The organism is Bradyrhizobium sp., assembly GCF_052389815.1.
Taxonomy (GTDB): domain Bacteria; phylum Pseudomonadota; class Alphaproteobacteria; order Rhizobiales; family Xanthobacteraceae; genus Bradyrhizobium.
In genome coordinates, this window is sequence record NZ_JBQTHN010000001.1 from 1 (window position 1) to 55,102 (window position 55,102).

General features: G+C 64.9%; 54 protein-coding genes and 1 pseudogene (1 of these 55 cut by a window edge). 19 read left to right on the plus strand and 36 right to left on the minus strand.

Annotated features, from left to right (window positions below; genetic code table 11):
• Positions 1 to 170, plus strand: a pseudogene (locus tag ACT4OC_RS00005) (metallophosphoesterase family protein); the annotation flags it as partial.
• Between the two features lie 119 nt (positions 171 to 289).
• Entirely contained in the window at positions 290 to 1,342 is a 1,053-nt protein-coding gene (gene hisC, locus ACT4OC_RS00010) for a histidinol-phosphate transaminase (RefSeq protein WP_444837041.1), read from the plus strand.
• Between the two features lie 139 nt (positions 1,343 to 1,481).
• Here the strand turns inward: hisC and ACT4OC_RS00015 are convergent, their stop codons facing one another.
• The 6 genes from ACT4OC_RS00015 to ACT4OC_RS00040 are packed head-to-tail and all read right to left on the minus strand — an operon-like array spanning position 1,482 to position 6,671.
• Entirely contained in the window at positions 1,482 to 1,934 is a 453-nt protein-coding gene (locus tag ACT4OC_RS00015) for a DUF1801 domain-containing protein (protein ID WP_444837042.1), read from the minus strand.
• A gap of 17 nt (positions 1,935 to 1,951) precedes the next feature.
• Positions 1,952 to 2,596, minus strand: coding sequence for a pyroglutamyl-peptidase I family protein (locus tag ACT4OC_RS00020; protein ID WP_444837043.1), 645 nt, complete (start codon positions 2,594 to 2,596; stop codon positions 1,952 to 1,954).
• Positions 2,593 to 3,582, minus strand: a complete 990-nt coding sequence (gene meaB, locus ACT4OC_RS00025; protein WP_444837044.1) for a methylmalonyl Co-A mutase-associated GTPase MeaB — start codon at positions 3,580 to 3,582, stop codon at positions 2,593 to 2,595. The genes ACT4OC_RS00020 and meaB overlap by 4 nt, the downstream gene beginning before the upstream one ends.
• 51 nt (positions 3,583 to 3,633) lie before the next feature.
• Complete coding sequence (locus tag ACT4OC_RS00030) at positions 3,634 to 5,151, minus strand: tripartite tricarboxylate transporter permease (RefSeq protein WP_444837045.1); 1,518 nt, start codon at positions 5,149 to 5,151, stop codon at positions 3,634 to 3,636.
• A gap of 3 nt (positions 5,152 to 5,154) precedes the next feature.
• On the minus strand, positions 5,155 to 5,640 hold the full coding sequence (locus tag ACT4OC_RS00035) for a tripartite tricarboxylate transporter TctB family protein (protein ID WP_444837046.1): 486 nt from the start codon (positions 5,638 to 5,640) through the stop codon (positions 5,155 to 5,157).
• A 38-nt stretch (positions 5,641 to 5,678) separates the two neighbouring features.
• Positions 5,679 to 6,671: a tripartite tricarboxylate transporter substrate binding protein gene (locus ACT4OC_RS00040; protein WP_444837047.1), complete on the minus strand. Its 993-nt coding sequence runs from the start codon at positions 6,669 to 6,671 to the stop codon at positions 5,679 to 5,681.
• Between the two features lie 205 nt (positions 6,672 to 6,876).
• Here ACT4OC_RS00040 and ACT4OC_RS00045 point away from each other — a divergent pair, with 205 nt between their 5' ends.
• Positions 6,877 to 7,344: an SRPBCC family protein gene (locus ACT4OC_RS00045; RefSeq protein ID WP_444837048.1), complete on the plus strand. Its 468-nt coding sequence runs from the start codon at positions 6,877 to 6,879 to the stop codon at positions 7,342 to 7,344.
• A 6-nt stretch (positions 7,345 to 7,350) separates the two neighbouring features.
• On the opposite strand, the gene ACT4OC_RS00050 is transcribed toward ACT4OC_RS00045, so the two are convergent.
• Complete coding sequence (locus ACT4OC_RS00050) at positions 7,351 to 8,670, minus strand: rhomboid family intramembrane serine protease (protein ID WP_444837140.1); 1,320 nt, start codon at positions 8,668 to 8,670, stop codon at positions 7,351 to 7,353.
• Positions 8,671 to 8,727: 57 nt separating this feature from the next.
• Here ACT4OC_RS00050 and ACT4OC_RS00055 point away from each other — a divergent pair, with 57 nt between their 5' ends.
• Positions 8,728 to 9,006, plus strand: coding sequence for a hypothetical protein (locus tag ACT4OC_RS00055; RefSeq protein ID WP_444837049.1), 279 nt, complete (start codon positions 8,728 to 8,730; stop codon positions 9,004 to 9,006).
• A 119-nt stretch (positions 9,007 to 9,125) separates the two neighbouring features.
• Here the strand turns inward: ACT4OC_RS00055 and ACT4OC_RS00060 are convergent, their stop codons facing one another.
• The 11 genes from ACT4OC_RS00060 to ACT4OC_RS00110 form a co-directional block, all read right to left on the minus strand.
• On the minus strand, positions 9,126 to 9,920 hold the full coding sequence (locus ACT4OC_RS00060; protein ID WP_444837050.1) for a PdaC/SigV domain-containing protein: 795 nt from the start codon (positions 9,918 to 9,920) through the stop codon (positions 9,126 to 9,128).
• Between the two features lie 10 nt (positions 9,921 to 9,930).
• Positions 9,931 to 10,269 (minus strand): HepT-like ribonuclease domain-containing protein, encoded by a 339-nt coding sequence (locus tag ACT4OC_RS00065; RefSeq protein ID WP_444837051.1) that lies wholly within the window; start codon positions 10,267 to 10,269, stop codon positions 9,931 to 9,933.
• On the minus strand, positions 10,270 to 10,584 hold the full coding sequence (locus ACT4OC_RS00070; protein ID WP_444837052.1) for a nucleotidyltransferase family protein: 315 nt from the start codon (positions 10,582 to 10,584) through the stop codon (positions 10,270 to 10,272).
• A 35-nt stretch (positions 10,585 to 10,619) separates the two neighbouring features.
• The gene (gene scpA, locus ACT4OC_RS00075; protein WP_444837053.1) at positions 10,620 to 12,779 is read right to left on the minus strand and encodes a methylmalonyl-CoA mutase; all 2,160 of its coding nucleotides are present in this window, start codon (positions 12,777 to 12,779) and stop codon (positions 10,620 to 10,622) included.
• Between the two features lie 42 nt (positions 12,780 to 12,821).
• Positions 12,822 to 13,286, minus strand: coding sequence for a GFA family protein (locus tag ACT4OC_RS00080; RefSeq protein WP_444837054.1), 465 nt, complete (start codon positions 13,284 to 13,286; stop codon positions 12,822 to 12,824).
• The gene (locus ACT4OC_RS00085) at positions 13,283 to 15,154 is read right to left on the minus strand and encodes a methylmalonyl-CoA mutase family protein (RefSeq protein ID WP_444837055.1); all 1,872 of its coding nucleotides are present in this window, start codon (positions 15,152 to 15,154) and stop codon (positions 13,283 to 13,285) included. Before ACT4OC_RS00085 ends, ACT4OC_RS00080 begins: the two co-directional genes overlap by 4 nt.
• 151 nt (positions 15,155 to 15,305) lie before the next feature.
• Positions 15,306 to 15,797: a 2-amino-4-hydroxy-6-hydroxymethyldihydropteridine diphosphokinase gene (gene folK / locus ACT4OC_RS00090; protein WP_444837056.1), complete on the minus strand. Its 492-nt coding sequence runs from the start codon at positions 15,795 to 15,797 to the stop codon at positions 15,306 to 15,308.
• 5 nt (positions 15,798 to 15,802) lie between these two features.
• Positions 15,803 to 16,183 carry a dihydroneopterin aldolase gene (gene folB, locus ACT4OC_RS00095; protein ID WP_444837057.1) on the minus strand — a complete coding sequence of 127 codons (381 nt, stop codon included), beginning with the start codon at positions 16,181 to 16,183 and terminating at the stop codon, positions 15,803 to 15,805.
• Entirely contained in the window at positions 16,180 to 17,040 is an 861-nt protein-coding gene (gene folP, locus ACT4OC_RS00100; RefSeq protein ID WP_444837058.1) for a dihydropteroate synthase, read from the minus strand. The genes folB and folP overlap by 4 nt, the downstream gene beginning before the upstream one ends.
• A 73-nt stretch (positions 17,041 to 17,113) precedes the next feature.
• The gene (locus ACT4OC_RS00105) at positions 17,114 to 17,521 is read right to left on the minus strand and encodes a DUF4332 domain-containing protein (RefSeq protein ID WP_444837059.1); all 408 of its coding nucleotides are present in this window, start codon (positions 17,519 to 17,521) and stop codon (positions 17,114 to 17,116) included.
• 36 nt (positions 17,522 to 17,557) lie between these two features.
• Positions 17,558 to 17,923 carry a DUF2267 domain-containing protein gene (locus ACT4OC_RS00110; RefSeq protein ID WP_444837060.1) on the minus strand — a complete coding sequence of 122 codons (366 nt, stop codon included), beginning with the start codon at positions 17,921 to 17,923 and terminating at the stop codon, positions 17,558 to 17,560.
• 343 nt (positions 17,924 to 18,266) lie between these two features.
• Here ACT4OC_RS00110 and ACT4OC_RS00115 point away from each other — a divergent pair, with 343 nt between their 5' ends.
• The 4 genes from ACT4OC_RS00115 to ACT4OC_RS00130 are packed head-to-tail and all read left to right on the plus strand — an operon-like array spanning position 18,267 to position 23,138.
• Complete coding sequence (locus ACT4OC_RS00115) at positions 18,267 to 19,904, plus strand: helicase HerA-like domain-containing protein (protein WP_444837061.1); 1,638 nt, start codon at positions 18,267 to 18,269, stop codon at positions 19,902 to 19,904.
• Positions 19,905 to 19,946: 42 nt separating this feature from the next.
• The gene (locus ACT4OC_RS00120; protein WP_444837062.1) at positions 19,947 to 21,251 is read left to right on the plus strand and encodes a glycosyltransferase family 87 protein; all 1,305 of its coding nucleotides are present in this window, start codon (positions 19,947 to 19,949) and stop codon (positions 21,249 to 21,251) included.
• Positions 21,252 to 21,261: 10 nt separating this feature from the next.
• Positions 21,262 to 22,677, plus strand: coding sequence for a M20/M25/M40 family metallo-hydrolase (locus tag ACT4OC_RS00125; RefSeq protein ID WP_444837063.1), 1,416 nt, complete (start codon positions 21,262 to 21,264; stop codon positions 22,675 to 22,677).
• 5 nt (positions 22,678 to 22,682) lie between these two features.
• Positions 22,683 to 23,138 (plus strand): DUF6789 family protein, encoded by a 456-nt coding sequence (locus ACT4OC_RS00130; protein WP_444837064.1) that lies wholly within the window; start codon positions 22,683 to 22,685, stop codon positions 23,136 to 23,138.
• Positions 23,139 to 23,238: 100 nt separating this feature from the next.
• Here the strand turns inward: ACT4OC_RS00130 and ACT4OC_RS00135 are convergent, their stop codons facing one another.
• Entirely contained in the window at positions 23,239 to 24,888 is a 1,650-nt protein-coding gene (locus tag ACT4OC_RS00135; RefSeq protein WP_444837065.1) for a glycosyltransferase family 39 protein, read from the minus strand.
• Positions 24,889 to 25,212: 324 nt separating this feature from the next.
• Between ACT4OC_RS00135 and ACT4OC_RS00140 the strand changes: the two genes are divergently transcribed.
• A complete protein-coding gene (locus tag ACT4OC_RS00140; RefSeq protein WP_444837066.1) occupies positions 25,213 to 26,010 on the plus strand; it encodes a DUF308 domain-containing protein in 798 nt (265 codons plus the stop codon).
• 171 nt (positions 26,011 to 26,181) lie between these two features.
• A complete protein-coding gene (locus ACT4OC_RS00145; protein WP_444837067.1) occupies positions 26,182 to 26,598 on the plus strand; it encodes a MucR family transcriptional regulator in 417 nt (138 codons plus the stop codon).
• Between the two features lie 112 nt (positions 26,599 to 26,710).
• Here the strand turns inward: ACT4OC_RS00145 and ACT4OC_RS00150 are convergent, their stop codons facing one another.
• The 5 genes from ACT4OC_RS00150 to ACT4OC_RS00170 form a co-directional block, all read right to left on the minus strand.
• Entirely contained in the window at positions 26,711 to 27,313 is a 603-nt protein-coding gene (locus ACT4OC_RS00150; RefSeq protein WP_444837068.1) for a hypothetical protein, read from the minus strand.
• Between the two features lie 25 nt (positions 27,314 to 27,338).
• On the minus strand, positions 27,339 to 29,273 hold the full coding sequence (locus ACT4OC_RS00155; protein ID WP_444837069.1) for a DUF3604 domain-containing protein: 1,935 nt from the start codon (positions 29,271 to 29,273) through the stop codon (positions 27,339 to 27,341).
• Between the two features lie 29 nt (positions 29,274 to 29,302).
• Positions 29,303 to 30,331, minus strand: a complete 1,029-nt coding sequence (locus ACT4OC_RS00160) for a HupE/UreJ family protein (RefSeq protein ID WP_444837070.1) — start codon at positions 30,329 to 30,331, stop codon at positions 29,303 to 29,305.
• Between the two features lies 1 nt (position 30,332).
• Positions 30,333 to 31,214: a peptidylprolyl isomerase gene (locus ACT4OC_RS00165; RefSeq protein ID WP_444837071.1), complete on the minus strand. Its 882-nt coding sequence runs from the start codon at positions 31,212 to 31,214 to the stop codon at positions 30,333 to 30,335.
• A gap of 104 nt (positions 31,215 to 31,318) precedes the next feature.
• Complete coding sequence (locus tag ACT4OC_RS00170) at positions 31,319 to 32,326, minus strand: SphA family protein (RefSeq protein WP_444837141.1); 1,008 nt, start codon at positions 32,324 to 32,326, stop codon at positions 31,319 to 31,321.
• A 324-nt stretch (positions 32,327 to 32,650) separates the two neighbouring features.
• On the opposite strand from ACT4OC_RS00170, the gene ACT4OC_RS00175 reads away from it, so the two are divergent.
• Positions 32,651 to 32,911 (plus strand): hypothetical protein, encoded by a 261-nt coding sequence (locus tag ACT4OC_RS00175; RefSeq protein ID WP_444837072.1) that lies wholly within the window; start codon positions 32,651 to 32,653, stop codon positions 32,909 to 32,911.
• Positions 32,912 to 33,014: 103 nt separating this feature from the next.
• Here the strand turns inward: ACT4OC_RS00175 and ACT4OC_RS00180 are convergent, their stop codons facing one another.
• Together ACT4OC_RS00180 and ACT4OC_RS00185 are read right to left on the minus strand one after the other, a co-directional pair.
• Positions 33,015 to 33,440 (minus strand): SufE family protein, encoded by a 426-nt coding sequence (locus ACT4OC_RS00180; RefSeq protein ID WP_444837073.1) that lies wholly within the window; start codon positions 33,438 to 33,440, stop codon positions 33,015 to 33,017.
• Positions 33,441 to 33,533: 93 nt separating this feature from the next.
• Positions 33,534 to 34,022: a DUF5330 domain-containing protein gene (locus ACT4OC_RS00185; RefSeq protein ID WP_444837074.1), complete on the minus strand. Its 489-nt coding sequence runs from the start codon at positions 34,020 to 34,022 to the stop codon at positions 33,534 to 33,536.
• A 424-nt stretch (positions 34,023 to 34,446) separates the two neighbouring features.
• On the opposite strand from ACT4OC_RS00185, the gene ACT4OC_RS00190 reads away from it, so the two are divergent.
• Both ACT4OC_RS00190 and ACT4OC_RS00195 read left to right on the plus strand, forming a co-directional pair.
• Positions 34,447 to 36,255 carry an ATP-binding protein gene (locus ACT4OC_RS00190; protein ID WP_444837142.1) on the plus strand — a complete coding sequence of 603 codons (1,809 nt, stop codon included), beginning with the start codon at positions 34,447 to 34,449 and terminating at the stop codon, positions 36,253 to 36,255.
• Positions 36,248 to 36,913, plus strand: coding sequence for a peptidoglycan-binding protein (locus tag ACT4OC_RS00195; RefSeq protein WP_444837075.1), 666 nt, complete (start codon positions 36,248 to 36,250; stop codon positions 36,911 to 36,913). Before ACT4OC_RS00190 ends, ACT4OC_RS00195 begins: the two co-directional genes overlap by 8 nt.
• Before the next feature lie 44 nt (positions 36,914 to 36,957).
• On the opposite strand, the gene ACT4OC_RS00200 is transcribed toward ACT4OC_RS00195, so the two are convergent.
• From ACT4OC_RS00200 to ACT4OC_RS00210, 3 genes are all read right to left on the minus strand, one after another.
• Complete coding sequence (locus ACT4OC_RS00200; RefSeq protein WP_444837076.1) at positions 36,958 to 38,262, minus strand: HlyD family type I secretion periplasmic adaptor subunit; 1,305 nt, start codon at positions 38,260 to 38,262, stop codon at positions 36,958 to 36,960.
• Complete coding sequence (locus ACT4OC_RS00205; protein ID WP_444837143.1) at positions 38,259 to 40,016, minus strand: type I secretion system permease/ATPase; 1,758 nt, start codon at positions 40,014 to 40,016, stop codon at positions 38,259 to 38,261. Before ACT4OC_RS00205 ends, ACT4OC_RS00200 begins: the two co-directional genes overlap by 4 nt.
• Positions 40,017 to 40,203: 187 nt before the next feature.
• On the minus strand, positions 40,204 to 42,159 hold the full coding sequence (locus tag ACT4OC_RS00210) for a hypothetical protein (protein ID WP_444837077.1): 1,956 nt from the start codon (positions 42,157 to 42,159) through the stop codon (positions 40,204 to 40,206).
• A gap of 294 nt (positions 42,160 to 42,453) precedes the next feature.
• Here ACT4OC_RS00210 and ACT4OC_RS00215 point away from each other — a divergent pair, with 294 nt between their 5' ends.
• On the plus strand, positions 42,454 to 42,795 hold the full coding sequence (locus ACT4OC_RS00215; RefSeq protein WP_444837078.1) for a DUF1491 family protein: 342 nt from the start codon (positions 42,454 to 42,456) through the stop codon (positions 42,793 to 42,795).
• Positions 42,796 to 42,902: 107 nt separating this feature from the next.
• On the opposite strand, the gene ACT4OC_RS00220 is transcribed toward ACT4OC_RS00215, so the two are convergent.
• Positions 42,903 to 43,877 carry a DUF2336 domain-containing protein gene (locus ACT4OC_RS00220; protein WP_444837079.1) on the minus strand — a complete coding sequence of 325 codons (975 nt, stop codon included), beginning with the start codon at positions 43,875 to 43,877 and terminating at the stop codon, positions 42,903 to 42,905.
• A 243-nt stretch (positions 43,878 to 44,120) separates the two neighbouring features.
• On the opposite strand from ACT4OC_RS00220, the gene ACT4OC_RS00225 reads away from it, so the two are divergent.
• Positions 44,121 to 44,309, plus strand: a complete 189-nt coding sequence (locus ACT4OC_RS00225) for a hypothetical protein (RefSeq protein ID WP_444837080.1) — start codon at positions 44,121 to 44,123, stop codon at positions 44,307 to 44,309.
• 25 nt (positions 44,310 to 44,334) lie between these two features.
• Positions 44,335 to 45,096 carry a hypothetical protein gene (locus ACT4OC_RS00230; RefSeq protein WP_444837144.1) on the plus strand — a complete coding sequence of 254 codons (762 nt, stop codon included), beginning with the start codon at positions 44,335 to 44,337 and terminating at the stop codon, positions 45,094 to 45,096.
• Between the two features lie 253 nt (positions 45,097 to 45,349).
• Here ACT4OC_RS00230 and ACT4OC_RS00235 read toward each other — a convergent pair whose 3' ends face one another.
• Positions 45,350 to 46,000: a LysE family translocator gene (locus ACT4OC_RS00235; protein ID WP_444837081.1), complete on the minus strand. Its 651-nt coding sequence runs from the start codon at positions 45,998 to 46,000 to the stop codon at positions 45,350 to 45,352.
• Between the two features lie 75 nt (positions 46,001 to 46,075).
• Positions 46,076 to 46,453: a tautomerase family protein gene (locus ACT4OC_RS00240; protein ID WP_444837082.1), complete on the minus strand. Its 378-nt coding sequence runs from the start codon at positions 46,451 to 46,453 to the stop codon at positions 46,076 to 46,078.
• A 252-nt stretch (positions 46,454 to 46,705) separates the two neighbouring features.
• Here ACT4OC_RS00240 and ACT4OC_RS00245 point away from each other — a divergent pair, with 252 nt between their 5' ends.
• Together ACT4OC_RS00245 and ACT4OC_RS00250 are read left to right on the plus strand one after the other, a co-directional pair.
• Entirely contained in the window at positions 46,706 to 47,305 is a 600-nt protein-coding gene (locus ACT4OC_RS00245) for a TetR/AcrR family transcriptional regulator (RefSeq protein WP_444837083.1), read from the plus strand.
• An 86-nt stretch (positions 47,306 to 47,391) separates the two neighbouring features.
• Positions 47,392 to 48,123 carry an SGNH/GDSL hydrolase family protein gene (locus ACT4OC_RS00250; RefSeq protein ID WP_444837084.1) on the plus strand — a complete coding sequence of 244 codons (732 nt, stop codon included), beginning with the start codon at positions 47,392 to 47,394 and terminating at the stop codon, positions 48,121 to 48,123.
• 39 nt (positions 48,124 to 48,162) lie between these two features.
• Here the strand turns inward: ACT4OC_RS00250 and ACT4OC_RS00255 are convergent, their stop codons facing one another.
• Together ACT4OC_RS00255 and ACT4OC_RS00260 are read right to left on the minus strand one after the other, a co-directional pair.
• Positions 48,163 to 49,014, minus strand: a complete 852-nt coding sequence (locus ACT4OC_RS00255) for a tetratricopeptide repeat protein (RefSeq protein ID WP_444837085.1) — start codon at positions 49,012 to 49,014, stop codon at positions 48,163 to 48,165.
• Positions 49,015 to 49,017: 3 nt separating this feature from the next.
• Complete coding sequence (locus tag ACT4OC_RS00260) at positions 49,018 to 49,662, minus strand: FecR family protein (RefSeq protein WP_444837086.1); 645 nt, start codon at positions 49,660 to 49,662, stop codon at positions 49,018 to 49,020.
• 193 nt (positions 49,663 to 49,855) lie between these two features.
• On the opposite strand from ACT4OC_RS00260, the gene ACT4OC_RS00265 reads away from it, so the two are divergent.
• Complete coding sequence (locus ACT4OC_RS00265) at positions 49,856 to 51,712, plus strand: VCBS domain-containing protein (RefSeq protein ID WP_444837087.1); 1,857 nt, start codon at positions 49,856 to 49,858, stop codon at positions 51,710 to 51,712.
• Between the two features lie 38 nt (positions 51,713 to 51,750).
• Here the strand turns inward: ACT4OC_RS00265 and ACT4OC_RS00270 are convergent, their stop codons facing one another.
• Positions 51,751 to 54,075: a PAS domain-containing sensor histidine kinase gene (locus ACT4OC_RS00270; protein ID WP_444837088.1), complete on the minus strand. Its 2,325-nt coding sequence runs from the start codon at positions 54,073 to 54,075 to the stop codon at positions 51,751 to 51,753.
• Positions 54,076 to 54,380: 305 nt separating this feature from the next.
• A protein-coding gene (locus ACT4OC_RS00275; protein WP_444837089.1) for a cation diffusion facilitator family transporter crosses the window boundary here: on the minus strand, positions 54,381 to 55,102 show its 3' portion. 667 nt of this gene lie beyond the right edge of the window; 722 of the gene's 1,389 nt are visible here — the last part of the coding sequence; its start codon lies off the right edge, out of view; the stop codon is at positions 54,381 to 54,383.

Consider the following 55,102-nt stretch of genomic DNA (forward strand, 5'->3'; position numbering starts at 1 on the left):
TCGGCCAGCCGCGCGACGGCAATCCGGCCGCGTCCTTTGCGATGTTCGACACCGAGAAGCTCGAGATCACCTGGTACCGCGCGCCCTATGACATTGCCGCGGCCGCGGACCGCATCCGCGCCAACGGCCTGCCGTCCTGGCTCGCCGACCGCCTGTTCGCGGGGCGGTAGCGATGACGAAGTCCAGGATCGAGCCGCGGCGGATAAACGCTTCCGCTGTCCTTCGCCGCGCCGCGGTGGACGTGGACGCCAATCCGCCCTACGGACTAGAATCATTTGGATCGCACATCATGAGCCGCTTCTGGAGTCCGGTCGTCCGCAATCTGTCGCCCTACGTGCCGGGCGAACAGCCGAAGCAGGACGGCATCGTCAAGCTCAACACCAACGAAAATCCTTACCCCGCATCGCCGCGTGTGCCGGAGGCGATCGCCGCCGCGATGGATCGCCTGCGCCTCTACCCCGATCCGCGCGCGACGGCGCTGCGCGAGACGATCGCCGCCCATTACCAGGTCGCGCCCGAAGAGGTGTTCGTCGGCAACGGCTCGGACGAGGTGCTGGCGCACATTTTCCAGGCGCTTCTCAAGCACGATGCGCCGCTGCTGTTTCCCGACATCACCTACAGCTTCTATCCCGTCTACTGCCGGCTCTATGGAATTGGTTACGAAGAAGTGCCGCTCGATGCCGCCATGCGGGTAGAGCTTGCCGATTACCGGCGCCCGGGCGGCGCCATCCTGCTGGCCAATCCGAACGCGCCTACCGGCGTCGCGCTGTCGCGCGCGGCGATCGAGGCGCTGGCGTCCGAACATCCGGACCGGCTGGTCGTGGTCGACGAGGCCTATGTCGCTTTCGGCGCCGAGAGCGCCGTGCCGCTGGTTGCGCGCCACGACAATCTGCTGGTGGTCCAGACCCTCTCCAAGTCGCGGGCCCTCGCGGGCCTCAGAGTCGGCTTCGCCGTCGGCCAGCAGCCGCTGATCGAGGCGCTGGAGCGGGTAAAGGACAGCTTCAACTCCTATCCGCTGGATTGCCTCGCCATGTCGGGCGCGATCGCGGCGATCCAGGACGACGCCTGGTTTCAGGCGACGCGCCGGCGCATCATGGCGAGCCGCAACACGCTGGTCCGCGGCCTCGCCGATCTCGGTTTCGAGGTTCTGCCGTCGCTGGCGAACTTCGTATTCGCGCGCCATCCCGCGCGGCGCGGCGCCGGGCTTTTCACAGGGCTCCGCGAGCGCGGCGTTCTGGTGCGGCACTTCGAGAAGCCGCGGATCGCGGACTTCCTGCGCATCACCGTCGGAACGGACGAGCAGTGCAGCCGCCTGATCGCGGAGATGCGCGAGTTGGTCTGACCCCGGAGATTTCGTAGGGTGGGCAAAGCGACTTGTCCGCCGTAGCTCGAAGAGCGAAGGCGGAAGCGTGCCCACCCTCAGCAGCATTGCCGGGCATGGTGGGCACGGCGCATGCGCGCCTTTGCCCACCCTACGACGGCTATTTCCTGCCTCGAGCGGCCCGAGCCGAAACGTTCAACGCCACCGCCTCGCGGATCAGCGCCTTGAACGCCTTCGCGTCGATGACATCGCCTTCATGGATATCGATGGCGCGCCGCATGTTGCCTTCGAGGCTGGCGTTGAACAGCGCTGCGGGATCCTTCAGCGAAGCGCCTTTGGCAAAGGTCAGCTTCACCGCGGCCTTGTAGGTCTCGCCGGTGCAGATGATGCCGTCATGCTCCCACACCGGCACGCCCAGCATCCCGTTCGACGGCTTTCGCCATTTCACTTCCTCCGTGACGTCGGGATCGGCCTGCCTGATCAGCGCGCGCACGCGGGCGAGCGTTTCGCCGCGCCAGTCGCCGAGCTTCTCGAGGCGCGCATCGATCAGGCGGCTGGGGGAGTCGCCCGCCGCCGTTTTGTTCCCGCCGCTCTTCCTGGTCGCTTTCTTCATGGTTGTTTCATTTTCCGTTACGGTCTAGCCGATTGCCGTGCCTGCTTGACTATCTCCATCAGCATGGCTTCGCCGGCATCGACCAGTTCTTCCAGAGTGATGCGGCCGACATCCTTGCGCTGCGCCTTGCCGCGCGCCAGCAGGGGAATGTGGATGAAGGCGGCAAGCTGCAGATGATCGTCGGTGCAGGCGGCTTCGATCGCGCGCCAGCTCAGGTAGTTGCAGAGATAGGCGCCGGCGTCGCGCGAGGGACGCGCGTCGATGCCGGTGGCGCGCGCGGCGCGCAGGAGTTTTGCGGTATGCGGGCCGAACGTCATGGCATCGGGACCGAGGCCGATCGATCCCTTGCGCACGCGCGTTTGTGCGGCGTCGGGCCACAGCATGGTCACGGCATTGCGGGCGCGGGTCTCGATGCGCAGATGCGCGGTGCGTGTGGCAAGGCCGAACATCAAGAGTGCCTGCGGCCGCAGCTTCGCCAGCAGCTCCGGCAGCTCCCGATCGACCGCGCGGTAGGTCACGGGAAAGATGTGGCCGGCCAGCTCGACATCGGCGAGGGCCGGGCGGCGCAGCCGCGTGAGGCGCGCCACCAGCGGTTGGGTGGGATTGTAGGGCGCGCCGGGAAACGGGCCGAAGCCGGTGACGACGATGCGCAAGCCGCTCATTTCAGCCACTCCGCGATCTGCTCGGCGGCGACCGCCGGCGTCATCCTGCCGCCGGCGACCTCGGCCTCGGTCTTCTTCACCTTTGAGCGGATCGCCGCATCCGAGCGCAGCCGCGCCATCATGCGGCTCTCCAGCATCGACCACATCCACTTGACCTGCTGCTCCCGCCGCCGCGCGGCGAATTCGCCGCAGGCGTTCATCGCGGTGCGATGGTCGAGCACCTTCTGCCAGAGCTCGGCGATGCCGGTGCCTGATAGCGCCGAATAGGTCACGACCGGCGGATACCAGTGCTCCGAGCGGGGGGTAAGGATATGCAGCGCGCTGCGATATTCGGCGGCCGCCGCATTGGCGCGCTTGACGTTGTCGCCGTCAGCCTTGTTGATGGCGATCATGTCGGCGAGCTCGACGAGGCCCTTCTTGATGCCCTGCAGCTCGTCGCCGGCGCCGGGCAGCATCAGCGCCAGGAAGAAGTCGGTCATGTCATAGACCGCGGTCTCGGACTGGCCGATGCCGACGGTCTCGACCAGCACGACGTCGAAGCCGGCAGCTTCGCACAGCAGCATCGCCTCGCGGGTTTTTGCCGCAACGCCGCCGAGCGTGCCCGAGGAGGGCGAGGGGCGGATGAAGGCGTGGTCGGAAGCCGAAAGCTGCGCCATCCGCGTCTTGTCGCCGAGGATCGAGCCGCCGGTCCGCGCCGACGACGGGTCCACCGCCAGCACCGCGACCTTGTGGCCTTGCCCGATCAGGTACATGCCGAGCGCATCGATGGTGGTGGACTTGCCGACGCCGGGCGAGCCGGTGATGCCGACGCGCACCGCCTTGCCGGTGTCCGGCAGCAGCGCCTGCACCAGCTCGCGGGCGGAGGCCTGATGGTCGGCGCGCCGGCTCTCGATCAGCGTGATTGCCCGCGCCAGCGCCGCGCGCTGGCCGGTACGCAGGCCCTTGGCCAGGGTCTTGATATCGAGGGCCGCCTTCTTCTGAATCATGCCTTGCTTTACAACGGCCGGGGAAGGCAGGCGAGGGGCCTGCACGGCGCGTCAACGACTTGGTGTGGAAGCCGGCGCCGCCGTCCGCGGCTTCAGCCGCCGCCACAGCCAGACCAGCACCGGCCAGATGAATGCGCCGATCGCCATCGCCGCCAGGATCGCGGCGATCGGCCGCTCGAAGAAAGGCAAAATGCTGCCGTCGGACTTGATCAACGACGTCACGAACGCCTGCTCCACCATCGTGCCCATCACGATGCCGAGCACCATGGCGGCGACCGGATAGCCGTTGGCTTCCATGACATAGCCGATCACCCCGAAGGCCGCGACCGTGACGACCCCGAACAGATTGTTGCCGATTGCGAACGAGCCGACCGCGCAGCACAGCATGATCACGGGCATCACTGTGGAGCGCGGCGCGCGCAGCACATGGCTCGCAAGGCGGATCATCACGATGCCGAGCGGGATCATCAGGATGTTGGCGATGATGAACATCAGGTAGATGGCGTACATGCTCGACGCCTTTTCGGTGAACAGCGTCGGCCCGGGATTGAGGCCCTTCATGTAGAGCACGCCGATCGCGATGGCCGCGATGGTGTCGCCGGGAATGCCGAACAGCAGCGACGGCACCCAGCCCGAGGCGACGCTGGCATTGTTGCTGGCGCCGGCCTCGACCAGGCCCTCGACATGACCGGTGCCGAACTTTTCGGGCTCCTTGGAGAAGCGTTTGGACATGGCATAGCTGACCCACGCCGCCATGTCGGCGCCGGCGCCGGGCAGCACGCCGATGATGATGCCGACGATGTTCCCGCGCGTCATCTGCGAGTTGTACTTTTTCGTGAGCGTCCACTGGCCCGCCAGAATGCTTCCGAACTTGCGCCGCGGGATCGGCGGCGGCTCGGGGGTGAGCATCGCGCGCATCACCTGCGCCACCGCGAATACGCCGACCAGCGCAGGAATAGGTTCGATGCCGCCCAGCAGGTTGGTCACGCCGAAGGTGAAGCGCGGCACGCCGCCCGGGTTTTCGATGCCGATGCACGCAACCAGAAGGCCGATGAACATGCTGGCGATCGCCTTCACCGGCGAGGAACGCGCCACCAGCGTGGCGCACATCAGGCCAAGCAAGGCGAGCCAGAAATATTCGAAGGTCGAGAACGACAGGGCGATTTCGGCGAGCGGCGGCGCCAGGATCATCAGCGACAGCGTGCCCGCTATGCCTCCGACGGCGGAGAACCACACGCCCGCGCCGAGCGCCAGCTCCGCCTCGCCCTTGCGGGTCATGGCATAGGCTTCATCCGCATAGGCCGCGGAGGCCGGGGTTCCCGGGATGCGCAGCAGCGCGCCGGGAATGTCGCCGGAAAAGATCGCCATCGAGGAGGCCGCCACGATGGTGGCGATCGCGGCGATCGGCGAGAGATAGAAGGTGACGGGGACGAGCAGGGCGGTCGCCATCGTCGCGGACAGGCCGGGCAGCGATCCGATCACGAGTCCGTAGACCGATGCCGCCAGCATCGCAATGATGACTTCCCAGGTCGTGATGAGGTTGAAAGCCTGGATCAGGGTGTCGAGCATGTTTCACCAGGGCATAGGCAGCAGGCCGATCGGCAGCGGCACGCGCAACAGCTTGCTGAAGATCAGGTGGATGGCGATGGGGGCCAGCGCCGTGAGGGGAAGCGCAAGCCTCCATCGCGCACCCAGCGCCGTCGCCGTCACAAAGACGATGATGCCAGCGGTGAGGATGAAGCCGACCCGGTCCGCCACGGCGACGTAGAACAGCAGCAGCGCCGGCGGCAGCAGCGCGCGCAGCCCGTAAAGCTTGCCGCGCGGCGCCGGCGCTTCGCCGCTCTCATAGGGGACGATCTCTTCCTCTTCCTCGAAGGAGTGGCCGATTCCGAAGGCGATGGCGAGCCCGCACAGCGCGAGCCCTATCCCGATCACCAGCGGAAACACGTTCGGGCCGACTGGCTGGCCCGGTACGGGTGGAAGTCTCCACCCGCCGTAGGCTGCTGCTGCGCCGAGCCCAACGAGAAACAATCCCGTGACGCGATCGGGAAGACGCATGAACGAGCCCCGCCTTGCTTTCGAGAAACCCGCGGCCGTCAGGTCTTGGCGAGGCCGGCGGCCTTCATCGCCACGCCCATCGCGGCGTCGCCCTTGTCCATGAAGGCGGCGAACTGCGCCGCATCGCCCCACACCGTTCCAAAGCCGCGATTGGCCATGAAGTCCTTGAACTCCTTCGAGTCGAAAACCTTCTTCAGGGAGGCGGTGAGCTTGGTGGCGACGTCGGCGGGCAGGCCCTTGGGACCCGCAATCCCGCGCCAGGCGCCGGTCGAATAGTCGATACCCATCGCTTCCTTCAGCGTCGGCACGTCGGGGAAGACGGGATTGCGCGCCGGAGCCATGATGGCGAGGCTCTTCGCCTTGCCGGCTTCGATGATCGCGCGCGCCTCCGGTACCGAGCAGGTGGTGAGGTCGAGGCCCCCCGCCGCGAGGTCCTGCATCGCGGGCGCCGCGCCGTTCGACGGTACCCAGGCGACATGATTGGCGGGCAGCCCCATCGCCTGCAGCCAGCCGACCAGCGCAAGGTGCCAGATGCCGCCCTGGCCGGTGCCCGAAGCCTTGAACTTGCCTGCGGGCGCGGCCTTGATGGCGTCAGCAAGTTCTTTCACGGTCTTGTAGGGAGAGGTGGAAGAGACCTGGATGCCGGGAGGATCTTCGTTCATCAGTGCGAGCGGCGTGTAGCTCTTCGGCCCGAGCTCAGTCAGCCCCTGCCAGTGCATCATGGAGATTTCCACGGTCAGCATGCCGATGGTGTAGCCGTCGGGCGCTGCGGTTGCGATGGCGGAATGGCCGACCACGCCGGAACCGCCGGTGCGGTTGACCACGTTGAAGGGCTGGCCGAGTTCCTTCTCCAGCAGCGCCGCAACGATGCGCGCGGTGGCGTCGGTGCCGCCGCCGGCGCCCCATGGCACGATCACGGTGACGGGACGCGAGGGGTAGGCCTGCGCCGAGGCTGGCTTGAGACCTAGTCCGGCAACCGCAGCTGCGGCGGCAGTGGATGCCGCGAAGGCGCGGCGCGTGATGTTGGGCATTGTTGATCCTCCCGCGGCGCCGGTGAAGTGGCGCTCTTGTGACGCCGGCATCTTAGGCAAGTTTGCGCGGCGGTCGCAAGACGACGGCGCATCTTCAGCTCTGCGTGCATTGGGCAGCACCCCACCGCTCACAGGCGCGCTCGGAAATCGGGTGGGTTTCGCGCGTTGGCAGCTCCATGATCGCAATCATTATCGGGAGCAAGCCATGACAACCGCCTACTACAGCACCGTGCTCGATCATCCGCTGGCAACCGTGTGGTCGCTGATTCGCGATTTCAACAACTACCCCGCCTATATCGACGGTGTCAGCGAGAGCACGATCGAGGATGACAGGCGCAGCGACGAGGTCGGCGCGGTCAGGCGCTTCTGCTATCTCGGCAACTGGGTGCGCCAGCGGCTGGCCGATCATTCCGACGCCGCGCATTCGCTGACCTATGCCGGCCTTGAGCCGCTGCCGTTTCCATCGGAGCTGGCGGAAGCGCATAGCCCCGTGCGCTATGAGGGAACAATGCGGCTGCACGAGATCGTCGAGGGCAACCGCACCCTCATCGAATGGTCGGTGGCGCTGGATAGCGAACCGCAGGACGCGGAGCGCTGGCACCAGATGTTTCAGTCCTGGATTCCGGACTGGACGAATTCGCTCGTACGAGCGCTGGCGCGGCGGGAGGGGTAAAACGGTTCAGCCGCTGCAAAGCTTCTTGTCGTCGAGCAGCTTGCGCATCGGACCGTCCTTGAAGGCGTTGCAGACCGGGCGCGCGGTCTGTAGCGCTTCGGTATGCCGATCCCTGTCGATAGCGATCGCCAACACGACCCGCAGCCCGTCGCCAAGCTGCGGCGACAGGGTTGCGCGCCAAAACTTCTCCTCGGCCAGCCCGGCTCGGGCTTCGCGTTCCGCGCCGGCGAGGTCGTTGGCATCGAGAAGATCGGCGCTTACGGTGAAACGAGGCCGGGGATCGCGCGGATATTGCTTGATCAGCTGCGCCGCGCGAGACCGCATCTCGGTGCCGGTTTTTGGAAGCCTGTTGGTGGGAATAAGCTGCGCGGTGAATGCGACGGCCTGGTAGTCCTGCAAGATGGATATCGCGGGATAGATCAGCGCGGCCGCGCTTGCGATCGCAACCGCTGCAGCCGCCCGCCGGAACCTTGGCCATGCCTCGGCCGGCGACCAGATGACGAGGATGAGGAGGGCGATCAACACGCCGCCAAGCGTGCCGCCGAAATGCGCGGCGTAATCCACCTTCTGGCCCTTCAGCGCGCCAAACAACGGTAGCAATGAAGGGATCAGAACATACGTCGCGTTCATCTGCAGGCTCATGCGGATGGCGCCGGGCGGAAAATGCATGCTGATGACAAGCGCCGCTGCAAACAGACCCATGATCGCACCGGAAGCTCCAGCCGCCACGATCGAAACTGGATTGATGACGAGTGACAGCAGGGAGCCGGTGAGCGCGCTGACGGCATAAACGGCACCGAACCAGGCGCGTCCGATCAGTCCTTCGAGGGCGCGACCGGCCAGGTACAGGGCAACTGCGTTCATCGCCAGGTGACCGGCGTCGACATGCAGGAACGGCGCCGACAGCAGCCGGTACCATTCGCCGGACTGCACGACGAGATTCTTCGTCAATGCGCCGAACGTCACCAGGGTGGTGATCGATGGCTCCAGCAGTTTGGTCCACGGACCGATGCCGAAGACGATTTCGGCTGAAAACACCGCGCACAGCACCGCGAGCAGGGCTGTGGTCAGGATCGGAAACGTGGGGGGCGCTGTTGCGACGGCCGCCCGCGATATGTCCACCGCTTCCCGTGGCGCGGCGAGAAGCCGTTCGACAAAGCCGTTATAAAGGCCTTTCCATATCCAGGTCGCATTGTTGTTCCAGACCACGCCGGAATTCGTGTCCACGATCATGGCAAACGGCGCGACTTTCGCAAGCATGCCCGTTCGCCGAAACGCCCCAAGCCGTCGTGGTTGCTCGGGAGATCCCGGACCGACCTCGATCACGCCGATCAAAACTGGCATCTGACGCCGGTTGATCTTGCCGGAATACTTCAGGCAGGCTTGGCCGATCTGCTCGAGCTCTTCCGCGTCGATGCCGAAAGCCGCATGGGGACGCGCCTCGCGGTCGACGAAGGCGAGGATGCTGAACGCATATCCATCCGATCGGACCAGCACGATCTCGCAGACATCGTAAAGCCGCTCGACCTCGGGAACGCGAGCTACCTCAAAGCCTTGCTTGGCGATGAACTGCTTGGCGAGATAGGTGCAGAATGTCTCATGGGGTTGTTGCGGCTGCGCGGGATCGAAGGACGGTTCGTTGTAAGTCAAAGTCATGCATGAATTCTCGGAACGGAAATTCGCAACCTGGATTGATCCGGAAATGATGTTACGCGTGTATGATGCGGTCCACAATTGCCGCGTGTCGCGCTGGAGAGAATAAACCCGGGCTAGCAGGAGGCTTATTGCATCCCGTCCGCGTCGCCCTTGGGTCGGGCGCCGCCAAAGATCGTCACGCCTTCCGGCGACAGGTAAGGTTTCAGCGTTTCCCAGGGCACGAAGGCGGCATACTCGCCTTCGGCGTAGGAGCCGACCGCGTAGGGCGCGTAATAGAAGGAGAGGCCCGAGCTCTTGCCTTCCACGGTCGATGGTGCGAGCGCAATCGGTCCGATCTTGAGCAGCTTGGGCTCGATGGCCTCGATAGCGCCTTCATCGATGCCTTCCGCGCCGCGCTTCTTCTTCTCCGCCTTGAGCGAAGCAATAACGCCTTGCCGCATCGCCTTCAGAGTCGGGCCGTTGTCGGCGGTCTCGTTGAAGAACCGGCGGATGTTGATGCGCTTCTTCGCCGTCTGGTCCCACAGGATGGTGTCGGACCAGCTGTTGGGGTGCGCCCCTCCCGTATATTCGTAGTCGGCCCTGACGATGCTGAGATAGCGTCCGTCGACCAGCGAGCGGAAATTGTAGCGGCGCTCGAAACTCCAGCCGCGCTCGCGAAACAGCTCCGGCTCCTGCTTGCGCTCCCGTTCTGCCTCCGCCGCCTTCTTCGCTATCAGCTTGCGTCCCTCGGCGAGGCTATCCGCCGCAAGCGCCGGATCGGCCTTGATCTTGTCGTCGAGATAGACGCTGCCCTCGAACGCCTTGTTCTTCAGCGTCGCATCGGGCTTGGGGTCGGCGGCGAGGGCAAACGATGCGGGCAGGGTTGCGATAATGCAGATCCAAAGGATATGTGCGCGTCTGGCGAGGTGTCGGGGAAGCATGTGCTTTTGTCTAGTCGCGCTTGATGTTGCGTGCAGCGAAGGATTTCAACGCCGGAAGATCAACCTGGACGATGTCCCAGAGGATATCGACTCTGATGGCGTGATAGGCGTGCCGCAATACGTTTCCGAAGTCGATGATTTTTCGCCAATTGATTGTAGGCTCGGACTTCTTGATTTCATCGGGCAGGCTTCTCGAAGCTTCACAGACGATCTCGAGAAGGCGCTCCGTCGCCATTCGCATCATCATGTCGGAGGCAAACTGATCCAGGTTCTTGCCCTGTATCATCTTCTCGATCGATGAAATCGCTTCAAGGATGTCGAGCAACCGGTCCTGGGTAGTCGGCGGCACTCAGAACACCTCGATGAGGTCATCGGCGATCCGTTCGGCCATGCGTGGCTTCAAAAGGTCCCGCATCGAGACTTGGGGTCGAAGACCGGTCGCATCTTCAATCAGGTGCATGACCTTAAACAGGTCAAAGGCCGGAGAACTGCCGCGCGGCGTCGCGTCGACCAGCACGTCCAGATCGCTGTCTGGCTGCCCATCGCCGCGGGCACGGGAACCAAACAGCGCAAGTCTGGTCACGCCGAGGGCTCTGATTTCCGGCTCGATCTTTCGCAACCGGGAAACGACTTCCTGGATGGTGATTTCTGCGACCGCGCTCATAACTTGATCCTAGCACAGTCAGAGAAGACAAACACCTATTCCGCCGCCTCGCTATGGCCGAGCCGGGCGTTGAGCTTGTGGATCAGCTCCTCGGCGGCATCCGCGATCACCGTGCCCGGCGGGAAGATCGCTTCGGCGCCGGCGGCAAAGAGCGCATCGTAATCCTGCGGCGGTACCACGCCGCCGATGATGATCATGATGTCCTCGCGGCCGTGCTTCTTGAGCGCGGCCTTCAGCTCCGGCACCGCGGTGAGGTGGGCGGCCGCCAGCGACGACACGCCGAGGATATGCACGTCGTTCTCGACCGCCTGCCGCGCGGCTTCGTCGGCGGTGGCGAACAGCGGCCCGATATCGACGTCGAAGCCGACGTCGGCGAAGGCGGATGCAATCACCTTCTGGCCGCGGTCGTGGCCATCCTGGCCGATCTTGGCGACGAGGATGCGGGGGCGGCGGCCTTCGGCCTCCTCGAAGGCGTCGATCAGCGCCTGCACTTTCTCGACCTTGTTGTTGGACATGGCGGAGGCCTCGCGCTTGTAGACGCCGGTGATGGACTTGATCTCGGCGCGGTGGCGGCCGAACACCTTCTCCATCGCATCGGAAATTTCGCCGACGGTGGCTTTGGCCCGCGCCGCATCGATGGCGAGCGCCAGCAAATTGCCGTTGCCTTCGCCGGCGGAGCGGGTCAGCGCTGCAAGCGCCTCGTCGACGTCCTTCTGGCTGCGCTCGCCCTTCAGGCGCTTCAGCTTGTCGATCTGCAGCCGTCGCACGGTGGAATTCTCCACCTTGAGGATCTCGATTGGCGCCTCGTCGACCGGCTTGTACTTGTTGACGCCGATCACCGCCTGACGGCCGGCGTCGATGCGGGCCTGCGTCTTGGCGGAGGCTTCCTCGATGCGCAGCTTCGGCACGCCGGCCTCGATTGCCTTGGCCATGCCGCCGAGCGCTTCGACTTCCTGAATATGACCCCAGGCTTTCTGCGCGAGATCGCGGGTCAGCCGCTCGACATAATAGGAGCCGCCCCAGGGATCGATGATGCGGTTGGTGCCGCTTTCCTGCTGCAGGAACAGCTGGGTGTTGCGGGCGATGCGCGCGGAGAAGTCGGTCGGCAGCGCCAGCGCCTCGTCGAGGGCGTTGGTGTGCAGCGACTGGGTGTGGCCTTGCGTCGCCGCCATTGCCTCGATGGTGGTGCGCATCACGTTGTTGAACACGTCCTGCGCGGTCAGCGACCAGCCCGAAGTCTGGCAATGCGTGCGCAAGGACAGCGAGCGCGGATCCTTCGGGTTGAATTGCTTCAGCAGCTTTGCCCAGAGCAGCCGCGCCGCGCGCATCTTGGCGACTTCCATAAAGAAGTTCATGCCGATCGCCCAGAAGAACGACAGCCGCGGCGCGAAGCGGTCGACGTCGAGTCCGGCGGCAAGCCCGGCGCGCAGATATTCGACGCCGTCGGCCAGCGTGTAGGCGAGCTCGAGATCCTGCGTCGCCCCGGCTTCCTGCATGTGATAGCCGGAGATCGAGATCGAATTGTACTTCGGCATCTTCTGCGAGGTGTAGGCAAAGATGTCGGAGATGATCCGCATCGAGGGCGCCGGCGGGTAGATATAGGTGTTGCGCACCATGAACTCTTTCAGAATGTCGTTCTGAATGGTGCCCGACAGCTTTTCCGGCGGCACGCCCTGTTCGCCCGCGGCGGCGACGAACAGCGCCAGGATCGGCAGCACCGCCCCGTTCATGGTCATCGACACGCTCATCTGGTCGAGCGGGATGCCCGCAAACAGCGTGCGCATGTCGTAGATGGAATCGATGGCAACGCCGGCCATGCCGACGTCGCCGGAGACGCGCGGATGATCTGAGTCATAGCCGCGGTGGGTCGCCAGATCAAAGGCGACCGACAGGCCCTTCTGGCCCGCAGCGAGGTTGCGACGATAGAACGCGTTGGAATCTTCCGCCGTGGAGAACCCTGCATATTGCCGGATGGTCCAGGGCTGGTTGACGTACATCGTGGGGTAGGGCCCGCGCAGATAGGGCGCCACCCCCGGCCAGGTCTCGAGGAAATCGATGCCGGCAAGGTCGGCCTCGCCATAGACGGGCTGCACCGGGATGCCCTCCGGCGTCAGCCACGGCTCGGCGCGGCCGGCGGGCGAGGGGGGCGCGGCCTTTTCAAAGGCGATATCGGCAAAGTTCGGTATGCGGCTCATGGTCATCCATTGTAGCACAGGCAGGTAATCCGGCCCGGCGTTTCAGTCATGGTCGGGATGCTGATGGCTCCTGATGGTCGCCATCTTCTCCGGGCCGTAGTTCTGCTGGGTGGTCTGGCTCGGCAGGTTGGCGATGCCGACCACCCAGCCGAGGCGGGATTCGGTGCCGAATTGCCGGGTCGGAACCACGTGGTCAGGCCGGTCGAAGGTGCCGGTCATGATCTCGATATTGGGTCCGTCGATCAGGCGGTAGCTGAGCGGCGTGCCGCAGGCGGCGCAGAAGTCGCGTAGCGCAATGGAGGAGGACTGGAACGTCGCCGGCTTGCCGCGCGTCCAGGCGAAATCGCCATGCGCGATGTCGGCGAAGGAGGCGAATGGCGCGCCGGTCGCCTTCTGGCACATCCGGCAATGGCAGATGCTGATCCGCGTCGGCGACTTAGACACCGCAAAGCGGATCGCGCCGCACTGGCAGCCGCCGGTCAGAACGGGTTTTGCCGCATCCGTCATGCTCGCTCCGTCCGCTTGTAGGCGTCGCGCAACGCAGCCAGCGCATCGCAGCCGGCAAACACGAAATCACTGACGCCCGCGCCGCGGAACACGGCCTCCTGCTCGCCAGGCCGGCCTGCCAAATAGATATGCCTTGCGCCCGCGGCTTGAAGGGCCTTGGCTGCATCTGCTGCCTTGCCGGCATAGACCTTGTCCGAGGAACACACGCAGGCAATGGCCGCGCCGGAGGCCTTGAAGGCTCCGGCGAGCTCCGCGAAGACAAGAAATCCCTCGTTGTCGAGGGCCTCGATGCCGCCGGCCTCGAAGAAGCTCTTGGCAAAGGTGGCGCGCGCGGTGAAGTCGGCTGCAGTGCCGAGATTGGCGAGGAAGATCTTTGGCCGCTGTCCGGCCTTCTTCAGGATCGCGTCCGACTGGTCGCGCAGCGCCTCGAAGGGCGCGGCGAGCCGCATCGGCGGCAGCGGATCGAACTTGAACTGGGCCTCGCCATAGGGCGGCAGCACCACGGGTCTTGCGTCGAGCACGGCCACGTCGGCTTCGTGCAGGTTCGGGAATTCGCTGGCGCCGGTCAGCACGTCGCGGCGTTTTGCAACATTGACCTCGCGCGCCGAGCGCGTCGCTGCCACCTTGCGCTGGATGATGTTCCGCTCCAGCGCAGCAAACAGCCCGCCGGCTTTCTCGGTTTCCTGGAATAGCGCCCAGGCCGCCTCGCACAGCTCGCGCGTCAACGCTTCGATGCCGCCGGAGCCAGCGGCGGGATCGCTCACCTTGGCGAGGTTGGATTCTTCCAGCAGCACGAGCTGGGTGTTGCGCGCCACGCGCCGGGCAAAGGGATCGGGCAGGCCGCGGGCCAGCGTGTGCGGCAGCACGGTGACGGCATTGGCGCCGCCGAGCCCGGCGGAGAAGGTCGCCATGGTCGCGCGCAGCATGTTCACGAAGGCGTCGCGCTGGGTCAGCATGCGCCAGGCCGTATCGGCGGCGATGAACAGCGGCCTTGGCGCGAGGCCACAAGCCTGTTCGATGCGCGCCCACAGCAGCCGCATGGCGCGGAATTTCGCCAGTGTCAGGAACTGGTCGGCGTCGGCCGCGAGCCGTGCATAGACCATGCCTTGCGCGACATCGAGCGCGATGCCGGATTGCTCGATCGCGCGCAAGTAAGCGACGCCGGACGCCAGCGCGAAGGCAAGCTCCTGCACCTCGGATCCGCCGGCATCGTGCACGACGCGGCCGTCGGCGGCGACGAACGGACCTTTGAAGCCGAGGGCAACGAGACCCTGCACGGCGCCGGTCACCGCCGGCACGATCTCGGCCCAGGCATAGGGGCTCGAGCCCCACACGGCTGCGCCGCCCAGCGGGTCGAGGCCGAAGCGGATATCGCAGGCGGCGGGCGAGAAGCCCTTGCGCTTGACGAATTCGGCGACACGGCTCGCGGCCATCCGCGACTGCGGCCCGATCTGCAGCTCCAGCGCGATGCCGGCATCGAGGAAGACGCCGTCGAGGATCTTTGCGACCGCCTCCGCCGACGGATCGAGCCCAAACCCATGGGCGCCGTTGGCGCCGGCGAACACCAGCGTCAGCCCGGTCGCGCCGTTTTCGAGATCGTGCAGCGCCTGCGCATTGGCCTCTCCCGCGTCGGGATGATCGATCCGCTGCATGATCTGCCAGGGCGCCGCGGCGGCGCGGCCCGCGATCGGTGAAGCGCCCTTCGCGCGCGGATAGATCGGATCGATCTTGATCCCGTCATAGGTCTTGCCGACCAGCTTTTCGAACGGCGCGCCCTTCAGCACGCCAGCGACCAGCTTCTTCCAGTCGTCATAGCTCGCCGGGGCGAAATCCGCTGCGAGGGGCAAATCTTCAGTCGTGATGGTCATCGTTTCCCGGAATTTCTGCTTCTTGTTTGGGCCGGAAATTGCCACGGGCGAACCGCCAAGCCAAACCCTGTTTTGGCATTTTCCGGGCTGGATTGGGCTCGGAGCCCAGTCCCGCCTACTTTGCATGGGGTTGTTTTCGCTATTTTCGCGTCTAGGGCAGTTCGGGTAGTCGCTCGATACCGTCGGTGGAGAGTTTTTCCAGCGCCTCCCGCACGCGCCTTCCGGCAATGACGCGCTCCGGCGCGATCTCGGCGAGCGGAACCAGCACGAAGGCACGCTCGAACAGGCGCGGATGCGGCAGGGTCAGCTCGGGCTTGTCGAGCCTGACGTCGTCATAGGCGAGCAGGTCGAGGTCGAGGGTTCGCGGTCCCCAGTGCCGCTCCTGGGCGCGGTCGCGGCCGAATTTTTTCTCGATCTTGTGCAGGGCGAACAGCAGCGCATGGGGATCGAGGCTTGTATCGATCTCGATACAGGCATTGACGAAGGGCGGCTGCCGCTCGTCGCCCCAGGGCGGTGTCGCGTAGTCCGACGAGCGCGCCACCAGCGCGCCCTGGGTCATGCCGCAGATGTTGGCGATCGCTTTGCTGAACGTAGCGCGGACGTCACCGACATTGCCGCCGAGCGCGATCAGGGCGCTAGCCATCGCCGCTAGCCGTTCGAGGGCGGGAGCCGCGCGCGCGTCAGCACCACGCCGACGTCCTCGAAGATCGCGGCGATCGGCGCATGCGGCTTGTGCACGGTGACCTTGACGGCACGGATGCGCGGAAAGGCCGCCAGGATCGCATCGGCGACCGCGCCCGCCGCGCGCTCCAGCAGCTTGTAATTGGTGTTCTTGAAGGCGGCGACCGCCGTGGTCACCACATTGGCGTACGACACCGTGTCGGACAGGTGGTCGGTGCGCGAGGATTCCGAGAGATCGGAATACAGCTCCAGATCGATCACGAAGCGCTGCCCGACCTCGGTTTCGTGGTCCATCACGCCGTGGCGGGCATGGATGACGAGGCCCTTGACGAAGATGGTGTCGGTCATTTCAGGCTCCCGATCGCTGCCGCCACGCGCAGCGCCTGCACGGTCTCCGCCACGTCATGGGCCCGGATGATCTTGGCACCGTTCTGCGCGGCGAGCAGATGCGCCGCGATCGAGCCGCCCAGCCGCTGCTGCGGCTCCGACGGCGTCACCGAGGATATGAAGCGCTTGCGCGAGGCGCCGACCAGGACAGGCAAGCCGAACGAGGCCAGCTCGCCGAGCCGCGCCAGCGCCGTCATGCTCTGTTCTGGCGTCTTGCCGAAGCCGATGCCGGGGTCGAGCACGATATTTTCCCGCGCAACGCCGGCCTTGGCCGCGATGTCGAGCGAGCGGGCGAAGAACGCTGCAATATCCTGCATGATGTCGATGGTGGAATCGGCGCTGTCGCGGTTGTGCATGACCACGACAGGCACATTGCGCTCGGCGATCAGCCTCGCCATGCCGGCGTCGCCCTGAAGGCCCCAGACGTCGTTGGCGATGGCCGCGCCCAGCTCCAGTGCCCAGCCGGCGACGGCCGACTTCATGCTGTCGATGGAGACGGGCACGCCGAGCGCGACCACTTCCGACAGTACCGGCTCCAGCCGCCGCAGCTCTTCTTCCGCCGTCACCGGCTGCGCGCCCGGATAGGGGCGGGTGGATTCCGCACCGATGTCGATGATGTCGGCGCCTTCCGCGATCATGCGGCGGGCCTGCGCCAGCGCGCTTTCCGGCGCGATGAACGCCCCGCCATCGGAGAAAGAGTCCGGGGTGATGTTGAGCACGCCCATCACGGCAGGCCAGGGCCGTGCCAGCAGCGCCGGCAGGTCCAGGCGGCCGGCCTTTGCGGCCGCGCTGACTGATCTGGACGTGGTTGCGATCATGCGGTCGCTTTGCGCGGTCCGTAGCAGGGTGTCAAGGCGGGAAAAACGGTTCGAAAGGGGAATGCAGGCCGCGTTAATAGGTGATCTTGGGCGACAGCTTGCGCGCCTGCTCGATCAGCAGCTCCACCGACTTCTCCGACGGCATCGCCCGCACGAGCTTACGTTTGACGTTGGCATCCTTCATGCTCTGCGCCAGCCGCGAGGGATTGCGCAAGGAGAGTTCGCGCACCGTCGTAACGCCGGCGGCGCGGATCAGCTCGATCTTCGCCTTGCCCATGCCGGGAATGCGCATGTGGTCGGAGAAATTGGCCCATTCCAGCAATTGCTGCTCGCTGATGCCGGTCTTGGCCGACAGCGCCTTGCGGCCCCTGACGGTGCGGGCGGCCTCCAGCAGCGCGTCGGTGGTGCGGATGCCCAGCGATTTCAGTTTCGAGGCGGAATAGGCCGTCAGGCCTTCGATCTCGGAGAGAGGATATGTCATGGTACAGGATAAGGAAAATGCTGACGCGCAGTGGCTTTAAGCGAACTGGCCGAGACCCGGCGTCCCCGAGATGATTTCGCTCATGTGCTCCGCTCCGATTTTGTCGCGACCGAACCTGAAAAGTTCACGCGCGATGTTCTGAATCTCGCTCATCCCCAGCCCCAGCGCCATCAGGCGGGTGCCGACGGCCATTACGCCGCCGCCCATCAGCCTGGAGAGCCCGGCGCCGCGCTCGGAAGCCGCAATCGCTGCTTCCGCGCCCGGGATGATGTCGATCAGGGCCTGGACTTTGTCGGCCGGACCTTCGCGGCGAAGGAAACCAAGGACGATGCCGACGGTTTTTTCAGCGACAGCATCGTCGATGCCGGCCTTGGAGGCCAGCCGTCCAACCAGTTCGTCCATATTTGCCCCGCCCCAGCCCGTTATTGCCGGACCCTATATCTGAAATTCGATCTTGATCGCCTGTGACGCGAATTACAAGCGATGAGCACATGTCGAGCAAAGTTTGCTCTGCGATCGCGGGCCAAGTGTTGCAGCAATGCAAGATCGTTCGCGAATTTTCGCGGAGAATCGTCGCGGCCACGACAGCGCCTGCAACTTTCGGAGGAGATTGGAGAGTTGGAACGCCCTCCATCCGTGCTTTTCGACGCGCTCAAAGGTACGTTTGACCCGTTCCAATCGCATTGCAAGATGCAGTATGGTCGTCCCACGACACTCAACCCATGTTTTGCGCGAAGAGGCGATGATGGCCGGGTCTGACAACAAGCTCGCCGATACTGCCGAGAAGGTTTTCATCGGAAAAAGCGAGCAGGAGGCATGGCTGACGCTGGCGCTGGCCAATCGGCACGGCCTCGTCACCGGCGCCACCGGCACCGGCAAGACGGTCACGCTGCAGGTGATGGCGGAGGGATTTGCCCGTGCCGGCGTCCCCGTATTTGCCGCAGACATCAAGGGTGATCTTTCAGGCATCGCCGCGACCGGCGAAGCCAAGGACTTCATCACCAAGCGGGCTAGCGGAATGGGCCTCAGTTTCCAGCCCGACCGCTTCTCGACCGTGTTCTGGGACGTTTTCGGCGAGCAAGGCCATCCCGTGCGCGCCACCGTCACCGAGATGGGCCCCTTGCTGCTGTCGCGCATGCTCGATCTCAACGACGTGCAGGAGGGAGTGCTCAACGTCGCATTTCGCGTCGCGGACGAAAACGGCCTGACGCTGGTCGATATGAAGGACCTGCGTGCGCTGCTCGACGCCATCGCGCCCAACGGCGGCAAGAAGCCGGTCGATGAAGACGACGTGGACGAGCTGGCCGACATCCGCAAGGCCGCGCAGGGCTACGGCAATGTCAGCAAGGCCACCGTCGGGACCATCCAGCGCCAGCTGCTGGTGCTGGAGAACCAGGGCGGCACCAAGTTCTTCGGCGAGCCGGCGCTGGCGCTGAATGATTTCATGAAGGCCGACAGCGACGGCCGCGGCTATGTCAACATCCTCGTCGCGGACAAGCTGATGCAGAGCCCGCGGCTCTACGCAACGTTCCTGCTCTGGATGCTGTCGGAGCTGTTCGAGGAGCTACCCGAGGCCGGCGACCTGCCGAAACCGAAACTCGTGTTCTTCTTCGACGAGGCGCATCTGTTGTTCAACGATGCGCCGAAGGCGCTCTTGGACAAGATCGAGCAGGTGGTGCGCCTGATCCGCTCCAAGGGAGTCGGCGTCTACTTCGTCACGCAGAACCCGATCGACGTGCCGGACAAGGTGCTGGCCCAGCTCGGCAACCGCGTGCAGCACGCGCTGCGCGCCTTCACCCCGCGCGACCAGAAAGCGGTGCAAGCCGCGGCCCAAACGTTCCGGCCCAACCCGAAACTCGATACCGCCCGCGTCATCATGGAGCTCGGCACGGGCGAGGCGCTCGTATCGTTCCTCGAAGGCAAGGGCACGCCGTCGATGGTCGAGCGGGTGCTGATCCGCCCGCCGTCGGCGCGGATCGGGCCGCTCACGCCGGAGGAGCGCAAGCAGGTCATGAATGCAAGCCCGCTGAAGGGCAAATACGACACCGCCATCGATGCGGAGTCGGCCTACGAGATGATCCAGAAGCGCATCGCCGGCACGGCGGCGACCGCTGGCGAGGCAGGCGGTGGCGCTCCGGCGAGTGGAGGCGGCGGCATTCTGGGACAACTCGGCGCTATCGTCGGCACGATCTTCGGCACCAATGTCAAGCGCGGCCGGATGTCGACCGGGCAGGTCATCGCGCGCCAGGTGACGCGCTCGGTTACCAACAAGGTGATTGGAGATCTCGCGGCCGGTGTTGGCAAATCGGTCGGCGGTTCGCTCGGCGGCTCGATCGGCCGTTCGCTGGTGCGCGGTGCGCTCGGCGGCCTGTTGCGGCGATAGCCAGCCAGCCCAGATGTCCCTGCGACCAATGGAACGGCGCGCGTGCTGAGATATCCGTCGCTTCGGGCGCCGCTCGATTGGCTGTTCTTCCTCTGCGTCATCGTGCTGACCGCCGACGTGCTGGTGCCGGAGATCTTCGGCAACGGCAAGACCAAGGATTATCCCTTGTGGTACTGGGCGGGCCAGCAGGTGCTGCACGGCCGCGATCTCTACCCGAGCGATCCCAACGCGCAGTTCGAATTCATCTATCCGCCGCTGCCGGCCGTGCTGCTCGCCGTACCCGCCTGGTTCGGCAAGATCCCGCTGTATCTCTGCCTGTCCGCGATCAACGCGGTGGCGTGGTGGATGACTGCGCAGTTCTCCAACGCCATGACGGGGGCGGGCAGTGCGCCGGGCCCGTGGTTGTTCGCGCTGCCGAGCTTCGTCACCATTACCTCCATCTTCGACATGTACGATCTCGGCCAGCCGAACCTCATGCTGCTGGCCCTGATGCTGTACGGCTTCTGGCTCTTGCGGGACGCGCGGCCGTGGTTCGCCGGCTCGATGTTCGCGCTCGCCATCGCCATCAAGGTGTTTCCGATCGCGGTGCTGCCTTATCTGGTGTGGCGGCGGCAGTGGAAGGCGGTCGCGGGCACGCTGGTCTTTCTCCTCGTATTCCTGTTCGTGCTGCCGGCGCCGATCCGCGGCTTCGACCACAACATCGCGGAGCTGAAGACCTGGTACCGCGGCATGGTGGCCTCGAGCTCGGAAAAGGGATTTGGCCAGCGCGACGAGCAGAACTGGTCCTGGGTCAATCAGTCGATCATCGCGGTGACCCACCGGCTGACCCGGCCGGTCAACTACAATCAGGACGATCCCAACAAGCCTGCGCGGACCATGAACGTGATCGACGTCGGCTTTCGGACCGCGAACCTGATCGTCGCGGCGGTGTCGCTTGCCATCGGCTTCGGCTTCCTCGCGGTGATGCCGCCGGCCTCGCGACGGACCGAGCGCAGCGATGCGGAGGAGCTGGGCATCCTGTTCTGCCTGATGACCGTGGCCTCGCCTTTGGCGCGGCAATACTACTTCATGTGGCTGTTCTTCCCCATGACGGTGCTGATGCATCGCGCGGCCCTCGATCCGCGGCCCAGCGTGCGAATCGGCACATGGAGGCTGCTGGCCTGTGCCGGCATCCTGCTGCTGCTGGCGCTGCCGCTGTTTCCGATCGACCTGCAGGCCTGGGGCAACAACCTTGCCGCGACCGCCGTGCTGGCCGCGGGGCTGGTCTGGCACATCCGGCATCCGCCGCCGGCCTTGTCTCCGCCGGCAGGCAGGCTACAACCTGACGTCAACAGCGCCCCAAGTTGAGGAAACCGCCATGGCCAACGCGAACCTGCAGCCGGTGCTCGACCATATCGATGCCGACTTCGACAACAGCCTGGCACGGTTGTTCGACCTGCTTCGGATAAAGTCGATCTCGGCCGATCCGGCCTTTGCCGAGGATTGCAGGAAGGCCGCCGACCATCTGGCAAAGGACATCGAGACGCTCGGCTTCAAGGCGGAGGTGCGGCCGACCGCAGGCCATCCCGCCATCGTCGCCAAGGCCAATGGCAATAAGGCCAACGGCAATGCCGGCCGCCCGCATGTGCTGTTCTACGGCCATTACGACGTGCAGCCGGTCGATCCGCTCAGTCTTTGGCACCGTCCGCCGTTCGAGCCCGTGGTGACCGACCATGCCGACGGCCGCAAGATCATCGTCGCGCGCGGCGCCGAGGACGACAAGGGACAACTGATGACCTTCATCGAGGCCTGCCGCGCCTGGAGGAAGGTGACGGGCTCGCTGCCGGTCGACATCACCATCTTGATCGAGGGCGAAGAAGAAGTCGGCTCGAAGAATTTCGTGCCGTTCATGGAGAGCATCAAGGACGAGCTGAAAGCCGACTTCGCGCTGGTCTGCGACACCAGCATGTGGGACCCGAACACGCCCGCCATCACCACCTCGCTGCGCGGGCTGGTGTATGACGAGGTCACCATCAAGGCCGCCAACCGCGATTTGCATTCCGGCGTGTTCGGCGGCGGCGCGCGCAATCCGATCCGCGTCCTGACCAGCATTCTCGGCGGGCTGTTCGACGACAATGGCCGCATCACCATTCCCGGCTTCTATGACGGCGTGAAGGACCTGCCGCCGGATATTCTGGCGCAGTGGAAGAATCTCAATCTCACGCCCGGGTCGTTCCTCAAGCCGATCGGCCTTTCGATCCCCGCCGGCGAAAAGGATCGCCTGCTGATCGAGCAGGTGTCCTCGCGACCGACCTGCGACATCAACGGCATTTTCGGCGGCTACACCGGCGAGGGCTCCAAGACCGTGATCCCGGCGGAGGCTTCCGCAAAGGTCTCGTTCCGGCTGGTCGAGGGACAGGAACCGCAGAAGATCAAGAAGGCGTTCCGCGACTACGTCACCGCGCGGCTGCCCGGCGACTGCAAGGCGGTCTTCACCGAGCATTCCAGCGGCGCGGCGATCGCGCTCGACTGGAAAATGAAGCCGCTCGCGGCGGCAAGGCGCGCGCTGACCGAGGACTGGGGCAGGGAGGCGCTGCTGGTTGGCTCCGGCGCCTCGATTCCGATCGTCACTGATTTCAAGAAGACGCTCGGCCTCGACAGCCTCCTGATCGGCTTCGGCCTCGACGACGACAACATCCATTCTCCCAACGAGAAGTACGATCTGAAGAGCTACCACAAGGGAATCCGCTCCTGGGCGCGCGTCCTCGCGGCGTTGGCGGAGGTGCCGCGATAGAACGGTTGACGAAACATTGGTTGTGGAAGGCGGGAATCGCCGGATTCTGCGGCAGCCTCGCGCATACGCTGCTGATGTATCTGAAGGCGCGCACCGGCCTGCTGCCGGCCTTCCAGCCCTATGAGAGCCTTCAGGCCGCGCTCAGCCACATGCTCGGCAGCCGGATTCCTCCGATCGTGCCGTGGGCGCTCTCCTTCCTCAACGGCGCGACCATTCTGAGCTTCGCCTTCGGTCACCTCTATCCGAGCCTGCCGGGACGAAGCGGTCTGGCCAAGGGATTGGCGTTCGGCGTGGCCGGCTGGCTGGCGATGGGCCTCGTGTTCTTTCCGCTGATCGGACTGGGGCCATTCGCCGCCGGTCTCGGGCTCGGCGTCACGCCCGCGCTGTTTTCGCTGGCGATGATTCTCGCTTACAGCCTGGTGCTGGGCGCGGTGTACGGCGCGCTGGAGGAGCGCAAATAGTGCGCCAACGCAAAAACGCCGCCCGGGATTGGGCGGCGTTTGATTCCGTAGTGCAGAGGTAGTTGGCGAGAATTTTACACCAACTCGCGCGATTCCTCAATCAGGGCGCCGGGATCGCCAGCAAACTCGAGATGCTGCGGCCGCGGATGTCGTAGACGCGGGCGAACACGACGTCGTCGCGCTTGATCTCCACCAGCACGGGCGCGGTCAGGCCCTTGCAGTAGAACTGGCCGAGCGTCATTGCGAAATCGGCGGCGTTGGAGTCCCAGCCGATGGTGAAGCCATCGCCAAGCGCGACCTGGGCAGGGCGCTGCGGGCCGCACACCGCCACCTTCCACTTGCGGCCCTGCGGCGGCACTTCCTGGCGTTCGTCGATCTGCTCGCGCAGTCCCTGAGAGGCCTGCTTCAGCGCCAGGCCCCAGTAGTCCAGCATGAACAGGTTGTTGGCGGAGCGCACCGTGCCGGCGATTTGGTTGAAATGGGTGTACTGATAGGGATGCAGGCGGATCATCTCGCTAAGCGGCAGCAGCAGGCCGAAGGCGAACACGGCGAGCGCCGCCGGTTGCCAGCCGCGCCTCGTCTCGCCGAGCCAGCCCATCAGCTTGGCGAAGGCAACGCCCGCGAGCACCGCCATCGGCGGAATGACGAAGATGAAATGCCGGATGCCGTTGTAGAGCGCAGGGCGCTTCACCATCGCGACGACCAGCGGCAGCGTTGCCGCCAGCGTCAGCATCAGGAAGATCGTCTTGCGGCGCGCCGTGACGTCGTTGCGCGACAGCGACAGGAAGGTGCCTGCGATTCCTAGCGTAAGCAGGCCCAGCAGGATCTCGGGCAGCTGCAACGCGAACAGCGTCGGCAGGTACGACCACGGCATATCGGGCACGGAGACCAGCGCGCCGTCGAACATCTCCTTCCACGGCTTCTCAAAGAAATGCGAGAAGTAGGTCAGCGCATGCAGGGGATTGGCGGGCTCCAGGATCGCCCACGGCCACATCAGCCCCATCACGAGATAGCCGAAGGCAAGGCCCGGCAGCAGCATGTAGACGACATGGGCGAAGCGATGCACGGCTTCGCGTGCGCCCTGGTTGCGGAACTCGTCGATGAAAAGCGGCAGGAAACCGGCCGCGGCATAGACCAGCGCAAGCCCGCCGAGGATGCGGCAGCCGATCGAAAGCCCGGCGCCGAGACCGACGATCAGGATGGTGCGCGGCGAGGGCGAGGGATATTCCTGCGCCAGCCGCACCAGGCCGAGCATCAGCACGACCATCGCCACCGCAAACGGCGCGTCCTTGGGATTCATGAACATGTGGCCGTAGAAGGTCGGACACAGCGCCAGCAGCAGAAGTGCCGCGAGACCGGCAAGCGGCCCGCCGACGCGGCGCGCCAGCCGCCAGGTGACCGCAAGTCCGATCAGGCCGACGATGGCGCCGAGCAGCCTGCGCGTCTCGAACAGTTCGAGCGGGATCGCCTTGTGCAGCAGCGCCGCCGCCATGTCGAAACCGCCGCCATACATGTAGAGATTGGCGAACGACAGCGCCGCGGTATCCTTGAAGCCGCTGCCATACATCCGCAGCAACAGGTCGGCATATTCGGCGTGCGTGTAGTCGTCCCATCCGAGGCCGTAATCGCGGAACGTCAGTCCTGCGACGATGGCGACGATGCCGAGCACAAACAAGGCAAGATCGTCACACGTCCGTTCGACCGAGCGCCGCACCGGCGTATCGAAGGCCGAAGTCGTGATCGATGACATGGCTATAAAAACCCGGCGTCCCTGGCTCAGCGATGGCGCTTGTGAGCCTCTTCCCCGGCATTCATATAGCGCAAGTTCCATTACCAAGTAATTGGAAATTGTGGCGTAATTCGCCTGATGCGCCGCAGCATAGGATTACATAATCGAAACTTTCCCGGAGGCTTAGCAGGGGTATTGGAACTCTTGCCTAGCTTGTCCGTAGAACTGCGGTGGCGTTTCCGGTCCCATTGGCTGGGATTGCAAATGGCCGTTGGCGATGCCTGCAATATGACGGTATCGTGGCAACGGCGGTCGAGCACGGTTGCCCGTGCGGGGGTAAGTTCGATGTTGATGGTGCTGTTGGGCGCTGGAATAGGCCTGCTGCTGGCGGGCTTGGGCGCGCTCGGTTACGGGTTCCTGTACAACGAATTCGGTTTCGGAAACACGCTCGTCATTGCGGGCGCCGTCTCGAGCTGCTCGGGATTGCTGATGCTCGGCCTCTGGACGGTCGCCCGCCAGCTGCAGGATATTGCCCAGCGCCTCGGCAGGGCCGCGGGCGCAAGTGCTCAACCGGCGTTCCCGACCGAACCGTCGCTCGCCCCCGCGCTGGCACCTCCGCCGCCGCACCCGCCTGAACCCGCCATCGCCGATGCCGGCGCGGCGCCGCCGCCATGGGTCGAAGGACGCGGCGATGCTCCGCTGCCCCCTGAAGCTGCACCTGCACCCAAGCCGCGGCGCAACCTGCTGTTCACCTCGACCTCGCGCAAGGAACGCGAACGCGCCGCCGCGCGCGCCAGCGAGCCGCTCGCGCCGGACCTGTTGTCGGCCGACCTGCGCCCCAATGCGCCCGCTATGGATGCGCCGCCGGTCGAGCCGGCTCAGCCGGTGCCGCCGAGCTTCGAGGACGCCTGGCCCAAATCCGATCGGCCGCGGCGCCCGCCTCGCAATGCGGCGCCGGAGGCGGCGCCCGCAGCTCCCGCACGCGAGGAGGCGCCGCAGGTCACCGTGCTGAAGTCCGGCGTGGTCGACGGCATGGCCTATTCGCTCTATTCCGACGGCTCGATCGAGGCGCAGATGCCGGAAGGCATGATGCGTTTTGCCTCCATCGACGAACTGCGCGCCCATCTCGACCAGCGGCCGTAGGCGGCACCCGGTCGCTGTACTTGGGCATTGAACGGCGCCGAAAATAAAACGGCGCCGTTCGTGTGTCCGTGCTAGCATTGAGCTATATTCGCAAGTAGTTCGGCCGGTTAGCGAACGTATTTCGTCGCCGCGATACTGTCCGACCCCATTCCCCCCCCGGATGGCCCGACCATGACGGATGCCCCGCCCAAGAACTTCATCGACCTCACCGCCAGCATCGTCTCGGCCTATCTCAGCAACAACCCGACGCCGGCGGCAGAAATCCCCGGGCTGATCGGCCAGATCCACGCCGCGCTGGTGCGCGTCTCGTCGGGCCGCACGGAAGCGCCGCTGGAGCCGGCCAAGCCCGCGGTGGCGATCAAGAAGTCGATCTCGCCCGACTACATCGTGTGTCTGGAGGACGGCAAACGCTTCAAGTCGCTGAAGCGGCATCTGCGCACACAGTACAACATGACGCCGGAACAATACCGCGACAAATGGGGCCTGCCGCCGGACTATCCGATGGTGGCGCCGAACTACGCGGTGGCGCGCTCGCAGCTCGCCAAGGAAATGGGGTTGGGCCAGCAGCGGCGGCGGCGCGGCAAATAACATCAAGCCGCGTGCTCATTACCGACGGTAGCTTGGCGCACTGAAGTTGATGGCCGCGTTGTTTCCAGGGGGGCAGCCGCGGAGACTGCGACGGGTTGCGCGTGCCCATGGATCAGTTGGAATGCATGCTTCCAACTTGATCATAGCGGGCCAAGAAGGCTCTCAGCTGCTCTTCTGTTCCGTAGAGGCGGATGAGCCCATGGCGATAGGCTTCGCCAATCGACAATCGGCTGTGGACGATTTCCCGAATGACGTCTTCGCCGGAAATCACCACCAAGTCTCCCGCTTGCGGACCGGGCACGTGGACCTGCGGTTGCACATCGCCGCCTTCCGAAACGAAGCGGCTCCACAGCATCGCTTCGATCAGTAACAGCGAGAAGGACGGCTGTGATTTCTCGTCCGACGACGAGCGCAGCTGCTGCGCATGTTGGTCAAGCGCACGCGCGATCCCGTGATAGCCGAGAAGCCCGAACCCGCCACCCGCGGGAGCTGGCGCCGGCAGCCGCCTTTCGGCGACTGCCGTCGATATCGCGCCCACGACGTGAAGCGCGTCCGGGTAGGTCCAGTTCAGGACGCCGCGCGCGAGCGATACATCGTCATGATAGCCGCAGGCTGCAGCCTGCGGCCCGGACCAACCGATCAGTAGGCTGAGCAGGAAAGCCCATGTCGCTGGACCTGTAACGGCTGTCTTGCGATGCTTGCCCATGACGGCCACTCGCTCGCTCCTGGCCTTCTAATTGCTATTTCGCCGGCGTGTACCAGACGGGTGAGGTGTAGGCGCGCTCGGTGACGGTCATCGCCGTGCCCGGCAGCGGCGCGATCCCGTATCGTTTTGCGTCGTAGGCGGTCCAGCGCGGGGTCGGGATCTCGATCACTCGCCCATAGTAAAAGGCCGGCTGGCTCGGATCGAACTCCGGGTCCCGCCACACCGTGATCAACTCAGGCGCGCCGATCGTGTTGGTCCAGGTCGCGTTCGCAACATCGACGGTGTTGCCGACGGACGGAAGCTTGCCGTCGCTGCCCGGCTTGCGGTCACCGGACCAGGCAACGTCAAAGACCTTCTCCTGCAGATTGCCATTGCGATCGAGCCAACCCTTGATGATCTGGTAGCGATCGAGATTGGCCCCGATCGGGTCTTTCAGTGCGGCCACGAGGAACGAGGGCGATTTGCCTTGCGGGGCGGCCTGCAGGTCACTCCCCATGGGGACACCCTTGGTGTACCCGATCTGAGCGGGCAGGCGATTACTCGCGTCCTGGGCGGCGAAGTCCCATCCGCCGAAGAAACGCACGATCATGCGAGTACCGGTGGTCGCGTAAGTCTCCTTGCGTTGCATGGCATCCCACAGGGACGCGCGGGTGTTCTCCTTGGCCCACACCGCGGCGTAGCCGGATGAGCCCACCTCCCAGTCCATGACTTTCACGCCGCTTGCGGAATTGCTTACGAAGACATTCGATATCCGGCGCGGGCTCGGCTCCTGCGGCACCGTCTTGCCGAAGAAGCTATCTTCCTCCATCGCGGTGAGCCCGGTATGGGAATCGCTGCTGCCGACGAGACCGAATTTGTATGGATTGACGCCAAACTGCCGCTCGAGCTTCAGGCCGTTCTTGTAGGCCGAACGGGCGTACTCGAACTCCAGCATTTCCTTCTTCTTTGCAACACTGCCGTCCAGGTTGCCCTTGTCCCAAATCTCGAAGGCGGCGAACTCGTCGTTCGGCGACAGGGATGGATGGGCCTCGCCGGTGCCCTTGGTCTGCGTGGTCTCGTAGAGCCGCTCCCACTTCGCGCGCTGCTCGGCGTAGTCACGGTCGAGCCGCTTTCCGAACGCCTCGACGACGGGGAACATCAATCCGTTGCTCAGATTGCCGTTGTGCGCAATGGCGAGCACGCTGCCGCCGGTCTTTTGCTCGTAGGCTTCCATCCATTTCCAGAGCTCGACGGGATTGTCGCTGCCGTAGGGCGGATAGACGGTAAACGGCTGGACCTGGCTGGCCTTGTCGCCGTTGTCGCGGAAGATGACATTGCGGTGCAGGTTGTTGCCGCCGGTGTTCGAGGTCCACTCGTAGCCGATGAAGGCGGTGAAGCGGCCCGGCTCATTGTATTGCTCTGCGGCTGCGATTGTTTCCTGCCAGGCGCTTCGATAGGCGCGCGTGCCCGGAAAATACATGAGGTCTTTCGGGAACGTCCCCTGCGAGAAAGCGACGATGATTTGGATCGCGGCCTCTTCGCCCTTGCCGGACTGGATCAAATCGTACCACTTGCGTCCGGTTGCATTGGCAAGCACATCGGGCTTGCCCGCGAACAGGTCCGGGAAGAACCCCATGTTGTCGGAGTGATCGGCGACCACGAGGAAGTCGAGCGGGCGCGAGAGCTTTGCCGGCTGGCCCGTCGAGGAGATGACCTGCTCGCCGCGGGCAAAGCGATACGCGTCCTTGGGGCCTAGCCGGGCACCGAATGCACCAGCATCCATGGAAAACGAGGTGTGGAGATGGGTGTCGCCGAAGAACGGCCGTGTGGGGAAATCGCGGTCCGCATAGGGCGAATAGGGAGGCTTCGGCAGGGCCTGCTGGAGCTGTTCCTTTGTCGGTGTGCCGACATCCTGCGCGAAGACCGGCGAGACCAGAGCGGCTGCGATCAGCCCGGCGAGAACCGGTTGCTGCGATAACGTCCTCGTCATTTGTCTCCCTCCTCAATGATTGCCGCAACTCAAAATGCGGCGACACGTTCGATGACCCAGAACATGGCGATGCTGCCGATGGCATAAGGCGCAGCCAAGCGTGCCCAACCCGGCCAGGAACAGCGAACGCGCCGGACCACTGCAAATATGCCGAGTATTGCGGCGATAAACAGCAACTGGCCGATTTCGACGCCGAAGTTGAAGAAAAACAGCGCCAGGGGAATCTGCCCCTCGGGCAGACCGATCTCGCTCAATGCGCCGGCAAAACCGAGCCCATGCAGAAGGCCGAACGTGAACGCCACGAGCCATGGCGCTCTCGACGTCAAGCCTTCGTGTCCGCGCCACTGGCGGACGATCTCGACGGCCACGAAGGCAATGCTCAACGCGATGAGCGCCTCCACCGGAGCTGACGGCACATGCACGTATCCCAGCGTTGCCAGCGCCAACGTGATGCTATGCGCGACCGTGAACGCGGTCACCGTCTTCACCAGCAGCCATGTGCCGCGCGTGATGATGAGCAGCGCAAGCACAAACAGAAGATGGTCGACACCGAGCAGGATGTGTTCTATGCCGAGCTTGAGATAGAGTGCGGCCACGGACCAGCCGCTCTGACGCGCCGGGATCGCTGCGGATGGTTCCTGCGGCGTCAGCCGGCGAACCCAGGAGCTGCCGTCCAGAAATACGACGCGGACCAGAGCGTCCGTCATGGTGTTTTCAAGACCGGCGATAGCAACGACCTGGCCGCGCAATGGATCGACGGCTTTGAAGCGCCAGGTCTGGACCGCAGCGTCGCTCGTCGTTCGCGTGGTGACGGGAATAAGGGCATCGGCCCTGCCGGAAAAAGTTGCCGTGAGAGCGAGGCGCAGGTCGCCCCGCATCGGCGTCTTGAACAGCACCTCGAACTCGCCTGTGCGATTCTCCTGCACTGCGAGGTAGGCCGGTCGGACCTCGTGCGCAATGCACTGCCACTGCGCCCCCAACAGCACAAGGGCGGCGATTAGTCCCGGCTTCAAAGATCGAAACAGGCAGGCGGCGAGGTCAAGCTGGCGGGTACGCATGTCAATCATCCCGACGCTCGCCTTGAGACCCGATCAGCGCCTTTACCTCCTCGTCGGCGACAACGTCGTACTTCTTGCGCAGTTCGGCTAGATATCGCTCTTTGGCCTCCATCTCCCGCTCGCGCTTCCATTCCGCCGTGACGCGCTCGCGAATTTCGGATAGCGGAGGCACACTCGCTTCTTTCATGGCCGAAACACGGACCAGGTGCATGCCGTATCCAGATTGGACCGGGCCGCTCCAACTGCTAGCCTCGAGTGCGAACACTGCCCGCGCAAAGTCGGGACCGAATGTGCTGGAGACGGACTGCTCGGTTTCGTCGCGCAGCTCGGATCTCACCAAAAGGCGATCGCCGAGGCTGGCATTCCATGCCGTGGCGCCCTCCGCGACGAGCAGCTTCAACGCATTCTCTGCATCCGAACGCGCATCGGCGCGCCGCTGCGGACTGAAATAGATATGCGCAAACGAGATGCGAGCGTCGCTTCGAAAGCGTCGCGCATGGGCGTCATAGTATCGTTGCAATTCCTCTTCCGTCGGCTCAGCACGACGCATGGTATCGTCTATGATGAAGGTCAATTTCTGCGCCAGGCGCCGCCGAATGATGACGTCGTTGTCCTCGAGACCCAGGGCGCGGGCTTCGCGGGCGAGCAACTGTTCGTTCAGGTAGTCCGCGATCAGTCCGCGAAGCTCATCACGGGTTGGCGGACGCCGCCATTGCGTGGCCCAGTTTTCCGCGAGCCAGCGGGCATCGCCCGCGGTGATGTCGATTTTCGCTGTCTTGTTGGCGGCGGGATTTTCCGGCGTGCGCATCCAGGCGTAGGCACCGAACAAGACGGCACCAACCAGCAGGAAATGCACCAACGGCTCTTTCCGAATCTTCTTCATGACGACAGCCCGGGACATTCGAGAGCAGCCGTTGCAATACTTCCTTAGGTAAGCACCCGACTATTTCAAACACAAGGCTGGCAACCCAGCCAGGGCGCTCTCCTTCATTTGGTCGCCATTCGACGCGTCGGCACCACCGTGCTGGGCGGTGCCATCGGGGAGATCGAGAACGTCAACCACGTATTCCAGCCTGCGGGCCGGTTCTCCGCAGCGAATTCGCCGTATCCCTTCAGGTTCAGGTAACCCTGCATGTCGCCAACCGGAAACAGGAATCCGACCTGCGGACCGACGCCAATGACGCGCGACCGGAAACCACCCAGGACGGGATGTTGCCCGAAATCGTCGGTGATCTGCTGATAGGCATATCCCACCAAGCCGACGAAGAACTGCTTGGAGAGAAACTGGGAAGCGCCCCAGTCGACATGGAAGTCGATGCCGCTCTGGTATTGCGTGTCCGGGTTCTTGAAGTTGTAGGTGAACCCCGCGACAGCGGAAAATTCATGCCCCGTCTGCGGATTGAAATAGGTGTAGCCGCCGCCGCCGTCGATGGCGCCGTGACCAATGCCGAGATTGGCGAGGCGCCTCGGATCGTAGGCGCCAACGGGAATGTCACCCGTCACATAAGTCATGAAGTTGTGGACACCGGCATTCCATTTCAGCGTCGCCTGCGGATACAGGTCGCCGACGGAGGTGATGGAGTCGCCGATGCTTCCCGTGCGCGTCACCGTGATCGGTCCGACGGTAGCCGTGAGAGTCCCGCTAAGATCGGCGCTAGACCGACCGAACAGGCCGGCTACGCCAATGGCCAATTGTCCGCCCAGCACCGGCGTCGCGAACGTGTAAGTAGGGTTGAGTATGACGAGATCGCCCTGCGCATCCAGGTTGAGATTCAGGCTGGTGTTCACGGTCGCGGGGAATCTACCGACCTGAATTTCCCTTGCTGCGGCCGTCGCACCCGACGCCGACACGCTGGTATGATAATATATTGCCGCCATGGACCATCCGGGTGCGGTCGGGACCGCGGCGAGGCTGCCAAACCGGCCAGGTAGCCAATACGAGACTCCGCTTTCGTCCGCATATGCGGCGTCGGGCAAGAATCCCGCCGTGGCCATTGCGAAGCCAACGGTTGCACAAAAAAGCTGATAGCGGGGCTTTGGTCCGGATGTGCACGGTGTCATCTGAGTGTCCTCCCGACAGGAAATGACAGTGCATCGATCAGCGGCTCGATGTCTCGTCCATTGGTGGAGACCGCTTCCGATTCGGCTCTCGGTGTTGCGCTCATGTCACGCAAACTCACCGCTTATTGTGGGGGCGGTAGAAAAAAACCGACAGCACGATTGACGTTGCCAGCCCAATGCCTGGCATCGTTGATCTGCGTCAAGTCGGCGACCATCTTGTGGAGCACAGAGAGAACTCTTGGACCGAAGGAGGCCGACATGAAGTCTTCGATTGCATTGCCCGCGGCTCTAATCGTTGGATTCATGGCTGCGAGCACAGAGCGGGCAAGTGCCGCCGTGGTCTACTGCCAATACATCGACTACCCCGTCGGCTGCGTCGTCAGGCCCGGCGTCGCGCTGCGGCCACGCCCGGTGGCGCGCGCCGTGGTGACGCCTGGCGTTGGCGCGCCGGGAGTAGGCGTACGGCCGGGGACGCCGATGAATCGCGGCGGCCCGGTCAATCGGGTCGGCCGCCGCTGATCGGAGCGCAAGTGGTGCGCGGTTCCGTGTCACTTGGCGAGAGTGGCTGAATTGGAAACAGGGCCTTCCGGAGCTGAAATCCACGGAAGGGCCTTCGCATTTCCTACGACGCTTCCGCCAGCGCCTCACGCGCGTCGGTCTTGATGCGCTCGACCATCGAGCGCAGGCCGTTGGAGCGCTGCGGCGTCAGGTGCTCGCGGAAGCCGAATTCCTCGAATACGGCAAGCGCGTCGGTATCCAGAATGTGCTTCGGCGTGCGACCGGAATACAGCGCCAGCACGATCGCAACCAGGCCGCGCACGATGTGGGCGTCGCTGTCGCCGCGATAGTTGATGCGCGGCTCGCCGTGACTGCGGTCGACGCGCTTCGATAGCCACACCTGACTGACGCAGCCCTGCACCTTGTTCGCGGGCGAATGCTCTTCCTCCGGCAATGGCTCCAGCGTGCGGCCGAGCTCGATGACGTAGCGGTAGCGGTCATCCCACTCGTCCAGCAGTTCGAAGTTTTCCCTGATTTCGTTGATGCTCATATTGGCCCGTGTCCGCCTCGTCTTTCGGACTATATAGGGTCACGGACGACCAAAAGCGATGGAAATGGAACCGGCGGCGGCCCCAAATTTGGATTATGGCGTCGGCGGCCGCCACTCCACGGCGAGGTCGTCCGCCGTCAGCGTGTCGCGCGGCGCTTCGGTGGCCATGGCCTGCTCGGCATCCGCGACGGTGCCGATCGAGCCGGTATGATCGGGCGCCTTCTTGTCGGACCTGTCGCCCGGCGTCTTCCTGTCGATCTTGTGGTTCCTGTCGGCCGGTTCCGGCTTGTCGGCCTTGTCGGGCCTTTCGGCCTTCTCGGCCTTGTCGGTGATGATGCCGTAGACCTTGCGCGCGCCGTCGGCGGCGCGCTGGCCGATCGCGGTGGCGGCCTGGCCGCCGACCTCGCATGCCGCGGGCTGGCGCTTGCAGAACTGGCTCATGTCGGACATCGCCGCGGTCGCAGCCTGCACCGCTTCGGAGGCGCCGATCTGCGGCAGCTTCTCCGATTCGGGCGTCTTGTCCCGCGGCAGGAGCACCAGCACCAGCCCGAGCCAGAACGTCAAACGCACTAGGAACCACATCTTGCGACCCGGTCGTCCGTCCCTTGTTGCCGTCCGCGCATCGGCGCGGCACGGCACGACTAACGAGTCCAGATAAAGCGCAAGTGTTTGCATTGAGATTAATTCGGCGAAAATTTGCGAAGAATGCCGCGCGCAGAGTTCCGCCGCAAATTTTCGATCGACGCCGATTCGAAAGGCCGTGAGGTGCGCGTGCACCATTTCGAAACCATAGCGGGAGCGATCTCTAAACTTCGCGTTCACCATCCCGGTGAATTCGGCTGCACGCGGCGGGCTAAAACCCCGGCAAATCAGCGACCAAGCTGGTGAACGCGGCCGCCTTAGCGTTCGTTTAATGTCGCTCTGACACGGTGAGCCGAAAGATAAAGGAGGCGTTCCGGCGCGTCTTTTGACGGAACGAGCCGAAGCGCGAATTCACGTGAGTATCATAAGTCACATCCGCGATTGTCTTGATGCGCTGCTGCATCCCTCGGCGCGATACGGCGCGCTGACCCGCGCGCGCCATCGGGCCTTCATCGCGCCGCGGCTAATCGGCAGCCTGGCGGCGTTCGCCGCATTCCCCGTGTACCTGGCCATGCGCGGCGCGCCGACCGCTCTGGAAGTCGTTGCCTTCGCCTGGCTGATCGCGCCCATCCTGCTCGCCTGGTTCCTGTCGCGCACCGGGCGCTACGAGGGCGCGCACGTGCTCTCCTCGTTGGCGCTCGCCGGCCCCGTGGTGATGATCGCGCTGTTCACCGGCGGCATCGAATCCGTCGCGGCGATCTGGCTGGTGGTGGTGCCGCTGGAAGCTGCGCTTTCCGCCTCGCGCCGCGTGGTGACGTTCGCAGCCGCGCTCGCGCTGAGCTGCGCGATGCTGCTGATCGCGGCCGGCCAGTCGGGCTGGCTGCCGGCGCAGGAAGCCGGCGATCCGGCGCTGCGCAACGTCATGATGGGCCTCGGCGTCGCCTCGGCCACGCTCTATGCCGCGGGCCTCGCCTTCGGCGCGGAATCGCTGGCGCGCACCAGCGTGTCGCTGCTCAATGTCGAGGAAGACCGCTATCGCCTGCTGGCGCGCCACATGAGCGACGTGGTCTCGCGCCACCGCAAGAATGGCGCGGTGCAGTTCATCTCGCCGGCGGCGGAAGCCGTGCTCGGCACGCCGGCTTCCGGCCTGCTCGGCCACGGCCTGTTCGACCGCGTCCACGTCACCGATCGGCCCGCCTATCTCACCGCACTTGCCGACAGCGCGCATGGCGGCGAGGGCCGCAGCGTCGAATTCCGCCTGCGCCGCGACGGCAAGGGCAACACCGTCGATTTCGTCTGGGTGGAGATGCGCTGCCGCCCGCTCGAGCAGGGCGTGCCGTCCGGGGACGGCGAAGTCGTCGCCGTGATGCGCGACGTCACCGACCGCAAGACGCAGGCGCAGGCGCTGCAGGAGGCGCGCGCCGCCGCCGAGCGCGCCGACGCCTCCAAGTCGCGCTTCCTCGCCACCATGAGCCACGAGCTGCGCACGCCGCTGAACGCCGTGATCGGCTTCTCCGAGATGATCATGCAGGAAGAGCTCCTGATGCTCGATGCGAGAAGGCGCAAGGAATACGCCCAGCTGATCCACGACTCCGGCCAGCATCTGCTGTCGGTCGTCAACGGCATCCTCGACATGTCGAAGATGGAATCCGGTACCTTCGAATTGACGCCGGAGCCGTTTGCGCCGCGCGCCGCGCTGGTCAATTGCTGCAATCTGCTGGCGCTGAAGGCGCGCGAGAACGGCATCGATCTCGTCACCCGCGCACCCGACGATCTGCCCGAGATCACGGGCGATCCGCGCGCGTTCAAGCAGATCGTGCTCAACCTGGTCTCCAACGCCATCAAGTTCACCGAGCGCGGCGGCACCGTCACGGCATCCGCTGCGGTCGAAGGCGCGCGCCTTGTGCTGCGCGTCGCCGACACCGGCGTCGGCATCGCCGCCGAGGATCTGAAGCACATCGGAGATCCCTTCTTCCAGGCGGGAAAGGCCTATCAGCGCCGCCACGAGGGCACGGGCCTCGGGCTCTCCATCGTCAAGAGCCTCGTTGCGCTGCATGGCGGCGAGATGAACGTCCAGAGCCGGGTCGGCGAAGGCACCACGGTTGCAGTCGCGCTGCCGCTCTTCTACACGCCGCCGGTCGCCGGCGAGCCCGTTAGCAACGTCGCGACACTGACGCCGGCCCCGCGTTCCATGCCGTCAGAACAACCCTATCAGGTGAAGAAACGTGCCTAGAAAGTCAGTGGACGACGAGATGCCGCGCCGCCGCCGTGGTGCCAAGGCGGTTGCCGTCGAGGAAGAGCGCGGCCTGTTGATGCGGCTTCTCCTACACAGCCCGAAGGACGTGATCGCGGGCCTGCTTGCGGCGACTGCGATCGGTGCCATCGTCGCCAATGCGCTGTTCCTGCAGGCCGGCCGTCACCCTTCGCCGATGTTCCGCACGAGTGTCGTGGTCGTGCCGGCGCAGCCGGCCGCCAATCCCTTGCCGCGTCCGCGCCCGGCGGAGGCCAACGCGCGCGCCGTCGAGTTGACGCCGGCGGACGTCAAGGTCTCCGAGTCCAAGGCCGACTCGAAGCCGGACGCGATGAGCAACCTCGTCGCCAGGACCGCAGCGCCACCCGCTGCCGCCGCCTCGTCAACCGCCATCGTGCGTCCACCGGCGCCGGTGCCCGCGGCGACGCCGCACACCGCCGCCGGCCGCAGGATCGCCGCGGTCCAGCGCGCGCTCACCGAATATGGCTACGGCCAGTTGAAGCCGACCGGCCTGATCGGCGCCGACACCCAGGCCGCGATCCTCAAATTCGAGCGCGACCGCAAGCTGCCGCCGACCGGCCAGATGTCGGACCGCCTGGTGCGCGAGCTCGGCGCGATGACGGGACGCCCGATCGACTAGAGCTTCGCCGGGGTGCCGGTCGGTCGGCGCTCCGTCGTCCTGCGTCAGCGCTCGCGGAAGGCCCGCGCAACCTGGTCCGAGAGCGGCTTGGTCAGGTAGGACAAGATGTTGCGATCGTAGGTCTTGGCAAAGACCTCCGCAGGCATGCCGGGCAGGAGCTTGACGTTGCCGAGTCGGGCCAACTCGTCGGGCGCTATCGAGACGCGCGCTGTGTAGAAGTTCTGGCCGGTGCGCTGATCGGGCGTCACATCGGCGGAGATGCGGCGGATCTTTCCCTGAATTTCCGGCGTGGTGCTCTGGTTGAATGCGGAGAAGCGCAGGCCCGTGGGTTGACCGACGTAGAGTTGATCGATGTCCGCGGGGGAAATCTTGGCATCCACCATCAACAGGTCGGCTTCAGGCACGATCAGCATGACCGGATCGGCCGGGCTTACCACGCCGCCGACCGTATGGACATTGAGCTGGTGCACGATGCCGTCTTGCGGGGCGCGTATGTCCACCCGCTTCAGTTGATCCTCGGCCGCAATCTTGCGTTCGACGAACTCGCCGATCCTGCCGTCGATCTCGCGCAATTCCTTCGCGACTTCGCTGCTGAGCTCCTGATCGATCTGGATGATCTGCAGCTCGATCTCGGTGACCTTGCCCCTGACTTGTGCGGTAGAGGCGATCGACTGTGCGAGTTCGCCCTTGAGGCGCGCGGCTTCGCGCTCCAGCAGGGTAAGGCGATTGATCTGGATGAGATTCTTCTGCCAGAGGCTCCGCACCCCCGTTAGCTCGCGCTCGATCAGTTCGATCTCTTCGGCCTTGGCTTGCTGCAGAGCCGTGTAGCCGCGGACTTCATCCTCGAGCTGCGCGATCCGTTGGCGAAGCTGCGACTTCTTCCCCCGCCGCGCAGTCGCGCGCAGCTCGAACAGCTTGCGTTCGCTGTCGAGCGCTGCGACTAACTCCGGGGAAGGCTTGTCGAGCAGCTCTGGCGCGACCACGAAGCGGTCGGCGCCATCCCGTTCGCTGGCAAGACGGGCCTTGCGGGAGCGCAACTCGTCCAGCCCCTTGGCGTAGATGGCAAGGCCCGCGCGCAGTGCGGTCTCGTCGAGCCGCACCAGGACGTCTCCGGCGCGGACGCGGTCGCCTTCGCGGACCATCAGCTCTCCAACGATGCCGCCGGTAAGGTGCTGGACTTTCTTGACGTTGGAATCGACGACGACGGATCCGGCGGCGGTTACCGCACCGGACAGTTCCGTGGTGGCCGCCCAGCCGCCGATCCCCCCGGTCAACACCGCCGCGAGAAGGGTTCCGGCGAACAGATGTCGGCGCAGGCTGCGGCTTTCGCCTGTTGTCGAGGCGTTCATGGCGATGCGGCGGGTTGGGGGACGACGACCTTGAATGGCGCGGCCGGCGCAGCCTCCCGCCTTGCCACCAGCGACGCCACTTCTTCCTTGGGTCCAAAGGCCTGCTGTCGTCCGTGCAGCATCGTCATCACGAAATCCACGGCAACCAGCGCGCTGGACCGATGCGCGACGATGACGACGATGCCTCCGCGCGCCCGAACGCCGAGGATGGCACGGGTCAGCGCCTCTTCACCCTCGATGTCCAGATTGGAGTTGGGTTCGTCGAGCACGACGAGAAATGGATTGCCAAAGAGGGCGCGCGCGAGCGCCACCCGCTGCCTCTGGCCCGCCGACAGCATTGCTCCCTGTTCGCCTATCTCGGTGTTGTATCCATCGGGGAGGCTCACGATGAGCTGGTGGATGCCGGCCGCGCTGGCCGCGGCGAGCACCGACTCCATGGAGGCGTCCGGGGCAAACCTCGCGATATTCTCGGCGATGGTACCCTCGAACAGTTCGACGTCCTGCGGCAGGTATCCGATATGGTCGCCCAGCGCATCGGCCGACCATTGATCGAGCGATGCACCGTCGAGCCGGATGACGCCGCGTAACGGCCGCCATGCGCCGACGAGGGCGCGCACCAGCGAGGATTTTCCTGAGCCGCTGGCGCCGACAATGCCAAGCCCGCTGCCTGCCTTCAGGTGAAAGCTGACATCGGCGACCAGCACCTTCTCTGATGCAGGGGCCGAGACCGACAGCTTGTCGACGACAAGAGACCGCGCCGGCGCCGGCAATGGCAGTTTGCCGGCGGAAACGGGCAGGGCCGCCATGAGTCCGTTGAGACGCTGCCAGCTCTGGAACGCGGCGATGAAGTTCTTCCAGTTCCCGATGGCGAGATCCACAGGTGCCAGTGCACGACCCGTCAGGATCGAGCTGGCGATGATGATTCCGCCGGATGCTTCCTGTTGAATGACGAGATAGGCTCCCACGCCGAGCACGGCCGATTGCAGCATCATGCGCAGAATCCGGCCCGCGACGCCGAAGCCTCCCGATATGTCGTTGGCTATTCTTTGCTGCCGGCGATGGTCGTCGCCCAGCTTGCGCCATCGCGCCAGGAAGCGCGAGGACATCGACATCGCGATCAGGACTTCCGCGTTGCGGCGGCTGGCTTCCGCCAGGCGATTGCGCGCAGTGGCATAGCCCGACGCCCGCTGCACGGACTGCCGCGATAGCCGGTCGGTCAGCAGCGTCAATATCACCAGCACGAGCGCGCCGCCGAGCGCTGTCGCACCGATCAGGGGATGGAAGGCAAAGCAAATGGCAAGATAGAAAGGCAGCCACGGCAGATCGAACAGGGCAGGCAGGCCCAAACCCGAAATCACTGACCGAATGGTGTCGACGTCCCGAACCGGCTGCAATCCGTCGCCGCTGCCGCGCGAACGAAGCGGAAGACGGACCACCAGATCGTAGATGCGGTCACCGACGCGCCAATCGATCTGGTTGCCGATTCGGACCAGCATGCGCCCACGAAAGACTTCCAGAACGCCCTGAAAAACGAACAGCAGGGCCGCGATGATCGTCAGGCCGGCCAGCGTCGACACGCTGCGGCCAGGCAACACGCGATCATACACCTCAAGCATGTAGAGCGAGCCGGTCAGGCTCAGGACGTTGATCAGTCCGCTGAACGCCGCGATCCCCAGAACGGCCGAGCGGCACGATCCGAGTGCTGCGCGCAGCTCCGACCCTGCGCTTGTAGGAACGCCTTCCTGCGCAGCCATCATCACACGCAATTGCTCCGCGGCTTTCCGGTGAGGAGTTGTCTCGAACAGCCGACCGGGAACATCAAGGAAACGAAACCGCTACTTACTGTCGATGGTTTGTGACAGCCGTTTGACAGCAGCGGAGGTGCCGGCCACTGATCCGGCACCTCCGCATCGAGCGGTGATCTTCGTCGGGCGATTGCCGTCAGACGAGATACTGGTGGATCAGCTGCAACTGGCCGCCTTCGACCAGTTCGGCTCCAGCGTTGTAGTGAGCCTGGGTGTCGACCAGGTAGACGTTTTCCCCGGCGCTGCCGAGGATGTGCGAGACGTCGATGATGCCGGAGGCTTCCTCGTCCTGGGTCAGGAAGTTCGCACCTCCCGTGACGAAGCGGCTCGCGTCATGCTGGGCCAGCTCCGTCATCGTGTCGGTTGCAGGATTGTACTGCCAGACCTTGCCGAGGTGAGCCTGGTTTCCGACGTCTTCGCAGAGAATGACGTTGCCGTGGGCATCGACGGCGATGTTATCGAACATCTGCTGGCCTTCGCTGCCGTTGAGCAGCAGCTTGATGGTGCCGCCGAGCTCGGGGTGCGCCGCATCGATGAAGTCCAGCGCCCACAGCTGGCTTGGCTGGTTGAACGCATTCGTCGAGACGAAGTAGAAACGGTTGGGATTGAGGGTATCCCACGCGCCGTCCTCCGGCCGCAGGAAGCTCGTCACACCCGCCGCTTCGCTGGCCGCATCGAGCTGCGCGCCGGTCTTGCCGCTGACGTCGCCGAGGTCGATCATCGTGAAGGTGGAGCTTTCGTCGCCGCCAAGTGCCGTCGTGCTGCTCGGCGCGTTGTTCGCGGAACCCTCGAATTCGGTCACGTGAATTCCGAGCAGATGGCCGCCGGTCAGGCCAGCCATTTCGATGGCGTTTCCGGTCGCCTGTTTGGTGCCGGAATAGAAGTAGACTTGGCCGTTCTGGCCGTCATCCAGCGCTGCGACCACGGTCTGGTCGCCGGTGTGTGCGCTGGCTACCAGGTTCTCGTAAGCCATGTTGCCGAGCCAAGCCAGCTCATAGCTGTTGCCGTCCTGGGCACCGCCCACGATGTGGGCGAAGGCGCGCCCCTCGACACCCGACTCTTCGCCGTTGAGATAGAGCCTGCCGCTGAAGCCGAGCCCGGTCTCCGCGTTGTAGAACGCACCCGGATTGGCAAGATCGGCGGAGCAGAACCGGCTGAACGTAACCGGGCTGTTGGCGGCGTTGTGGTCGACATAGGTGCCGTTCTCGTACATCCAGACGTCATGGATGAGGTCTTTGCCCGACAGAACCTCCAGCGTCGTCTTATCGATGACCCATTCCGACACGAACGCGCCGATGGCGCCGTGGGCGCGGACGATGCCCGCGGTGTCGCGAAGCTCATGGTTCATCAGGACGGTGAAGGTGCCATCGCCATTGTCGAAGGCACCGAGGCCGTCGGGAATGCCGGCCATCTTGTAGCCGTTCACGCTGTCGCCGACCGTCAGCAAGGACTCGGTGTAGACGTGGGGATCGCTGCTGAGCAGGTAAGGCGTCTGCGAGCTCGACACGCCCTTCACCTCGTCGGACAGGATGAACTGCTCGGCGTGAAGGTCGGCGATGCGCACATCCTCGAGGATCAGCTTGTCGCCGTTGCCGAGGTCGATCTGCACATTGTGCCCGATCTGCCGCGCGGAATCGAGAAGCGCCTGGAACGACGGGATGTTGAAGTCTCGCACATCGACGCGGTCGCCGGCGTCGAGATGCTCGATCGTATCCACGCCCATGCCCTTGCGGAGCAGGAACTTATCGTTGCCCTCATCGCCGCTCAGGTTGTCCCGGCCGGCGCCGCCAAGCAGCAGATCGCGGCCGCGGCCGCCATACAGGTCGTCGTTGCCCTCGTCACCGATCAGGGCATCGTGGCCCCTTTCCCCGAACAGCGAGTCGTTGCCCTTGCCGCCGTCGATCCAGTCGTTGCCGCGGCCGCCGAAGGCGGTGTCGTTGCCGGCACCGGCGAGAATGGTGTCATTGCCGCGCAGGCCGAAGATGATGTCGCTGTGGTCCGACCCTAAAATGGTGTCGTCTGCGTTGGTTCCGAACTTCGTCTTTCCGAACGGACCGTTGTGGCGATAGTTGCTGTGGTGGTCGTGCGACATGCTCTGCTCCCTGGCTGTTGGCTTGGTACTGGCAAGAACGCTCCGTTAACCAATGGCTGTGACGTTCGCGCGACGCCGATGTGAACGGTCGGTTTGCCTTCGAAGCCTGCGTTGTCGTCATGTTGATTATTCAACGAATTGTCCGCCGCCGGCTGTGCGCGGCAATCAAGCCCGAGAGTGCAGGTTCGCTGTGGAAAGTCCGCTTCAGTTGCGGATGATTTTCCGGTTGGTCATCAAGGCTTCAAACGGGAACAGCTCTGGCGCCGGTCTTGCGGCTGGCCTATCGTCCTTCGCATGCGATTGAAATCTGCAATCTGGGTGGCGGCGTATTTGCGACGCTGCCAGGGAGAGGGCGTGTTCGGCGCGGTGCGCCGGCGCGGCGCCGAGGAGGCGGGCGCGGTGTTCGTGAAAGTGGCGCTGCTCGACGGCCATGCCATGCTCTATGCGCCGGCGCCGCAGTCGGCCTATGACGACAGCCGCCCCGTGGAGCGCGTGTTCGCGCCGGTCTCGAAAGAGCCGGTGGCGGAGCAAGCGGTGGAGGAACGGCTCGCCAAGGAGGTCCGCTTCGATCCCGATGCCTGGATCGTCGAGACCGAGGACCGGTCAGGGCGGCATTTTCTCGATCTGACGAAGTAGAAAGAGCCTGAGGCTCGTCATTGCGAGCGAAGCGAAGCAATCCATCTATCGGCACGCGGCGCGATGGATTGCTTCGTCGCTGTCGCTCCTCGCAATGACGGCGAAAATCAGCGCCCCGCCTTGTCCGTGCCCGCGCGCACGCCCGGCGCGCTGGCCGGCTGCACGGCGGGGCGCCTCTCGCCCGGCGCCCAGCGGGCGCGCTGGCGTTCGTCGTCGTAGAGAGTGGGGCGGTATTTCGCGCGCGCGAGTGCCATGCTGGAGCCGCGCCAGGCTGATATCATCACCAGGGCCGAGCGCTCGGTCAGGCGCTCGTACATCCGCGAGATCCGGAACACTTTCTGCACCGATGTGCCGAACTCCGGATTGAGGAACAGCAATATGCGCTGGAAGATCGGGCTCGGCGTCGAAAGCGCCTTCATCGCACAAGCCAGCGGCTCGCCGCCGGGATCGCTGGTGACTTTCGCAGCGATCAGCGATGGCAGGATCAGCGCCTCGCCGAGCTCGAGCGCAAAGTTCTCGGCATCGGAAGCGAACGCCGCCATCTCCAGGATATGCAGCGCGCGCCGGGCGCGGTGCTCGGGAATCCGCGCCGAGGCTTTCAGCGGCGTGTCGTCGAGATTGTGCAGGATCGCCGCGCGCTCGGGACCGTCGGCTGAGAAGAACAGCTCGCTGATCTCGGCGGCATCCTTCGGCTGCATCGACAGGTTGGAGGCCATCCGCAGCGCAGCGTCCGTCGGGGCGCGCGCGGCGCGCTCGGGCCCGGCGACCGCAATCTTGTCCGCCAGCGGCACGGGATCATTGGGATGCGCGGGCTTGAGGCCGAGCTGGATCATGGTCTTCAGCGGCGTGCCCGGATAGATCGCCAGCCTCGCGCGCACCGCGGCGCGGGTGGCGTCGTCGACCTGCTCGATCAGGCGCGAGGTCAGCTCGACGAACTGCCGCTCCTCGTCGGGGCTGTGCGAGCGGGCCTGGACGTAGAGGTCGGTCAGCACGCGCAGCAGGGTGGGGCGGATGTCGACGCCCTCGCGGCGCGACAGCGTCATCAGCCCGTCGAAACCCGGAAACAATGGAGCTGTGGTCATCGGCGTACGCGACTCGTGGAAACTCTTCGCGGCCAGCCTAGTCAGCCGGCTTTAAGAGCCGGTTAAGGAAAACAAGCCGTGAAAACGATCGTTACAATTTTAGCGATGTGACTTTGCGGCCGCGCTGTCTCACTCCGGCACTGTTCGAGCCCGAGAATTAAGAACCCGTTAACCAACCGCTGTTCTTAATAATGGCAGGCCGCCGGCGAATTCATGCGCGGGCGGCGACCAGAGAGAACGGAAATGGGCACCATCATCGATTTCCCGGCGGACGCGCCTGCGCGGCGCCTGGATCACGGCATGGATGGCGCACCGCGCGATGGCATGGGGACCATCCTGATCCTTCCCGTCGTCCGCATCGACCGCGATGGCGATGGCGGCGGACCGGAAGAGGGGACCGCTCCCGGACGCCGTCGCCGTCGGCGCACCTGACGTTTAGGGAATTAACATGCCGGCAATGCTTGCGAACCGGATCACCGGAGCACGGCGCTCATTCCCGGCTGTTGCCCTTGTCCTGACCGGCGCGCTGCTCGCCGGTTGCAGCGGCGGCGACTTCTGGCGCACCCGCGACAACATGCGCAGCGACGACATGCACCGCTGGATGGGCAAGGAGGTCACCGGCAGCGTCGGCATGAAGGCCTCCCAGTTCCAGCTCACCGACAACGAACGCTTGCTGCGCGATCTCGCCTATCCCCTGGTCGAGCCGCCGCTGTCGCGACCGGCCTGGAAGAGCGTGTGGGGCGACTACAAGCCGCTGCCTTCGCCCTGGCGGCAGAACATCGTCTTCGACCGCACCATGTACGGCCGCAATCTGATCGACGAGCCGCACCGCTCGCACATGTCGCGCTACAGCGTGCTGATCGACGACGTGCGCAGCGACATCACCCGCTTCGAGCCGTTCTATACGGCTGCAGCCCGTGTCATCGAGCTCGACCGCAAGCGCAACGCCAGCCTGAAACTGGTCTCCGAGCTGTCGCCGCGCGAGCAGGCCGATGCGGTGGCCCGCATGGACGAGAACGCGCTGATCGTGCAGTGGGTGCAGCAGTGCCTGGAGCGGCGCATCTCCTCCTACCGCTGGGCGCTGGAGCGCCTCGTCATCCAGGCGCCGGACGGGATTGCCGCCGACGCCGACCGCCTGATCAAGGAGCTCGCCGCGCTCGCCGCCAACCCGCCAGTGCAGCCGATGGCGATCGGGCGCGCGGTGACGGTGAAGGGATGAGGCGGGATGCGTGCGCTGGGCGCATGGTGCCGAGCAAATCGTTCAGCCCCGCCCTTCTAGTCCAGCGCGCCCAGTACCAGCGCCGACGCACCGACGGCGGCCAATGCAATGACACTCCCGCGCCAGAGAAGCTGCTGACGCGCGCTGCGCCGGTCCCGGAAGGCCAGCCAGTCGCGCACGAAACCCGGAGGGATATCGAAGACGACCGCTCGCTCGTCGCTGCTGCGGCCAACTGACCGGGACTTGCCGGCGATCAGTTCGCAGGGCGCCGCGCCAGCGCAAGCCCTAAGCCGAGCGCGATCATCGCGCCTCCCGAAGCCTCGCGCAGCCGGCGGATCAATGCGGGCCGCGCCGCGGCGCCTTCCCGGATGCGGCTGGCTGCGAAGGCGACGACGATGTCGGCAAGGGTGTTGAGGGCCACCGACACGAAGCCGAGCACCACGAACTGCAGGGCGATGGTGCCTGCGGCTGGGTCCACGAACTGCGGTATGAAGGCGAGGAAGAACGCCGCCGTCTTCGGGTTCAGCGCCTCGACCAGCACGCCCTCGCGAAACGCCCGCCGCGGCCCGATCGGCGGCGCCGCGGCGTCGCCTTGCAAGCCTGCGGACGCGTCGCGGCGCGCTGCGCGGAGCGTGCGATAGCCGAGCCAGACAAGATAGGCCGCGCCGACCAGCTTCAGAGCGGTGAACAGCTCGGCGCTCGCAAGCACGATGGCGGAGACGCCGAGGCTGCCGGCGAGCACGTGGACCATGCCGCCAAGCCCTGTGCCGAAACTGGAGGCGACGCCCTCCGCGCGTCCGCCGGCAAGCGTGCGCGCCGCGACGTAGAAGATGCCCGGTCCGGGCGTGACGGCGAGCAGCAGGGCCGCGGCGAAGTAGAGGGCAAGCTGGGTCAGGTCTGGCATGGCGTGGGGTTCTAGCAGCAGGGCAGGCGCAGCGCCAATCGCTCCTTGCCGCCCGTCGCAAGCACGCTCGTCGCCTCAGGCGAACTGCGCGACACCGTTGCCGACCGACCAGTTCTCCTTCGCGCTGGGGAGGACGGTGATGAACACATCCTCGGGCCGGATGCCGGGATTTTTGCCGAGCAGCTCCGCGGTCCGCTTGAACAGCGCCTTCTTCTGTTCCGGCGTGCGGGTGTCGAACACGGTGATCTGGATGTAGACGACGTCGGCGCTGCGGGCGACGCCGTAGGCCGTGCCGGTGCGGAAATTCGCCGCGTCGTGCTCTGACATGGTCATGAACTGGTCGTCCTCCGGCACCTGCAACGTCTCGCGCATCGCCCGGTAAAGCCCGTCGAAGATCGCCTGCCGGTAGGCTGGCGGCTTCCCGGCGCGCAGCGAGACGTGAATGATCGGCATGACGAGGCCTCCTTGCAGTTTTTGACACGATGTTTAGAATAAACGTCACGTTCTTGACGTGGTGTCAAATACTTTTTGCAATGCGTTAAGGGACGCCAAACCGGTTCTATCCCCTCATCCTTAGGAGCGGCCGCTTGGGCCGCGTCTCGAAGGATGAAGGCCACCAGCCCGGCCTCATGGTTCGAGACGGCGCAAGCGCGCCTCCTCACCATGAGAATCGAGACGAACCGTGGCGTTCGGAGGAGGACAACCTTGAGACCGCGCGAGTTCGATCACGACGAGGTCCTGCGCATTGCCTTCGAGCAGTTCTGGCGCAAGGGCGTGCGCGGCACGTCGCTTTCCGATATCGCGCGCGACGCCGGCGTGCAGCGCGGCAGCCTCTACAACGCCTTCGGCAGCAAGGAGGCACTGTTCCTCGTGGCCTACGAGCGCTATGCGAGCGAATATGTCGGCGTGCTGCAAAAGGCGCTCGGCTCGGGTTCCCTGCGAAGACGCCTCACGGCATTCTTCGACCTGACCATCAGGAATTTTCGTTCCGGCTCGCCGCCCCGGGGCTGTCCGACCACGCGCGGATTGATGGAGCTGGGCGCGGCGGAAGGCGAGGGGCTGGATGAGAACGCGCGCCAAGCCTTCGCGGAGCTGATGACCCGCATCACCGGCCTGATCCGGCAAGCTCTGACCGAGGGCGCCAGGCGCGGCGAGTTCGAGGGAGACCCCGAGGCCGCGGCATTGCACATCGCAACCGTCACGCGCGGCCTCGCCGTGCTGGAGCGCGCCTTCGGTGACGAGGCGCAGCTCAGGAAGATCGCCGCCCACACCATCGATCTCATGCTTGGACGGGAAGCTTACTAGAACCGGCCGGATATCTACCGCCAGCGTTCGTGATGCGCTATCGTTCTTCTACCTCACGTTGTTCATGCTGGACTGACAGGTGACCGATGGACGTCGATCCCTCACGGATTCCGGTCGAGCCGATCCCCTTCGACCATGGCCTGATTCACTTTGCGCAGGGCCTTGCCCGGGAACGGGTCAGGGTCGTCGCGATCGGCTCGTCGACGACGGCCGGCGAAGGTGACGTGAAGCCCTATCCGGCGCGGCTGAAGGCATTCCTCGATGAGCACTATCCGAACGCAAGGATCACCATCGCCAACAAGGGGATTGGCGGTCAGGAAGCCCCGATCCAGCTCGAGCGGTTCGACAGGGACGTCATCGCCGAGAAGCCCGATCTGGTGATCTGGCAGGTCGGAACCAATGCGGTCTGGCAGCGTCCCGACAACGATCCGCCACCGCCTTCGTTCGACGAAACCACCGCGGCCATCCGCAAGGGACTCGTCAGGCTGCGCAACGAAGCGCATGCCGACGTCGTCCTCATGGACGTCCAGTATGTGCCGGCCATGCTGACGCCGGCCAAGAAGGACAAGGCGATCGCGATGGTCGAGGCGATCGGCCAACTGGCGCACGAGGCCGGCGTCAACGTGTTCCGCCGCTTCGCGTTCATGAAGGGCTTGCTCGAGGTCGAGCAGGTCTCTTTCGACCGGATGGTCAATCCGCTGGATGACCACCGGCTGCACCAGAGCGATTGGGTCACCGGGCGCATCTCGTGGGCGGTCAAGCTCGCGATCGTCGGCGGTGTCGACAAGGCAAGGCCGATGGCGGCGACGATCGGCTAGCGGTTGCGTTGACGCATCGCCTGGAGGTGGCTGTACCTGTCAAAAGCGCACGCCATAGCGCGTGAATTCGTCGCCGATCCCCGCCGCCATCGCCTTTGCTGCTGCGATATCGGCTTCGCTGGCGGCCTGCTCGCCCGCCTTGAGCCGGGCGAGCCCGCGTCCATAAAGCGCGCTCGCCAGCCTTGGATCGAGGCGCAGCGCGGCACTGTAGTGATCGATGGCTGCCCCGGGTTGGTCCATCTTCAGGTGGATCAGCCCGAGCGAGTCGTGTGCTGCAGCGCTGTTCAATCCGGACTGAAGGGCCTTGTTGCAGGCCTGCAGTGCCGCCTGCAACTGACCGAGGATCGCCTGCGTCCAGCAGCGTCCGTGCCAGGCGGACGTCAGGCCGGGATCAAGACGGATTGCCTCGTCATAATCCTGTGCCGCGCGAACGTAGTCGTCTTTCTTCAGAAAGGCCGCGGCCCGGTTGGCGTAGGCGTTGCCGTAGTTGGGATTGAGCCTGATCGCCTTGTCGAGGGTCTCGATGGCAAGGTCCGGCTCGCCCTTCCTGATGTAAGCCACGCCGAGATTGTTGAGCGGCTTGACATAGTTTCGATCGAGCCTGATCGACAGATCGAAGTCCTGGATGGCGCGGTCGAGCTCTCCCTTTGCGATGTAGGCATTGCCGCGATTGTTATGGGCGATGGCCCGGGCGACGGCGGTGCTATGACCTGCATCGATCAGCGCCGTGCACCCGCTGATCCGGCTGTCGAGCGCCGCGAGGTCCGTGCGGTTGCACAGCTCGATGTTCCCGAGATAGCCGTCTTTGCCCGGCGTCTGTGCGGCTCCTGGCGCTGCGGACAACAGCAGGGCCAGCGCCGGTGCCAACGCCGCGGTCCGCGTCCGGATCATGCGCTAGCATCCCCGGCAGATGTTGAGCCTCGGCCGCGGCTCAGCCGTCTGCTTGGGCGGCTGAGCCGCGGGTGCCGCGGACTTCCTCACCAGGCTGCGCTTGCCCTCTTCGATGAGGGTGGAAAACCTGACCGATCCATCGTTGGAGATTTCGACGTGCGGTGTCGTGCCGCGAATGCCCATGGTGGCGACGGGCGTGTCGATCTTCATGTCGCCCGTCTTCGCAACGGTGCCGGCTACCATCGTGAAGGTCCCCTTGGACAGGCTGAACAGGGTCGAGTTCGATTTTCCGTTCGGGTCATAAACGAATTCGTTCAGGGTCATGCGGGCGTTGCTCGACAAATTGAACGAGGTGCCATCGGCAAAGTTGATGCCGGCGCGCCCGTCGGCCCCGGTCTCAACGACGTCGCCGAGATAGACGAGATCGCCGACCTTCGTCGGGCCGGCAGCGCTTGCCTGCATGACGACCGCACTTGCATGCTCGATCGTGACGGAGCCGGTGGCGGTCACGACCCTCCCGATGGGTTTTGCTTCGAACTGCTGAACGGCAGGCCGCGCCGGCTCGGTCTGTGCCAGCGCCCGACCAGGCAAGAGGCCGATCGTCGCGATGATGAAGCCCGTCAACACGGCCAGCGTATGCGCGCGCATGATAGGCCCTCCTGGATTGGAATTGCCGGTCGGGGCGGCCCGCACCGCAACGCGCATCATGTCAGACCGGCGACCGCAGGCCAGTTCAGCCAAACCGGTTATCTCTAACCCCAACGGCTGATTGGCGATGACGAAAGGCCCGCTTTTCGCACTCGAAATAATCGGGAAGCTTCTTGAGGGGGGGGGAGGCGGCATGTCTGGCGACGAAGCGACGGTATTGTCTGGTCGGTCTCGCTGCGGGCAGGCTCGGAGCGAGGCGAGGGCCGTCGCGGGTCCGCTTCTCCCACGCATCGGCAATCAAGTCATTTTCAATGACGCGACGAGCAGCATTCAGGCCGCAATCGACACTCTCGCTCACGCGAGCGTCGCGGTCAGCCCATTGACGGTCGGCGATCGCGTCCTGAGGGCGTTGGGCGTGCGCGGCCTCGGCGGTGCCTCGCATCCGGAAGGCATGCAGCGCCGCTCCCATGGCGGCGGGATGGGCCTGCTGTCGCTCGCAGCATTGATGCTCTCCTCTGTGAAGGATGCCCGGGGAGCCGACGCCCAGCTCACGTCTCTGGATGAGGACACCATCTCGTACAAGGACATGGCGCACGGCGCGTTCGAACTTGTGACCAAGGAGGCGATGCCGCGCCACATCATTGTCGAGGATCCCGGAGAGACGGTCGTTCTGAGCAGAAGCGGATCCACGGTCAGCGTGAGCCAGTTTGCCAACAGTGCAGCCCGCATGGAGGAGTTGCAGGAGGCGCAACAGGAGGCCTATGCCAACTTGGCGAAGGGGCTGGGACCGGCCGGCTCGGGCGTCACGCCCTTCGGCGATACGCTGCCGGTGCAGCCAATCAATTTCACCGAGCCCGCCGCGCCGGCGGAATTGAATTCGCTCCCCGAGCTCCCGTCGGCGCAAACGCCGGCCGAGTGGGTCTTCATCCGGGCGTCCATTCCGGAGCCGCAGCCGTTCCTGACGCTGGCCTTGGGCTCGGGGCCGACCGAAACCGACACGGTCGTATTCGACACCTTCGCAGCGACGAGCGGGACCTTCAGCGCCAACAGTTCCAACAGTGGGGCTCCGCTGACCTACGGCATCAGCGGCGGAATCCCCGCCAGCACGGTGCTCGATGGGGTCACCTACGACGTCTCGCAGGTTGGCGATTACGGCACGCTTTATGTCAACAGCTCGACCGGTGCCTACACCTTCGTGCCGGACGACGCTGCGATCAATGCGCTGAAGGGACCCACGACGGAGATTTTCGTCGTTACGGTATCCGACGGCACAGCCTCGGCCAGTCAGGACTTCACGATAGGTATCGACGGAGTCAACGATGATGCCATCATCGCCGGCGACACCAGCGGTTCGGTGGGTGAGGCCGCGACTTTTGCCGGTCTCGCCCGCTTTGCCGCCGCTCATGCGCCGCGTGTGGCGACCGGCACGCTCACGAGCACCGACGTCGACGATGCACCGGATACCTTCACGGCGGTGAGTTCGCCGACGGCGAGCGATGGCGGCTACGGCACCTTCACGATGACGGCGGACGGCGTGTGGACTTACACGCTGGATGACAGCAACAACGCGGTGCAAGCGCTCAATGTCGGCGACACGCTTACCGACACCTTCACCGTGACCTCCATCGACGGTACCGAGCAGGTGGTGACGATCGTCATCGGCGGCAGGAACGACCCTGCCGTCATTTCCGGCGACACGACCGGCGCGGTGGTCGAGGCCGCCTGCAAGGATCCCGGTATACCGACCGCGACCGGAACACTGACCAGCATCGATGTCGACAACCCGTCGAACAGCTTCATGCCGGTCAAATGCCAGAAGAGCGACGGCGGCTACGGCACGTTCACGATGACGGCGGACGGCGTGTGGACCTATACGATCGACAACGACAATTGCAAGGTGCAGTCGCTCGATGATTGCGACACGCTCACGGACACGTTCACGGTGACCACCGAAGACGGCACCGAACAGTTGATCACGATTACCATCCAGGGCGCCGATGACGGGGGTCACAAATGGGATGGCCACGCCGGACATGACCTGATGGTGTGAGGGAACGGCGAGGCGTTGAAGCCTGCTTGCTGAGCCCGTTACGCGGCCTGCTGCACCCTCGGCTTCGCCTTGCTGGCGTCGAGCGGCAGCGTGACGCGGACGACGGTGCCGGTGCCGAGCTTGGAGCGCAGCTTCATGGTGCCGCCGTGCAGGTCGGTGAGCGAGCGGGCGATGGCTAGCCCAAGGCCGGAGCCCTGGTAGCTCTTGGTGAGCTGGCTCTCGACCTGCTCGAACGGCTTGCCGAGCCGGCGCAGCGATTCCGGGGCGATGCCGATGCCGGTGTCGGCGATCATCAGCACGATGGAATCCCTCAGCATGCGGCCGCGGACTTCCACCTTGCCGTCGTCGGGGGTGAATTTGACGGCGTTGGACAGCAGGTTGACGATGATCTGCTTGACTGCGCGATGGTCGGCGACGACGGAGATCGTGCTCTCGATGTCGGCGCGCAAAGTGAGGTGCTTGTCTTCGGCGCGGCCGGACACCACGCGCAGCGATTCCGCCAGCGTCCGCGACAGGTCCAGCGGCTCCATGTCGAGCTTCATCCGGCCGGCCTCGATCTTCGACATGTCGAGGATGTCGTTGATGACTTCGAGCAGGTATCTTCCTGATGTGAGGATGTCGTTGCAGTATTCGCCGTACTTGTCGGAGCCGAGCGTGCCGAACATGCCGCTGCCCATGATCTCGGAGAAGCCGATGATGGCGTTGAGCGGCGTGCGCAGCTCGTGGCTCATGTTGGCGAGGAACTTCGACTTGGCCTGGTTGGCGTCCTCGGCGCGGTTCTTTTCCTCGGCGTATTTCTGCGCGAGGTCGGCGAGCTCGACGGCCTGGCGCTCCAGCGCCGACTGCGAGCGCTGCAGATCGGCGACGGTGGCGCGCAGGCGGAGATCGTTGTCGACCAGCTTCTGCTCGTGCTCCTTGATGCGGGTGATGTCGGTGCCGACGGAGACGTAGCCGCCGTCCTTGGTGCGGCGCTCGCTGATGTGCAGCCAGTTGCCTTCCTCGAGCTGCGCCTCGAAGGTGCGGGCGCCGGGGGCCTGGTTGGCGGCGCCGTGCAGGCGGGTGCGCACCTCCGGCATGCGGCCGACCTCGATCACGGTCTCGTAGGAGGTGCCGGGGGTCACTGCGGAGTCCGGCAGCTTGTGCAGCCGCTGGAAGTGGGAGTTGCAGAGCACGAGGCGGTCCTCGGCGTCCCACAGCACGAAGGCTTCCGGAATGGTCTCGATGGCATCGCGCAGGCGAAGGTCGGCCTCCACCGTCTTCTCGGCGAGGCTTTTCTGCTCGGTGACGTCGACGGCGATGCCGATCAGATGCAGGCCGGCATCGGCGGCGCCGCTGGAAAGCTCGCAGCGCACGCGCAGCCAGATCCAGTGGCCGCCGGCATGCTGCATGCGGAAGGACTGGTCGATGTGGTCGATCTCGCCGGAGATCAACCGGTCGGCGATGGCGAACAGGTCGATGTCGTCGGAGTTCACCAGCGCGTTGACTTCGCCGAAGGTGAGGAGGTCGTTGCGGCTCTCGAGCCCGAGCATGGTGAACATCGATTGCGACCAGAAGATGCGGCCGCGCGAGAGGTCCCAGTCCCACAAGCCGCAGCGGCCGCGGTTCAGCGCGGTGTCGATGCGGCCGCGCACGGCGTCGTTGATCAGGTCGCCCTCGCGGGCGCGGGTCGATTGCCAGTGGAAGGCGAAGCCGAGGATCAGCACGACGAAGCCGGTGGTCGCCGACAGCGTCACCGAGAGTGCGGCGTCCGAGCCCCAGATCGGCTCGTTCTTCTCCTGAATGACGATGATCTGGCCGGGCATCGACTTGATGACGCGCTGCGTCGCCATCGCGCTGCTGCCGCTCGGCAGGATCAGGTCGGTGACGCTGCCTTGCTGTCCCGAGGGCGTCGCCAGGAGCTGCGCGGTGGAGATGACGTCGAGGATACGGTCGGGCTCGACTCCCGCCTGAACCGGCACGCGCGCGAGGATGCGCTGGTTGGAGCCGATGACGATGACGTGGCGACCGGAGGCGCTGCCCCAGGAGGGAATGAGGCCGGGCAGGATGTTCTGCAGCCGATCGATCGTCGCGGCGCGCTCCTGGCGCGAGGCGGTCAGGCGGTCGAGCCGGTCGGCGAGGATGTCGGCGAGGGCTGCGATGTCGCGCTTCATGGTGGCGCGCTTCTGCCGGGTCTGGTCGATGACCTGCACGAAGGCGCCGAGGCAGATGGTGACGAGGAAGGCGATGATCAGGGTGGGCACGGCCCGGCGCAGTGCTGGCTCGGCGGTGAGCAGCCTGGTGTAGGCCGGTTTCGCGATCGATTGCGCCAATCCCTTGATCGAATCGGATTGGACGCACGCGTTCGCCGCGTGCGCACGCGCCATGCCTTAGATCCCCCGCCGAGAGTCTCTGTTACGCCGCATCCGGAAGAACCCCACGTGCTTCCGAATCACATTGATTTGAATCCGTTTTTCCCGGCCTGTCGAGAGTCAACGAATCCTTAACGCGAAATAAATCTTGTCCAACGCTCATTTGCGAGTCGAACGCCGTCATATTCCGAGTCCGAAACAGGAACGCTGCCGCAATCCTACGGCGCAACTGCGCTTGTGATTTTTGTTTGACGCGTCTTCTTGACGCGAACCGGTGCCCATCCCGCATCGGCGTGCGGGACATGCTTCGCTTGAAGACGCTATGGACCGCGCGGCGGCTCGGCGTGACTGATGACGCGCTTGATGGTGGGGAAGGCACGGCGCAGCGCGCGCTCGATCTCGTCGACGCCCTGATGCACCTTGATCACGCTCATCGAGCGCGCGGCGCGGCAGTGGAAGTTGACGATCTCGCCGGCATCGGTGTCGCGCACCCGCACATTATGGATGTCGCGGATGGCGCTGTGGGCGGCAAACTCCGTCAAGGCAGCCTTGATGGTGGCGACGCGCTCGGCCGAAGCATCGGTGCCGTGCGGCAACTCAGGCTCCAGCGGCTCGATATGGGTGTCGACCTCGACGTCCTCGCCGAATTCCTCGCGGATGTGATGCTCGAGATTGTGGGCGACGTCGTGGGCGTCGACCAGCGGCATCTCGCCGTCGACCTCGAGGTCGAGGCTGACGATCAGCTTCTCGCCGAGATCGTGCACCGTGACGTGGTGCACGGCGAGGCCGGAGTTGCGGGCGATCACCATGATGCGCTCGCGCACGCTCTCATTGTCGCGCGCCACGGGAACGGCGGCGAAGGTGAGGTCGGCATCGCCGAGCGCATCGCGGACGGCGGCTTGCGCCTTGCGCTTGATCTCCTCGACGCGGTCGATCGGGAAGGTGCGCGGCACCTTGGCGATGGTGTCGATGAAATAGGTGGGGCCGACCATGCGCACACGCATGCGCTCGACGTCGACCACGCCCGGTACCGCGCGGATCG

What these genes read in the sequence shown, in the direction of transcription:
- hisC (WP_444837041.1), top strand. Translation starts at nt 290, where the DNA reads ATGAGCCGCTTCTGGAGTCCGGTCGTCCGCAATCTGTCGCCCTACGTG.
- ACT4OC_RS00015 (WP_444837042.1), bottom strand. Translation starts at nt 1,934, where the DNA reads ATGAAGAAAGCGACCAGGAAGAGCGGCGGGAACAAAACGGCGGCGGGC.
- ACT4OC_RS00020 (WP_444837043.1), bottom strand. Translation starts at nt 2,596, where the DNA reads ATGAGCGGCTTGCGCATCGTCGTCACCGGCTTCGGCCCGTTTCCCGGC.
- meaB (WP_444837044.1), bottom strand. Translation starts at nt 3,582, where the DNA reads ATGATTCAGAAGAAGGCGGCCCTCGATATCAAGACCCTGGCCAAGGGC.
- ACT4OC_RS00030 (WP_444837045.1), bottom strand. Translation starts at nt 5,151, where the DNA reads ATGCTCGACACCCTGATCCAGGCTTTCAACCTCATCACGACCTGGGAA.
- ACT4OC_RS00035 (WP_444837046.1), bottom strand. Translation starts at nt 5,640, where the DNA reads ATGCGTCTTCCCGATCGCGTCACGGGATTGTTTCTCGTTGGGCTCGGC.
- ACT4OC_RS00040 (WP_444837047.1), bottom strand. Translation starts at nt 6,671, where the DNA reads ATGCCCAACATCACGCGCCGCGCCTTCGCGGCATCCACTGCCGCCGCA.
- ACT4OC_RS00045 (WP_444837048.1), top strand. Translation starts at nt 6,877, where the DNA reads ATGACAACCGCCTACTACAGCACCGTGCTCGATCATCCGCTGGCAACC.
- ACT4OC_RS00060 (WP_444837050.1), bottom strand. Translation starts at nt 9,920, where the DNA reads ATGCTTCCCCGACACCTCGCCAGACGCGCACATATCCTTTGGATCTGC.
- ACT4OC_RS00070 (WP_444837052.1), bottom strand. Translation starts at nt 10,584, where the DNA reads ATGAGCGCGGTCGCAGAAATCACCATCCAGGAAGTCGTTTCCCGGTTG.
- scpA (WP_444837053.1), bottom strand. Translation starts at nt 12,779, where the DNA reads ATGAGCCGCATACCGAACTTTGCCGATATCGCCTTTGAAAAGGCCGCG.
- ACT4OC_RS00080 (WP_444837054.1), bottom strand. Translation starts at nt 13,286, where the DNA reads ATGACGGATGCGGCAAAACCCGTTCTGACCGGCGGCTGCCAGTGCGGC.
- ACT4OC_RS00085 (WP_444837055.1), bottom strand. Translation starts at nt 15,154, where the DNA reads ATGACCATCACGACTGAAGATTTGCCCCTCGCAGCGGATTTCGCCCCG.
- folK (WP_444837056.1), bottom strand. Translation starts at nt 15,797, where the DNA reads ATGGCTAGCGCCCTGATCGCGCTCGGCGGCAATGTCGGTGACGTCCGC.
- folB (WP_444837057.1), bottom strand. Translation starts at nt 16,183, where the DNA reads ATGACCGACACCATCTTCGTCAAGGGCCTCGTCATCCATGCCCGCCAC.
- folP (WP_444837058.1), bottom strand. Translation starts at nt 17,040, where the DNA reads ATGATCGCAACCACGTCCAGATCAGTCAGCGCGGCCGCAAAGGCCGGC.
- ACT4OC_RS00105 (WP_444837059.1), bottom strand. Translation starts at nt 17,521, where the DNA reads ATGACATATCCTCTCTCCGAGATCGAAGGCCTGACGGCCTATTCCGCC.
- ACT4OC_RS00110 (WP_444837060.1), bottom strand. Translation starts at nt 17,923, where the DNA reads ATGGACGAACTGGTTGGACGGCTGGCCTCCAAGGCCGGCATCGACGAT.
- ACT4OC_RS00115 (WP_444837061.1), top strand. Translation starts at nt 18,267, where the DNA reads ATGGCCGGGTCTGACAACAAGCTCGCCGATACTGCCGAGAAGGTTTTC.
- ACT4OC_RS00125 (WP_444837063.1), top strand. Translation starts at nt 21,262, where the DNA reads ATGGCCAACGCGAACCTGCAGCCGGTGCTCGACCATATCGATGCCGAC.
- ACT4OC_RS00135 (WP_444837065.1), bottom strand. Translation starts at nt 24,888, where the DNA reads ATGTCATCGATCACGACTTCGGCCTTCGATACGCCGGTGCGGCGCTCG.
- ACT4OC_RS00140 (WP_444837066.1), top strand. Translation starts at nt 25,213, where the DNA reads ATGTTGATGGTGCTGTTGGGCGCTGGAATAGGCCTGCTGCTGGCGGGC.
- ACT4OC_RS00145 (WP_444837067.1), top strand. Translation starts at nt 26,182, where the DNA reads ATGACGGATGCCCCGCCCAAGAACTTCATCGACCTCACCGCCAGCATC.
- ACT4OC_RS00155 (WP_444837069.1), bottom strand. Translation starts at nt 29,273, where the DNA reads ATGACGAGGACGTTATCGCAGCAACCGGTTCTCGCCGGGCTGATCGCA.
- ACT4OC_RS00160 (WP_444837070.1), bottom strand. Translation starts at nt 30,331, where the DNA reads ATGCGTACCCGCCAGCTTGACCTCGCCGCCTGCCTGTTTCGATCTTTG.
- ACT4OC_RS00165 (WP_444837071.1), bottom strand. Translation starts at nt 31,214, where the DNA reads ATGAAGAAGATTCGGAAAGAGCCGTTGGTGCATTTCCTGCTGGTTGGT.
- ACT4OC_RS00170 (WP_444837141.1), bottom strand. Translation starts at nt 32,326, where the DNA reads ATGGCCACGGCGGGATTCTTGCCCGACGCCGCATATGCGGACGAAAGC.
- ACT4OC_RS00175 (WP_444837072.1), top strand. Translation starts at nt 32,651, where the DNA reads ATGAAGTCTTCGATTGCATTGCCCGCGGCTCTAATCGTTGGATTCATG.
- ACT4OC_RS00180 (WP_444837073.1), bottom strand. Translation starts at nt 33,440, where the DNA reads ATGAGCATCAACGAAATCAGGGAAAACTTCGAACTGCTGGACGAGTGG.
- ACT4OC_RS00185 (WP_444837074.1), bottom strand. Translation starts at nt 34,022, where the DNA reads ATGTGGTTCCTAGTGCGTTTGACGTTCTGGCTCGGGCTGGTGCTGGTG.
- ACT4OC_RS00200 (WP_444837076.1), bottom strand. Translation starts at nt 38,262, where the DNA reads ATGAACGCCTCGACAACAGGCGAAAGCCGCAGCCTGCGCCGACATCTG.
- ACT4OC_RS00205 (WP_444837143.1), bottom strand. Translation starts at nt 40,016, where the DNA reads ATGGCTGCGCAGGAAGGCGTTCCTACAAGCGCAGGGTCGGAGCTGCGC.
- ACT4OC_RS00210 (WP_444837077.1), bottom strand. Translation starts at nt 42,159, where the DNA reads ATGTCGCACGACCACCACAGCAACTATCGCCACAACGGTCCGTTCGGA.
- ACT4OC_RS00215 (WP_444837078.1), top strand. Translation starts at nt 42,454, where the DNA reads ATGCGATTGAAATCTGCAATCTGGGTGGCGGCGTATTTGCGACGCTGC.
- ACT4OC_RS00220 (WP_444837079.1), bottom strand. Translation starts at nt 43,877, where the DNA reads ATGACCACAGCTCCATTGTTTCCGGGTTTCGACGGGCTGATGACGCTG.
- ACT4OC_RS00225 (WP_444837080.1), top strand. Translation starts at nt 44,121, where the DNA reads ATGGGCACCATCATCGATTTCCCGGCGGACGCGCCTGCGCGGCGCCTG.
- ACT4OC_RS00230 (WP_444837144.1), top strand. Translation starts at nt 44,335, where the DNA reads ATGCTTGCGAACCGGATCACCGGAGCACGGCGCTCATTCCCGGCTGTT.
- ACT4OC_RS00235 (WP_444837081.1), bottom strand. Translation starts at nt 46,000, where the DNA reads ATGCCAGACCTGACCCAGCTTGCCCTCTACTTCGCCGCGGCCCTGCTG.
- ACT4OC_RS00240 (WP_444837082.1), bottom strand. Translation starts at nt 46,453, where the DNA reads ATGCCGATCATTCACGTCTCGCTGCGCGCCGGGAAGCCGCCAGCCTAC.
- ACT4OC_RS00250 (WP_444837084.1), top strand. Translation starts at nt 47,392, where the DNA reads ATGGACGTCGATCCCTCACGGATTCCGGTCGAGCCGATCCCCTTCGAC.
- ACT4OC_RS00255 (WP_444837085.1), bottom strand. Translation starts at nt 49,014, where the DNA reads ATGATCCGGACGCGGACCGCGGCGTTGGCACCGGCGCTGGCCCTGCTG.
- ACT4OC_RS00260 (WP_444837086.1), bottom strand. Translation starts at nt 49,662, where the DNA reads ATGCGCGCGCATACGCTGGCCGTGTTGACGGGCTTCATCATCGCGACG.
- ACT4OC_RS00265 (WP_444837087.1), top strand. Translation starts at nt 49,856, where the DNA reads ATGTCTGGCGACGAAGCGACGGTATTGTCTGGTCGGTCTCGCTGCGGG.
- ACT4OC_RS00270 (WP_444837088.1), bottom strand. Translation starts at nt 54,075, where the DNA reads ATGGCGCGTGCGCACGCGGCGAACGCGTGCGTCCAATCCGATTCGATC.